The 57,671-nt window shown below is 69.9% G+C and carries 46 protein-coding genes, 2 tRNA genes and 3 pseudogenes (2 of these 51 running past the window's edge); 30 read left to right on the forward strand and 21 right to left on the reverse strand.

Translation table 11 applies throughout. The features are described 5' to 3' along the window. Window positions 1-2,118 carry the 5' portion of a transglycosylase domain-containing protein gene (locus tag IE277_RS16210; protein WP_189952936.1) on the reverse strand. The gene continues 612 nt to the left of window position 1, outside the view, so 2,118 of the gene's 2,730 nt are visible here — the first part of the coding sequence; it begins with the start codon at window positions 2,116-2,118; its stop codon lies beyond the left edge, outside the window. A gap of 396 nt (window positions 2,119-2,514) precedes the next feature. On the opposite strand from IE277_RS16210, the gene IE277_RS16215 reads away from it, so the two are divergent. From IE277_RS16215 to IE277_RS16230, 4 genes are all read left to right on the forward strand, one after another. Further along, window positions 2,515-3,189, forward strand: a complete 675-nt coding sequence (locus IE277_RS16215) for a PadR family transcriptional regulator (RefSeq protein WP_189952938.1) — start codon at window positions 2,515-2,517, stop codon at window positions 3,187-3,189. Window positions 3,190-3,233: 44 nt separating this feature from the next. Continuing rightward, window positions 3,234-4,316, forward strand: a complete 1,083-nt coding sequence (locus IE277_RS16220; protein ID WP_189952940.1) for an inositol-3-phosphate synthase — start codon at window positions 3,234-3,236, stop codon at window positions 4,314-4,316. A gap of 94 nt (window positions 4,317-4,410) precedes the next feature. After that, on the forward strand, window positions 4,411-5,673 hold the full coding sequence (locus tag IE277_RS16225) for an MFS transporter (protein WP_189952942.1): 1,263 nt from the start codon (window positions 4,411-4,413) through the stop codon (window positions 5,671-5,673). A 123-nt stretch (window positions 5,674-5,796) separates the two neighbouring features. Further along, the gene (locus tag IE277_RS16230) at window positions 5,797-6,291 is read left to right on the forward strand and encodes an LppU/SCO3897 family protein (protein ID WP_189952944.1); all 495 of its coding nucleotides are present in this window, start codon (window positions 5,797-5,799) and stop codon (window positions 6,289-6,291) included. 111 nt (window positions 6,292-6,402) lie between these two features. Here the strand turns inward: IE277_RS16230 and IE277_RS16235 are convergent, their stop codons facing one another. Then, a complete protein-coding gene (locus IE277_RS16235; protein ID WP_189952946.1) occupies window positions 6,403-7,845 on the reverse strand; it encodes a CCA tRNA nucleotidyltransferase in 1,443 nt (480 codons plus the stop codon). A gap of 298 nt (window positions 7,846-8,143) precedes the next feature. Here IE277_RS16235 and IE277_RS16240 point away from each other — a divergent pair, with 298 nt between their 5' ends. The 7 genes from IE277_RS16240 (at window position 8,144) to trxA (ending at window position 17,997) form a co-directional block, all read left to right on the forward strand. Continuing rightward, window positions 8,144-10,531 carry a DUF6049 family protein gene (locus IE277_RS16240; RefSeq protein WP_189952948.1) on the forward strand — a complete coding sequence of 796 codons (2,388 nt, stop codon included), beginning with the start codon at window positions 8,144-8,146 and terminating at the stop codon, window positions 10,529-10,531. 45 nt (window positions 10,532-10,576) lie between these two features. Continuing rightward, window positions 10,577-12,940: a murein biosynthesis integral membrane protein MurJ gene (murJ, locus tag IE277_RS16245; RefSeq protein ID WP_189952950.1), complete on the forward strand. Its 2,364-nt coding sequence runs from the start codon at window positions 10,577-10,579 to the stop codon at window positions 12,938-12,940. Window positions 12,941-13,058: 118 nt separating this feature from the next. Further along, the gene (locus IE277_RS16250) at window positions 13,059-14,777 is read left to right on the forward strand and encodes a protein kinase family protein (RefSeq protein WP_189952952.1); all 1,719 of its coding nucleotides are present in this window, start codon (window positions 13,059-13,061) and stop codon (window positions 14,775-14,777) included. 26 nt (window positions 14,778-14,803) lie between these two features. Beyond that, the gene (sigM, locus tag IE277_RS16255) at window positions 14,804-15,529 is read left to right on the forward strand and encodes an RNA polymerase sigma factor SigM (protein ID WP_189952954.1); all 726 of its coding nucleotides are present in this window, start codon (window positions 14,804-14,806) and stop codon (window positions 15,527-15,529) included. Then, window positions 15,526-16,491, forward strand: a complete 966-nt coding sequence (locus IE277_RS16260; RefSeq protein WP_189952956.1) for an RsmA family anti-sigma factor — start codon at window positions 15,526-15,528, stop codon at window positions 16,489-16,491. Before sigM ends, IE277_RS16260 begins: the two co-directional genes overlap by 4 nt. 157 nt (window positions 16,492-16,648) lie before the next feature. Further along, the gene (gene trxB / locus IE277_RS16265) at window positions 16,649-17,596 is read left to right on the forward strand and encodes a thioredoxin-disulfide reductase (RefSeq protein WP_189952958.1); all 948 of its coding nucleotides are present in this window, start codon (window positions 16,649-16,651) and stop codon (window positions 17,594-17,596) included. A 71-nt stretch (window positions 17,597-17,667) separates the two neighbouring features. Then, window positions 17,668-17,997: a thioredoxin gene (gene trxA, locus IE277_RS16270; RefSeq protein ID WP_189952961.1), complete on the forward strand. Its 330-nt coding sequence runs from the start codon at window positions 17,668-17,670 to the stop codon at window positions 17,995-17,997. 96 nt (window positions 17,998-18,093) lie between these two features. Here the strand turns inward: trxA and IE277_RS16275 are convergent, their stop codons facing one another. The 9 genes from IE277_RS16275 to rpmH all read right to left on the reverse strand — a co-directional run bounded on the left by IE277_RS16275 (window position 18,094) and on the right by rpmH (window position 25,104). Beyond that, window positions 18,094-18,711 carry a GNAT family N-acetyltransferase gene (locus tag IE277_RS16275; protein ID WP_189952963.1) on the reverse strand — a complete coding sequence of 206 codons (618 nt, stop codon included), beginning with the start codon at window positions 18,709-18,711 and terminating at the stop codon, window positions 18,094-18,096. A gap of 315 nt (window positions 18,712-19,026) precedes the next feature. After that, on the reverse strand, window positions 19,027-20,127 hold the full coding sequence (locus tag IE277_RS16280) for a ParB/RepB/Spo0J family partition protein (protein WP_189952965.1): 1,101 nt from the start codon (window positions 20,125-20,127) through the stop codon (window positions 19,027-19,029). Further along, a complete protein-coding gene (locus IE277_RS16285) occupies window positions 20,124-21,197 on the reverse strand; it encodes a ParA family protein (protein WP_189953306.1) in 1,074 nt (357 codons plus the stop codon). The genes IE277_RS16280 and IE277_RS16285 overlap by 4 nt, the downstream gene beginning before the upstream one ends. A gap of 362 nt (window positions 21,198-21,559) precedes the next feature. Beyond that, a complete protein-coding gene (gene rsmG, locus IE277_RS16290; protein WP_189952967.1) occupies window positions 21,560-22,276 on the reverse strand; it encodes a 16S rRNA (guanine(527)-N(7))-methyltransferase RsmG in 717 nt (238 codons plus the stop codon). A gap of 117 nt (window positions 22,277-22,393) precedes the next feature. Beyond that, entirely contained in the window at window positions 22,394-22,906 is a 513-nt protein-coding gene (locus tag IE277_RS16295) for a Jag family protein (RefSeq protein WP_189952970.1), read from the reverse strand. Window positions 22,907-22,921: 15 nt separating this feature from the next. Continuing rightward, window positions 22,922-24,199, reverse strand: a complete 1,278-nt coding sequence (yidC, locus tag IE277_RS16300) for a membrane protein insertase YidC (protein ID WP_189952971.1) — start codon at window positions 24,197-24,199, stop codon at window positions 22,922-22,924. Window positions 24,200-24,202: 3 nt separating this feature from the next. Then, a complete protein-coding gene (yidD, locus tag IE277_RS16305; protein WP_189952973.1) occupies window positions 24,203-24,577 on the reverse strand; it encodes a membrane protein insertion efficiency factor YidD in 375 nt (124 codons plus the stop codon). Then, complete coding sequence (gene rnpA / locus IE277_RS16310; RefSeq protein WP_189952975.1) at window positions 24,574-24,945, reverse strand: ribonuclease P protein component; 372 nt, start codon at window positions 24,943-24,945, stop codon at window positions 24,574-24,576. The genes yidD and rnpA overlap by 4 nt, the downstream gene beginning before the upstream one ends. Window positions 24,946-24,966: 21 nt before the next feature. Next, complete coding sequence (gene rpmH, locus IE277_RS16315) at window positions 24,967-25,104, reverse strand: 50S ribosomal protein L34 (protein WP_015659252.1); 138 nt, start codon at window positions 25,102-25,104, stop codon at window positions 24,967-24,969. Window positions 25,105-25,500: 396 nt separating this feature from the next. Between rpmH and dnaA the strand changes: the two genes are divergently transcribed. The 9 genes from dnaA to IE277_RS16360 all read left to right on the forward strand — a co-directional run bounded on the left by dnaA (window position 25,501) and on the right by IE277_RS16360 (window position 38,626). Continuing rightward, window positions 25,501-27,492: a chromosomal replication initiator protein DnaA gene (dnaA, locus tag IE277_RS16320; RefSeq protein ID WP_189952977.1), complete on the forward strand. Its 1,992-nt coding sequence runs from the start codon at window positions 25,501-25,503 to the stop codon at window positions 27,490-27,492. Between the two features lie 1,031 nt (window positions 27,493-28,523). Beyond that, complete coding sequence (dnaN, locus tag IE277_RS16325; RefSeq protein WP_189952979.1) at window positions 28,524-29,654, forward strand: DNA polymerase III subunit beta; 1,131 nt, start codon at window positions 28,524-28,526, stop codon at window positions 29,652-29,654. A 237-nt stretch (window positions 29,655-29,891) separates the two neighbouring features. Next, complete coding sequence (gnd, locus tag IE277_RS16330) at window positions 29,892-30,770, forward strand: phosphogluconate dehydrogenase (NAD(+)-dependent, decarboxylating) (protein WP_189952981.1); 879 nt, start codon at window positions 29,892-29,894, stop codon at window positions 30,768-30,770. Between the two features lie 94 nt (window positions 30,771-30,864). Next, window positions 30,865-31,986, forward strand: coding sequence for a DNA replication/repair protein RecF (recF, locus tag IE277_RS16335; protein ID WP_189952983.1), 1,122 nt, complete (start codon window positions 30,865-30,867; stop codon window positions 31,984-31,986). Beyond that, window positions 31,983-32,564, forward strand: coding sequence for a DciA family protein (locus IE277_RS16340; protein ID WP_189952985.1), 582 nt, complete (start codon window positions 31,983-31,985; stop codon window positions 32,562-32,564). Before recF ends, IE277_RS16340 begins: the two co-directional genes overlap by 4 nt. Window positions 32,565-32,937: 373 nt before the next feature. Continuing rightward, the gene (gyrB, locus tag IE277_RS16345; RefSeq protein ID WP_189952987.1) at window positions 32,938-35,034 is read left to right on the forward strand and encodes a DNA topoisomerase (ATP-hydrolyzing) subunit B; all 2,097 of its coding nucleotides are present in this window, start codon (window positions 32,938-32,940) and stop codon (window positions 35,032-35,034) included. A 42-nt stretch (window positions 35,035-35,076) separates the two neighbouring features. Next, the gene (gyrA, locus tag IE277_RS16350; RefSeq protein WP_189952989.1) at window positions 35,077-37,674 is read left to right on the forward strand and encodes a DNA gyrase subunit A; all 2,598 of its coding nucleotides are present in this window, start codon (window positions 35,077-35,079) and stop codon (window positions 37,672-37,674) included. A 19-nt stretch (window positions 37,675-37,693) separates the two neighbouring features. Then, on the forward strand, window positions 37,694-38,428 hold the full coding sequence (locus tag IE277_RS16355) for a DUF3566 domain-containing protein (RefSeq protein ID WP_189952991.1): 735 nt from the start codon (window positions 37,694-37,696) through the stop codon (window positions 38,426-38,428). A 121-nt stretch (window positions 38,429-38,549) separates the two neighbouring features. Then, window positions 38,550-38,626: transfer RNA gene (locus IE277_RS16360), tRNA-Ile, on the forward strand. Window positions 38,627-38,867: 241 nt separating this feature from the next. Here IE277_RS16360 and IE277_RS16365 read toward each other — a convergent pair. Then, entirely contained in the window at window positions 38,868-42,980 is a 4,113-nt protein-coding gene (locus IE277_RS16365; protein WP_189952993.1) for an nSTAND1 domain-containing NTPase, read from the reverse strand. A 444-nt stretch (window positions 42,981-43,424) separates the two neighbouring features. Continuing rightward, window positions 43,425-43,958, reverse strand: a complete 534-nt coding sequence (locus tag IE277_RS16370) for a hypothetical protein (protein ID WP_189952995.1) — start codon at window positions 43,956-43,958, stop codon at window positions 43,425-43,427. A 234-nt stretch (window positions 43,959-44,192) separates the two neighbouring features. Here IE277_RS16370 and IE277_RS16375 point away from each other — a divergent pair, with 234 nt between their 5' ends. Both IE277_RS16375 and IE277_RS16380 read left to right on the forward strand, forming a co-directional pair. Next, entirely contained in the window at window positions 44,193-44,675 is a 483-nt protein-coding gene (locus tag IE277_RS16375) for a hypothetical protein (RefSeq protein WP_189952997.1), read from the forward strand. Window positions 44,676-44,784: 109 nt separating this feature from the next. Beyond that, a complete protein-coding gene (locus IE277_RS16380) occupies window positions 44,785-44,991 on the forward strand; it encodes a ferredoxin (protein ID WP_189952999.1) in 207 nt (68 codons plus the stop codon). 43 nt (window positions 44,992-45,034) lie between these two features. Here the strand turns inward: IE277_RS16380 and IE277_RS16385 are convergent, their stop codons facing one another. After that, window positions 45,035-45,826 (reverse strand): glycosyltransferase family 2 protein, encoded by a 792-nt coding sequence (locus IE277_RS16385; protein ID WP_189953001.1) that lies wholly within the window; start codon window positions 45,824-45,826, stop codon window positions 45,035-45,037. Window positions 45,827-46,118: 292 nt separating this feature from the next. Further along, a complete protein-coding gene (locus tag IE277_RS16390; RefSeq protein ID WP_189953003.1) occupies window positions 46,119-46,466 on the reverse strand; it encodes a DUF6344 domain-containing protein in 348 nt (115 codons plus the stop codon). A gap of 349 nt (window positions 46,467-46,815) precedes the next feature. Here IE277_RS16390 and IE277_RS47180 point away from each other — a divergent pair, with 349 nt between their 5' ends. Both IE277_RS47180 and IE277_RS16400 read left to right on the forward strand, forming a co-directional pair. Next, the gene (locus IE277_RS47180) at window positions 46,816-46,944 is read left to right on the forward strand and encodes a DLW-39 family protein (RefSeq protein WP_229881590.1); all 129 of its coding nucleotides are present in this window, start codon (window positions 46,816-46,818) and stop codon (window positions 46,942-46,944) included. 252 nt (window positions 46,945-47,196) lie between these two features. Next, entirely contained in the window at window positions 47,197-48,534 is a 1,338-nt protein-coding gene (locus IE277_RS16400; protein WP_229881592.1) for a hypothetical protein, read from the forward strand. On the opposite strand, the gene IE277_RS16405 is transcribed toward IE277_RS16400, so the two are convergent. Both IE277_RS16405 and IE277_RS16410 read right to left on the reverse strand, forming a co-directional pair. Continuing rightward, window positions 48,498-50,054 (reverse strand): serine/threonine-protein kinase, encoded by a 1,557-nt coding sequence (locus IE277_RS16405; protein ID WP_189953009.1) that lies wholly within the window; start codon window positions 50,052-50,054, stop codon window positions 48,498-48,500. The two genes, IE277_RS16400 and IE277_RS16405, sit on opposite strands and share 37 nt — an antisense overlap. Before the next feature lie 299 nt (window positions 50,055-50,353). Continuing rightward, window positions 50,354-50,902, reverse strand: coding sequence for a helix-turn-helix domain-containing protein (locus IE277_RS16410; protein ID WP_189953011.1), 549 nt, complete (start codon window positions 50,900-50,902; stop codon window positions 50,354-50,356). A 183-nt stretch (window positions 50,903-51,085) separates the two neighbouring features. Here IE277_RS16410 and IE277_RS16415 point away from each other — a divergent pair. Continuing rightward, window positions 51,086-51,158: transfer RNA gene (locus IE277_RS16415), tRNA-Ala, on the forward strand. Between the two features lie 200 nt (window positions 51,159-51,358). Here the strand turns inward: IE277_RS16415 and IE277_RS16420 are convergent. Further along, window positions 51,359-52,270, reverse strand: a complete 912-nt coding sequence (locus tag IE277_RS16420) for a LysR family transcriptional regulator (protein WP_189953013.1) — start codon at window positions 52,268-52,270, stop codon at window positions 51,359-51,361. Between the two features lie 92 nt (window positions 52,271-52,362). Between IE277_RS16420 and IE277_RS16425 the strand changes: the two genes are divergently transcribed. Together IE277_RS16425 and IE277_RS16430 are read left to right on the forward strand one after the other, a co-directional pair. Continuing rightward, on the forward strand, window positions 52,363-53,769 hold the full coding sequence (locus IE277_RS16425) for an MFS transporter (RefSeq protein ID WP_189953015.1): 1,407 nt from the start codon (window positions 52,363-52,365) through the stop codon (window positions 53,767-53,769). Window positions 53,770-54,008: 239 nt separating this feature from the next. Then, window positions 54,009-54,375: pseudogene (locus IE277_RS16430) on the forward strand (Uma2 family endonuclease); the annotation flags it as partial. Between the two features lie 16 nt (window positions 54,376-54,391). Here IE277_RS16430 and IE277_RS16435 read toward each other — a convergent pair. After that, window positions 54,392-55,459 carry a methyltransferase domain-containing protein gene (locus tag IE277_RS16435; protein WP_189953017.1) on the reverse strand — a complete coding sequence of 356 codons (1,068 nt, stop codon included), beginning with the start codon at window positions 55,457-55,459 and terminating at the stop codon, window positions 54,392-54,394. Between the two features lie 148 nt (window positions 55,460-55,607). Between IE277_RS16435 and IE277_RS49520 the strand changes: the two are divergent. Then, a pseudogene (locus tag IE277_RS49520) lies at window positions 55,608-55,775 on the forward strand (helix-turn-helix domain-containing protein); the annotation flags it as partial. 86 nt (window positions 55,776-55,861) lie between these two features. After that, entirely contained in the window at window positions 55,862-56,179 is a 318-nt protein-coding gene (locus IE277_RS16445) for a hypothetical protein (protein ID WP_189953019.1), read from the forward strand. A gap of 37 nt (window positions 56,180-56,216) precedes the next feature. Here the strand turns inward: IE277_RS16445 and IE277_RS49525 are convergent. Both IE277_RS49525 and IE277_RS16455 read right to left on the reverse strand, forming a co-directional pair. After that, window positions 56,217-56,384, reverse strand: a pseudogene (locus IE277_RS49525) (DUF2867 domain-containing protein); the annotation flags it as partial. A gap of 197 nt (window positions 56,385-56,581) precedes the next feature. Further along, a complete protein-coding gene (locus IE277_RS16455; RefSeq protein WP_189953023.1) occupies window positions 56,582-57,277 on the reverse strand; it encodes a DUF5324 family protein in 696 nt (231 codons plus the stop codon). 282 nt (window positions 57,278-57,559) lie between these two features. Between IE277_RS16455 and IE277_RS16460 the strand changes: the two genes are divergently transcribed. Beyond that, on the forward strand, window positions 57,560-57,671 hold the 5' end (the start) of the coding sequence (locus IE277_RS16460) for a peptidylprolyl isomerase (protein WP_189953025.1). Its footprint extends 422 nt past the window's final position; the window shows 112 of its 534 coding nt (coding positions 1-112); the start codon lies at window positions 57,560-57,562; the stop codon falls past the right edge of the window.

A 57,671-nucleotide genomic window follows, 5' to 3' on the forward strand; every position in this document is an offset into this window, starting at 1 on the left:
GTCGACCACTGTCTTGAGAACGTCGGTGACGTTGTTCGCCACCGCCGGGGTGAAGGCGTCCTTGGCCTGCGTCTTGTGCCTGTAGAGCAGTCCGTCCTTGTTCTCGACCCTGTCGACCGAGTACGGATCGTTCTGCTTGCCACTCGCCGCGAAAGTGGCATAGGCGCCGGCCATGCGGATCGCGCTCGGGTCGGACGTACCGATCGAGAACGACGGGTAGTTCGAGCTGGCGAGGCTGCCCTCCAGGATGCCCGCGGACAGTGCGGACTCCTTGACCTTGTCGAGGCCGACATCCATGCCCAGCTGGACGTACGCGGAGTTGACCGAGTACTGCATGGCCTGGCGCAGGTCGATCTTGTAGTTGGGCGGGGAGCCCGTGGACTCACCGCCGTCGTTGGTCTGAAGCCACTCCTTGCCGTCCTTGTCCGTCCAGACCGTGTGGTCGTACTTCCTGATCTTGAGCTTGTTCTGTCCGCTGTACAGGCTCTTGGGGGAGATCTGCGTGCGCGCGTCCTGGGGCTGCGACTCGGGGCCGTCCGGGTTCCGCACGCCCCACTGCATCGCCGAGGCCAGCACGAACGGCTTGAACGTCGATCCCACCTGGGCGCCGGTCGAGTCGGCGTTGTCGGTGAAGTGCTTGGTCGCGTCATCACCGCCGTAGATGGCCTTGATGGCGCCCGAGGTCGGATCCACCGAGGCGCCGCCGAACTGAACGTAGGTGTCCGTCTTCGGCCGCAGCTTCTCCTTGATGTTCGCCTTCTGGACCTTCTTCACCGCGGACTCGAGCTGCTGGACCTTCTTCTTGTCGAAGGTCGTGTAGATCCGGTAGCCGCCCTTCTGCAGATCGGTCGCGGTGATGTGGGTCTTGTCGCTGTTGTTGATCAGGTAGGACTTGGCGAGGTCGACCAGATAACCGATCTGGCCGCTGAGCCGGCTGTTCGCCCTGGGGTTCTGCACCTTCGGCAGGGTGGTGTACCCGGCCCGCTTGGCTGCGCTCAGATGGCCGTACTTGACCATCTTGTCGAGCGTGTCCTGCATCTGCGCCAGAGCCCGCCTGCGGTTGGCCTCGGGCGTGGCGTTCGGATCGATGGAGGTGGCGCCCGCCGGGTCGTAGTACGTGGCGCCCTTCAGCATCGCCGACAGGAACGCGCACTCGCCGGGATCCAGGTCGACGGCCCGCTTGTTGAAGTACGCGTGCGCCGCGGCTTCGATCCCGTAGGCCCCACGGCCGTAGTACGCCGAGTTCAGGTAGCCCGCCAGGATGTCGTCCTTCTTGACGGTGGCGCCCACCTTCATGGAGATGAAGATCTCCTTGAACTTACGGGTGACCGTCTGCGACTGGTCGTCCAGTCGCGCGTTCTTCACGTACTGCTGGGTGATGGTGGAACCACCCTGCGTCTGGCCGCCCGTGGCCATGTTGAAGATCGCTCGGGCGATGCCCGTGGGGTCGACACCGCTGTCGGTGTAGAAGGTCTTGTTCTCCTGCGAGATCACCGCCCAGCGCATCGCCTCGGGGATCTCCGCGAGGTTGACGATCTGGCGGTTCGCCTCGCCGCCGGTGGCGACCATCTGCGAGCCGTCGGACCAGTAGTAGACGTTGTTCTGCGCTGTTGCGGTGTCCGCCACGTTCGGCACGCTCACCATGGCGTACCCGATGCCCGCCACCGCCACCAGGCTGCCGATGAAACCGACGAACAGGCCGGTCACGAGTTTCCATGACGGGACCCAGCGCCGCCAGCCGAACTTCTCGGACCTGGGATAGTCGATGAACCGCTTCTTGCCGGGTGCCGTCGACGCACGACCCCTGCCGCGCCCGGGACCGGACGGGCCGCCGGGGCCACCACGCCGGCCGGACGGGCCCGCGTTCTCTGCGCCTCTGCGGCGGCCGCCTCTCTGTGACGCCCGGCGGGCCTCTGCACGGCCGCCGTAGGGACGCTCCTCACCTCCGGGACCGCTGGAGTCCGGCCCTTGGGAACTGGACCCATAGGAGTCGGTTGGGGACCCGGTGGCGCCTCGCGGTGCCGCGCGGCGACCGGGGGACGAACCGGATTGGCCGCGTCGGGCCGCGGCACGTCCGCCTCCCTGCGGCTGCGGCGGTTTGCGACGGTGCTCGCTCATCGAACGATTACTCCTCGGGCAGGCGCACCCGTGCGCGCCTGGAACGGCGGCTGTTTTCCGGTCCCCCCGAAGTACGGATGTGGTCGGTGCTGCATTCACCCGTACTGCACCGGGGACGACGACGCCCCCGAGGCGTCACTTGGTTCCCGGTGGTCTGCATGCCGCACAGACTACGCACCGCCAAAACCCGCCGAGCCCAGAAGTTCACCCCAAAACAGGCAACTTGCATCGTATGAATCGGTGATGTGACCCCGTTCACCACAGTCCCTCTTGTCGCCTGCGCAAGGCCGTTCTATCGTCGTGATGTATCGAGTCGATACATCAGCGCGAGATAAAGATGCTGAGAAGCACTGCGAGACCCGCGGGAGCGACCAGCGGGACCGAGAGGAGGCGACGATGAGCCGACGTTCCGGCATCCTCGAGTTCGCCGTGCTCGGCCTGCTGCGAGAGTCCCCGATGCACGGCTATGAGCTGCGCAAACGACTCAATACGTCCCTGGGTGTGTTCCGGGCCTTCAGCTACGGGACCCTCTACCCCTGCCTCAAGACGCTGGTCGCCAACGGCTGGTTGATCGAGGAACCGGGCAGCACTCACGAGGACGCCGCTCCCCTCGCCGGACGCCGAGCGAAGATCGTGTACCGATTGACGGCAGAAGGTAAGGAGCACTTCGAGCAGCTGCTCTCGCAGACGGGTCCCGACGCGTACGAGGACGAACACTTCGCCGCACGCTTCGCCTTCTTCGGGCAGACGTCACGCGATGTGCGCATGCGTGTACTGGAGGGCCGGCGCAGCCGGCTGGAGGAGCGCCTGGAGAAGATGCGCGCCTCCCTGGCACGCACGCGGGAGCGCCTCGACGACTACACACTTGAGCTCCAGCGCCACGGGATGGAGTCCGTGGAGCGCGAAGTGCGCTGGCTGAACGAGCTCATCGAGAGCGAGCGGGCCGGACGGGACCTGAAGGGTTCCGCTTCCGGGGGGTCCGCTCCGGACACCACCACTGGATCGACGGGCGGCCTGCCCCGTACCGGAGACACCTCCGGTACGGATACGCCCGGCGACACCGCCACGTGAGTCCCACCTCAGGGCCTCACTCGTACACACAGGGAGCAACCGGAATGGGTTCGGTTCGCGTAGCCGTCGTCGGCGTGGGCAACTGCGCCGCGTCGCTGGTGCAGGGAGTCGAGTACTACAAGGACGCCGACCCGGCGTCCAAGGTGCCCGGCCTGATGCATGTGCAGTTCGGTGACTACCACGTGCGCGACATCGAGTTCGTCGCCGCGTTCGACGTCGACGCCAAGAAGGTCGGCCTCGACCTCGCGGACGCGATCGGCGCCTCCGAGAACAACACCATCAAGATCTGCGACGTGCCCACCTCCGGTGTCACCGTCCAGCGCGGCCACACCCTCGACGGCCTCGGCAAGTACTACCGCGAGACCATCGAGGAGTCCGACGCCGAGCCGGTCGACGTCGTTCAGGTCCTGAAGGACAAGCAGGTCGACGTTCTCGTCTGCTACCTGCCGGTCGGTTCCGAGGACGCGGCGAAGTTCTACGCCCAGTGCGCCATCGACGCCAAGGTCGCCTTCGTCAACGCCCTCCCGGTCTTCATCGCCGGCACCAAGGAGTGGGCGGACAAGTTCACCGAGGCCGGTGTGCCGATCGTCGGTGACGACATCAAGTCCCAGGTCGGCGCCACCATCACGCACCGCGTCATGGCGAAGCTGTTCGAGGACCGCGGTGTCATCCTGGACCGCACGATGCAGCTGAACGTCGGCGGCAACATGGACTTCAAGAACATGCTGGAGCGCGACCGCCTGGAGTCCAAGAAGATCTCCAAGACACAGGCCGTCACCTCCCAGATCCCCGACCGGGACCTCGGCGAGAAGAACGTCCACATCGGCCCGTCCGACTACGTGGCCTGGCTGGACGACCGCAAGTGGGCCTACGTCCGCCTCGAGGGCCGCGCCTTCGGTGACGTCCCGCTGAACCTGGAGTACAAGCTCGAGGTCTGGGACTCCCCGAACTCCGCGGGTGTCATCATCGACGCCCTGCGCGCCGCGAAGATCGCCAAGGACCGCGGCATCGGCGGCCCGATCCTGTCGGCGTCGTCCTACTTCATGAAGTCCCCGCCGGTTCAGTACTTCGACGACGAGGCCCGCGAGAACGTCGAGAAGTTCATCCGCGGTGACGTCGAGCGCTAGCTCGACACAGCGCACGAGAACGCTCCTGCCAGGGCTGTGAAGGTCCCCGGGTCCACTGACCCGGGGACCTTCCGCATATGTGAGGCTGTGCCCCATGCCCGTCGTCCGTGACCTGCACGTCCTGCTGCGCCTGCGGTACTTCCGACGCCTGCTGTACGTCCGTCTCCTGTCCCAGGGCGCCGACGGCGTCTACCAGGTCGCGCTCGCCGCGTACGTCGTCTTCTCCCCGGAGAAGCAGACCTCGGCCACCGCCGTCGCCTCGGCGATGGCGGTCCTGCTGCTCCCCTACTCCCTGGTCGGCCCGTTCGCGGGCGTCCTGCTGGACCGCTGGCGACGCCGGCAGGTCTTCGTGTACGGCAATCTGCTGCGCGCTCTGCTGGCGTCGGCGACGGCCGTGCTGATCCTCACCCCTGTCCCGGACTGGCTCTTCTACGTCTCCGCGCTGTGCGTCACCGCCGTCAACCGTTTCGTCCTCGCGGGCCTGTCCGCCTCGCTCCCGCGCGTGGTCGACAACGAGCGCCTCGTGATGGCCAACTCCCTCTCGCCGACCGCCGGTACGCTCGCCGCGGCCGCGGGCGGCGGCCTCGCCTTCGTCGTACGGCTGGTGGCGTCGGATTCCGACGCCGCGGTGGTCCTGCTGGGCGCCGTCCTGTACCTGTGCGCGGCGCTCGCGTCCCTGAGCTTCGCGCCGGGGCAGTTGGGGCCGGACGCCGCGTTGGTCCAGCCCCGCCTGGCGACGGCGCTCACCGGCACTGCCCGCGACCTGGCGGCAGCCGTACGCCATCTCGTCGGCCCGAAACGCCGGGAGGCCGCCTGGGCGCTCGTCACGATGACGCTGATGCGGTTCTGCTACGGCGCCCTGCTGGTCATGCTGCTGATGCTGTGCCGCTATGCCTTCGCCTCTAATCCGGACGACGGACTGCGCCTGCTGGGGCTGGCGTTGGGTACCTCGGCCGCCGGGTTCTTCGCGGCGGCCGTGGTGACGCCCTGGGCCGCGGGGCGGCTCGGCCCGGGCCGCTGGATCGTCGTGTGCGCCATGGCAGCCGCGGTCCTGGAACTCGCCCTCGTGCTCCCCTTCGCCGTCGGCCCCATGCTGGTCGCGACCTTCGTCCTGGGGCTGACCACCCAGGGAGCGAAGATCGCGACCGACACGGTTGTGCAGTCTTCGGTCGACGACGGATTCCGTGGGCGCGTCTTCTCCGTCTACGACGTGCTGTTCAACATCGCTTTCGTCGGCGCCGCAGCAGTAGCCGCCCTGATACTGCCGCCTGACGGCCGCTCAGTCACGCTGGTCGTCACCGTCGCCGTCATCTACGGAGCGGTTGCTGGGGCTATGGCCCGCTTTGAACACCGCTGAGTGTCACATCAAAGCCACAGAGTCCCCCTGGAGTACAGGAGTGTCGGCGGAGGCCGGTAACTTACGTGCGTCTTATGCGCCTCACATGCGCGCAGCTCACCACACTCTTCTAGGGGGATCCAAGTGACGACTCCGCCGCCCCAGGGCCAGAACCCGTTCGCGCAGGGCCAGCAGGCGTACGGTCAGCCCCAGGCCCCGTATCCGCCGCAGGGCGGCTACCCGCAGCAGCCGGGCCAGCCCGGGTTCCCCCAGCAGGGCGCGGCGCCGTATGCACCGATGCCTCCTCAGCGGCCGAAGCGCGGCATCAGGCAGTACGTGCGCACAGTCGGCGCCATCGTCGCCCTGATCGTCATAGCCGCCGGCTGGTGGCTCAACCACGACGACGACGCCAAGAAGCTGGCTGTCGGTGACTGCCTGACGAACAAGGGATCCAACAGCCACGTGGATGTCCAGAAGCTGGACTGCAGCGACCCGAAGGCGGACTACAAGGTGCTCAAGAAGGACGGCGGCACCAGCATCGCCACGCTCGCCTGCCAGTCGGTCCAGGGAACGACCGCTGCCATCGAGTGGAAGGAAGGCAGCGACTCCTTCGTCCTCTGCCTGGGAGACAACAAGTAAGCGCTCGGGGGTGTGTAGAGGGCGGTGTTTCACGTGAAACACCGCCCTCTACACATCGGGGTCACGCATCGGGGTCATGTTTCACGTGAAACATGACCCCGTTTCGCTGCCTCAGTTCTGCTCGGCCCACCAGTCCTTGAGAGCCGTCACTGCCATGTCGTACCCCATCGGACCGTGCTCAAGGCGCAGCTCCAGCATGTGCTTGTACGCCTTGCCGACGACAGGACCGGGGCCAACACCCAGGATCTCCATGATCTGGTTGCCGTCGAGATCCGGGCGGATCGCGTCCAGCTCCTCTTTCTCCTGGAGCTGGGCAATGCGCTCCACCAAGCCGTCGTAGGCCCGGGACAGCGCGGCCGCCTTCCGCTTGTTGCGGGTGGTGCAGTCCGAGCGAGTCAGCTTGTGCAGGCGATCCAGAAGCGGGCCCGCGTCACGGACGTAGCGGCGCACCGCCGAGTCCGTCCACTCTCCGGTGCCGTAGCCGTGGAAGCGCAGGTGAAGTTCGACCAGCTTCGAGACGTCCTTCACCAAGTCATTGGAGTACTTCAAGGCAGTCATGCGCTTCTTGGTCATCTTGGCGCCGACCACCTCATGGTGGTGGAAGGAGACGCGGCCGTCCTTCTCGAAGCGACGCGTGCGCGGCTTGCCGATGTCGTGCAGCAGCGCGGCCAGCCGCAGCGTGAGATCAGGACCGTCCTGCTCCAGTGCGATCGCCTGTTCCAGCACGATCAGTGTGTGCTCGTAGACGTCCTTGTGCCGGTGGTGCTCATCGCTCTCCAGCCGCAGCGCCGGCAGTTCGGGCAGCACATGGCCCGCGAGCCCGGTGTCGACGAGCAGCGCCAGACCCTTGCGCGGGTACACGGAGAGGATCAGCTTGTTCAGCTCGTCCCGGACCCGCTCGGCCGAGACGATCTCAATGCGTTCCGCCATCCCCGTCATCGCGGTGACGACCTCGGGGGCGACCTCGAAGTCCAGCTGGGCGGCGAACCGGGCGGCCCGCATCATCCGCAGCGGATCGTCCGAGAACGACGCCTCGGGCGTACCCGGCGTCCGCAGCACCCGCTCCGCCAGATCCTCCAGGCCCCCGTGCGGGTCGATGAACTCCTTCTCCGGGAGCGCCACCGCCATCGCGTTGACCGTGAAGTCCCGACGGACCAGATCCTCCTCGATCGAGTCGCCGTAGGACACCTCGGGCTTGCGCGAGGTGCGGTCGTAGGCCTCGGACCGGTAGGTGGTGATCTCGATCTGGTAGCCGCCCTTGTGCGCGCCGACGGTGCCGAAGGCGATACCGACCTCCCAGACGGCGTCCGCCCAGGGCCGGACGATCTTCAGTACGTCCTCGGGGCGGGCGTCGGTCGTGAAGTCCAGGTCGTTGCCGAGTCGGCCGAGCAGCGCGTCGCGCACCGACCCGCCGACCAGGGCGAGGGAGAACCCGGCCGCCTGGAATCGGCGGGCGAGATCGTCGGCGACGGGGGCCACCCGCAGCAGCTCGGTGACCGCGCGCTGCTGCGCCTGGCTCAGGGCAGAGGGAGTGTCTTCGTTGGGGTTCGGCACAACAGAAAAGGGTACGTGCCCCGACGACCAGGGACGCCCTCCATTTCCCGCAGGGGCGGCTCAGGCTCCCTCCAGCAGCGGCCCCGGCAGGGGCCGTGGACGCTCCTGGCATACCCGCCGCAAGCGCCGCTCTCGCGGCCTACGGAAGCTCTCCACTCGATACTGGATATAGAGGACGGGTTGCCGATCTTCTCGATCTTGTGATGGAGACCGCGGCACTTCCCCTCAGCGCGCATCGTTACCATGCGTGGACGCACATTCCGACGACCACTGACGACGACGAGGGACGGACGAGCGCGTGGCCGAGGCGGCTCACTTCCAGGGGACCAGTGCCTCACCTGCCCGCCGGTGGCTACGGCGCAGCGGAGCGCTGCTCGCCGGTGCGCCACTGCTGGCCGGGCTGCTCCAGCTGACCGCCGCGGCGCCCGCCCAGGCCGCCTCCAGGGGCGCGGTGTCCGTCTCCGTGGACTCGCTGACCCCCAGTGCCCCCACGGACGGGGAGACGGTGACCGTGTCGGGCACGGTGACCAACAACGGCAGGCAGACCGTCACCGACGCCCACGTGGGGTTGGGGGTCGGCCCTCTGCTGGACACCCGCTCGGCGATCGACGCCGTCTCCCGGCACTCGGCCGACCTGCAGGGCGGCGGCTCCGAGGTCGGCGGCAAGTACGTGCAGAAGTTCGCCCAGCTGCCCCCGGGCGTCGCGGAACACTTCAGCATCTCCGTCCCCACGGACAAGCTCGGCCTCGACGACGACGGCGTCTATGAATTCGACGTCTCCCTCTCCGGCCAGACCGCCGCACAACAGTGGGACCAGATGCTCGGCATCCAGCGGACCTTCCTGCCCTGGCAGCCCTCCGAGGCCGACACCAAGACGAAGACGACGTTCCTGTGGCCGCTGATCTCCAACGTCCATATGACGGCCAAGACGGGCGCCGGTGAACTCCAGACGCCGGTGTTCCTCAACGACGACCTGGCCAAGGAGCTGGCGCCCGGCGGCCGACTGGCGCAGATGGTGGCGCTCGGCAAGGACCTCGACGTCACCTGGGTGATCGACCCGGACCTGCTGGCCTCGGTGGACGCGATGGCGACCGGCAACTACCGGCTGCCGGGCGACGGCGACACCACCACACCCGGACCGAAGGACCGCCAGGCGATCGCCAAGCAGTGGCTGGCGGATCTCCAGGACGCGGTGACGGGCAAGGAGGTGGTCGCGCTGCCCTTCGCCGACCCGGACCTCGCGTCCCTCGCGCACAACGGCACCAGCGTCACCGGCTCGCTCAGCCATCTCAAGGACGCCACCGACGTCGCCGCCATCACCGTCAACACTGTGCTGCACGTGACGCCGACCACCGACTTCGCCTGGCCGGTGGACGGCGCAGTGGACCCGTCGATCATGAAGGTCGCGACCTCCGCCGGAGCCGACCGCGTGATCGCCCGCAGTGACAGCCTCCAGGAGACCGCCGGGCTGCCGTACACCCCCTCCGCGGCCCGCCCGGTCGGCGGCGGCACCACGGCGGTGGTCTCCGACGCGCGGCTGTCCACGGCGTTCGGGGGCGATCTGACGAAGGCGGGCTCGACCACGCTGGCCGTGCAGGAGTTCCTGGCCCAGAGCCTTGAGGTGAACGCGCAGACGGACAAGGAGCGCAGCATCGTCGTCGCCCCGCAGCGCATGCCCACGGCGAGCCAGGCGCAGGCGATGGCGACGGCGCTGCGGGCGCTCCAGGACGGGAACTGGTCACAGTCCCAGGACCTCGGCGCGGCGGCCAAGGACAAGCCCGACCCGAACGCCACCACGGCCATCCCGTCGGCGTCCTCCTACCCCTCGTCGTTGCGCGCGCAGGAGCTGCCGCAGGATGCCTTCGCGCAGATCGCGCGCACCCAGGACAAGCTGAACAGCTTCCAGGTGATCCTCTCCGACCAGTCCCGCGTCGTCACACCGTTCGGGCGGGCCATAAACCGTGAGATGTCCGCGTCGTGGCGGGGCAGGGACGCGCAGGCGCAGGGCTTCCGGAACGGCGTGGAGCACTGGCTCGATGATCTGGCCGACCAGGTCAAGCTGATCGACAAGTCGGAGACCAAGCTCTCGGGCCGCAGCGCCACCATCCCGGTGACCGTCCAGAACAACCTCGTCCAGCCCGTCGGCCATCTGGTCCTGCGCCTCACCTCCAGCATGCCGACCCGGCTGAAGATCGGCGGCAAAGCCTACTCCGAGCAGCCGGTCGAGATCTCCGGTGGACACAGCCAGTCCGTGAAGTTCACCACCTCGGCCAACGCCAACGGCCGGGTCACAGTTGTTGCCCAGCTGTACACCGAGGACGGCCAGCGGTACGGCGACGCCGTCAGCTTCGATGTGAAGGTCACGGAGATCACGCCCACCGTGATGCTGGTCATCGGCGGCGGTGTGCTCCTGCTCGTCCTCGCCGGCTTCCGGATGTACACACAGCGCAAGCGCGCCGCGGCCCGTCAGACGGAGGAGGACGGTCCCGGCACGGCGGAGCAGGGCACCGACGAGCCCGGGAACCCCGACGCCCCCTCGGACCGTCTCCCGCAGGAGCCGGAGGAACCGGAGGAATCCAGCTCCCCCTCCGGGGCGGAAGCCCCGGAGCACCCGAGTGACCCTGCGCCGGACACCGCACCGGAAAGCACCGACCCGTCCGGGACGGGTGAGAGAGTGGACCGTTGAGCGATGTCGTGGCCGGTGGGCCCGGGACGATGAGGTGGGGTAAGCATGAACGCGCCGTACGACGGTGATCGTGGCCAGGGCGCGGCCGGCTCGGGCTACCCCGAGACGCCGCCCGAGCCCGGTCAGGTGCCGCCGCAGCAACCGGCGGACATGTATCTCCAGGACGCCTACGACCACGACCCCTACCGTGCGCAGGATCTGACCGCTCAGGACCCGGTCGCCGAGGCGCTCTACGACCGCGCCGCGCACCCGCCGCCCCCGCCGGGCAGCTACGACCAGCAGCCGCTCTACGGCCGGCCCGCCCAGTCGCCGCACGCGCCCGATCCGCGGGTGTGGGCGCAGACGCCGGCGCCGGAGCCGGAGGGCGCGACCCCGTACCTGCCGTACGGCGACGACCCGCGCACAACCCAGTTCGTGGGCGTGGACGACCTGGTCACGCACTCGGGTGAGGAGCGTCACGAGCCGGACGCCTTCGCGCACCTGTTCAAGGACCAGCAGCAGGGCGGCGGGCAGGCACCCATGGATCCGCCGGGCTTCTCCGGCCCGGCCGCCGCTCCGGGCATCGGGTACGGTGCCGCCGCGGCCTACCCGCCGGCGCACGGCCAAGGCCCGCAGCAGGGCAACCCGTACGCCGAGGCCTCCTACCCGGCTGCCCCGGGGAACCCGGCGCAGCCGCCGGTGCCCTCCCCGGCCGCCGCGCCGGATCCCGCCGGTCCGCACAGGGACGCGGAGCCGGTGCCGGCCGCTCCCACGGCTTCCGCCGCGCCCGTGAAAAAGAGCGGCAAGGCCGGGGGTCTGCTGAAGTCCAGCGCCGTCATGGCGGCGGGCACGATGGTCTCCCGCCTCACCGGTTTCATCCGCTCCGCGCTGATCGCCGCCGCACTGGGGCTGGGCTTCCTCGCCGACTCGTTCCAGGTGGCCTACCAGCTGCCGACGATGATCTACATCCTCACCGTCGGCGGCGGCCTCAACTCCGTCTTCGTGCCGCAGCTCGTGCGCTCCATGAAGGAGGACGAGGACGGCGGCGAGGCGTTCGCCAACCGTCTGCTGACCCTCGTGATGGTGGCGCTGGCCACACTCACCGGACTCGCGATGTTCGCGGCGCCGCTGCTGGTACGTCTGCTGTCCAACCCGGTCGCCACCAACCCGGCGGCCAACGAGGTGGCGGTCACCTTCACCCGCTACTTCCTGCCCTCGATCTTCTTCATGGGCATCCATGTGGTGATGGGGCAGATCCTCAACGCGCGCGGCAAGTTCGGCGCGATGATGTGGACCCCGGTCCTGAACAACATCGTCATCATCGTGACGCTCGGCATGTTCATCTGGGTCTACGGCACCGCCGCCAACTCCCACATGACGGTTTCGACCATCCCGCCGGAGGGTCAGCGCCTGCTCGGCGTCGGTGTGCTGCTCGGCCTGGTCGTCCAGGCACTGGCGATGATTCCGTATCTGCGCGAAACGGGCTTCCGGATCCGGCTGCGGTTCGACTGGCGGGGCCACGGCCTGGGCAAGGCCGCGATGCTCGCCAAGTGGACGGTGCTGTTCGTCCTCGCCAACCAGGCGGGCGCGATGGTCGTCACCCAGCTGTCCACCGCCGCCGGCGAGCACTCCGGCATCAAGGGCACCGGCTTCGCCGCCTACGCCAACGCCCAGCTGATCTGGGGCCTGCCGCAGGCCATCATCACGGTCTCCCTGATGGCCGCCCTGCTGCCGCGTATCTCGCGCTCGGCCGCCGAGGGCGACGCCGGCGCCGTCCGCGACGACATCTCCCAGGGCCTGCGCACCACCGCGGTCGCCATCGTCCCGATCGCCTTCGGCTTCCTCGCCCTCGCCATTCCGATGTGCACGCTGATCTTCGGCTCCGCGGGTACCGACTCGGCCACCAACATGGGCTACATGCTGATGGCCTTCGGCCTCGGCCTGATCCCGTACTCGGTGCAGTACGTCGTCCTGCGCGCCTTCTACGCCTACGAAGACACCCGCACGCCCTTCTACAACACCGTCATCGTCGCCGCCGTGAACGCGGGCGCCTCGGCGCTCTGCTACTTCCTGCTGCCCGCCCGCTGGGCAGTCGCCGGCATGGCGGCGGCGTACGGCCTCGCCTACGCGATCGGTGTGGGGGTCGCCTGGCGGCGGCTGCGCACGCGGCTCGGCGGTGATCTGGACGGTGTCCGGGTGATGCGGACGTATGCGCGCCTGTGCATCGCCTCGGTGCCGGCCGCTCTGCTCAGCGGCGCGGCCTGCTACGGCATCGGGCACACTCTCGGCCAGGGCGTCATCGGCTCCTTCGCCTCGCTGGTCGCGGGCGGTGCCGTCCTGCTCGGCGTCTTCTTCGTAGCCGCCCGGCGGATGCGTATCGAGGAACTGAACTCGCTCGTGGGCATGGTCCGCGGGCGTCTGGGCCGCTGAGGCGGGGGTAGGCGCACAACCATCGTCCGTCGTCGTGTGTCGTGCATAGCAGCGGACTGTGGGCACAATTGGTTTCGGCGTCGGACAGCGTGCAACGGATGGGGAGGCAGGGACGACGGTGGCGGAACGGACCACGGCTGCCGTCGACGTGGCAGACAACAGCGGCGAGCAGCCGCTGACCGCCAAGGCGGACCAGTCCACGGCCGACGGGGTGGCCAAGAACCCGGAGCGGGACACGGACAGCGACGAGGCACAGGGGAGCGCCGGGACCGAGGGTCCCGGCAAGAAGACCTCGCCTCCCGAGCTGCACAGCGGTCACAAGCTCGCCAGACGCTACCGGCTGGAGGAGTGCGTCACCCGTCTGGACGGATTCAGCAGCTGGCGTGCGGTCGACGAGATGCTCCGTCGAGCCGTCGGCGTCCACATCCTGCCCGCGGACCACACACGGGCCCGTTCCGTCCTGGCTGCCGCCCGTTCCTCCGCGCTGCTCGGTGATCCCCGATTCGTCCAGGTCCTGGACGCCGTCGAGGAGAACGACCTCGTCTACGTCGTGCACGAATGGCTGCCCGACGCCACCGAGCTGACCACGCTCCTGGCCCCCGGCCCGCTGGAGCCGCACGACGCCTACCAGATGGTCAGCCAGGTCTCCTCGGCGATGGCCGCCGCCCACCGCGAGGGCCTCGCCCATCTGCGGTTGAACCCGAACGCCGTGCTGCGCACCTCGACCGGGCAGTGGCGCATCCGGGGCCTCGCCGTGAACGCCGCCCTGCGCGGCATCAGCTCCGACACCCCACAGCGCACCGACACCGAGGCGATCGGCGCCCTGCTGTACGCGGCAATGACCCAGCGCTGGCCGTACGAGAGCGACGCCTACGGCCTCTCCGGGCTCCCCAAGGGCGTCGGCCTCATCGCGCCGGACCAGGTGCGGGCCGGTGTGCACCGGGGCCTGTCCGAGCTGGCCATGCGTGCCCTCGCCAACGACGGCGCCACCGCGTCCCGGCACGAGGCTCCGTGCACCACGCCGGAGGAGCTGGTGAAGGCGATCGGTGAGATGCCGCGTATCCGGCCGCCGGAGCCCGCGTTCACGGCACCGCCGGACTACCAGCGCACGACGTACCAGCAGGGCTCCTACGGCCGCCCGGCGCCGCGCCCCGGTGCCACCCAGCCGATCGCACCCCCGCCGCCCCCGCTGCAGAGCCGCACGGGAAAGGCCCTGAAGTGGGCGGTGTCGGCGCTCCTCATCGCCGCGCTCGGCCTGGGCAGCTGGCAGTTGGCGGACGCGTTGATGGACCAGGGCGGCAAGTCCGACTCCGACAAGAGCCAGCAGACGGACGACGGCGACAAGGGCGCCTCGAAGACCAAGCCGACGCCGATAAAGATCGAGGGCAGCCGGGAATTCATCGCCGAGGGAGGCGCCCAGCACCCGGACGACGTCCAGAAGACCTACGACGGCAACGCCTCGACGTACTGGCGGACGAGGAGCTTCAACGCCGGCCCGCCCATCGCGCCGCTCAAGCCCGGTGTCGGCATCGTCTACGACCTCGGTTCGCCGCAGAAGTTCAGCGCCGCCACCCTCGACATGCGCTATGCCGGTGACCACACGACGATCGAGCTGTATGCGGCTGACTCACTGACACCGTCGTCACTGGACTCGATGCAGCAGCTCGGCCACATCACCACCACCGACAAAACCGCTACGGTGAAGGTCACCAAGTCGGTGAAGACGCAGTACGTCCTCGTCTGGCTGACGGCCATGCCGAAATCGGGGTACGACCCCGTCCTGTACGGCGGCGCCGGCTACAAGCAGGCCATCGGCGAAGTGCAGTTCACGGGCTGACATCTCACCCGGACCGGAGGGGGCAGATGGCGGAGGGCGCCGCATACGACGCAGTGGGCGACACGGACCTGCTCGCTCGCCACGTGGAAGGCGACCCCGATGCCTTCGGGGAGATCGTGCGGCGGCATCGGGACCGGCTGTGGGCCGTCGCCTTGCGGACCCTGGGGGACCGCGAGGAAGCCGCCGACGCGGTCCAGGACGCCCTGGTGTCGGCCTACCGGGCCGCCCACACCTTCCGGGGCCAGTCGGCGGTCACGACGTGGCTGCATCGGATCACGGTGAACGCCTGCCTGGACCGTGCCCGCAAGGTGGCCTCGCGGAAGACCTCACCGGTGGACGACACGGAGCGGCTGGAGCAGCTGCTGGAGCCGCATGAGTCGGCCTCGGCGCCGGCCGAGCGCAACGACGTGCACCGCCAGCTGCTCGAAGCGCTGGGCACGCTTCCGCACGAGCAGCGGGCTGCTCTGGTCCTGGTGGACATGCAGGGATATCCGGTGGCCGAGGCCGCCCGGATCCTGGAGGTACCGACGGGCACCGTGAAGAGCCGGTGCGCCCGGGGCAGAGCCCGGCTGCTGCCTCTCCTCTCCCATCTCCGGCCCGAAGGCTCGGGAAGCGCAAAAGAACCCGGCGCGGGACGGAACCGGGTGCACGGGACATCCGTCCCACCGGCAACGGGGTCTTCAAAGGAGACCCCTGAGGGCACGCGACCGAGTGATTCAGCCGTAGTGAAGGGCGGAGGTGGGCGAGCGTGACGTCGACGACAGACACGGCCGGGCACCCGGACGTCGTGGAGATCTCCGACCTCACCGAAGGCCTTCTCCCACCGGGCCGCAGCACGGACGTACGCCGTCATCTGGAGACGTGTGAGCTGTGCGAGGACGTCCATGCCTCGCTGGAGGAGATCCGGGGACTGCTGGGATCCGTGTCGGGAGCGGAGCGCATGCCGGCCGATGTGGCCGGTCGTATCGATGCCGCCCTGGCCGCGGAGGCACTGCTCAGCGCCTCCGTTCCGGGCCCGCTGAGCACCCATGTCTCCTCAAGGCCGGAGCCGGGCCGTGAAGACATGACGAAGCCGGGCCGTGCGGACACGGAGGGAATCGATGTTTCACGTGAAACAGCGATTCCCTCAGACCGGCCCGCCGGACGTCCTCAGGCGGCGACCGGTCCCGGACGCAAGGGCCGGGCGCGAGGGCCGCGGCGCAGGCGTGTGGTTCTCGGGGCTGTTCTTACCGCGGCTGTCCTCGGGGCCGGGTCGCTGGTACTGCAGTCGCTCGGCGACCACTCCTCTGACACCGCCACCGCACACGGAAGGCCGACGCCGTCCGCCGAGCCCTTCTCCGGCACCAGCGTCCAGAGCCAGGTGAAGGATCTGCTCACCACCACGAAGAAGTCCCCGCGGGGATCCGACGGCCAGCGGCCCCGCTCAGGCCTTGAGTCCCAGCAGAACACCCCTCGGTCGAGCGACAGTGCGAACACCCTGATCCAGACGGATGTCGCCGTCCCTGACTGCGTCCGGGCGGCGCTCCACCGGGGCGACGACGTCCTTGGCGCCAAGACGGGGATGTACGACGGGAAGTCCGCCTATCTGGTCGTGATGCCCGACACCGACGACCGCACCCAGGTAACGGCCTATATCGTCGATGCGGCCTGCACCCGGCAACCTCCCGGGACCGCCGGCACGGTACTTCTGAAGCATTCCTTCCCCCGTCCCTGAGTCAGCTGGACCCCTGCTTCTGTCAGTCCCCGCGCAAGGGGCGTGTGCCCTGACACACCGGGAATGCACGCCCCGTAGGATCCGTTGGGTGGGGTGAGAGTCCGGAAACGGGCTCGCACCGGTCGACTGACGCAGACCAGAGACAAGGAATCAAGCCGTGAGCGACGTCCGTAACGTGATCATCATCGGCTCCGGGCCCGCAGGCTACACGGCCGCGCTCTACACCGCGCGAGCGTCGCTGAAGCCCCTGGTGTTCGAGGGCGCCGTCACCGCCGGTGGCGCGCTGATGAACACCACCGAGGTGGAGAACTTCCCGGGCTTCCGCGACGGCATCATGGGCCCCGAGCTCATGGACAACATGCGGGCGCAGGCCGAACGCTTCGGTGCCGAGCTCATCCCGGACGACGTCGTCTCCGTCGACCTCACCGGTGAGATCAAGACTGTCACCGACACCGCAGGCACGGTCCACAAGGCGAAGGCTGTCATCGTCACCACGGGCTCCCAGCACCGCAAGCTGGGCCTGCCCAACGAGGACGCCCTCTCCGGCCGCGGTGTTTCGTGGTGCGCCACCTGTGACGGGTTCTTCTTCAAGGACCATGACATCGCCGTGATCGGCGGCGGTGACACCGCGATGGAGGAGGCCACCTTCCTCTCGCGGTTCGCCAAGTCCGTGACGATCGTCCACCGCCGGGATTCGCTGCGTGCATCGAAGGCGATGCAGGAGCGTGCCTTCAACGACCCGAAGATCAAGTTCGTCTGGGACAGCGAGGTCGCCGAGGTCCAGGGTGACCAGAAGCTCTCCGGTCTGAAGCTGCGCAACGTCAAGACCGGCGAGCTGTCGGAACTGCCCGTGACGGGTCTGTTCATCGCGATCGGCCATGACCCGCGCACGGAGCTGTTCAAGGGCCAGCTGGACCTGGACGACGAGGGCTACCTGAAGGTCGCCGCTCCGTCCACCCAGACCAACCTGACCGGTGTCTTCGGTGCCGGTGACGTGGTCGACCACACCTACCGCCAGGCGATCACCGCCGCCGGCACCGGGTGCTCCGCCGCTCTGGACGCCGAGCGCTTCCTCGCCGCCCTTGCGGACGAGGACAAGGCCTAGTCCCAGAAGACCGCTGCGGTCTGACCTTCCCCTTCCCCGCCCCACCGCAAGAGCGAATCGAGGAGCCCGCTGTGGCCAACCTGAAGAACGTGACCGACGCATCCTTCGACGAGGACGTCCTCAAGAACGACAAGCCCGTCCTGGTGGACTTCTGGGCTGCCTGGTGCGGGCCGTGCCGTCAGATCGCCCCCTCCTTGGAGGCGATCGCTGCGGAGCACGGCGACAAGATCGAGATCGTCAAGCTCAACATCGACGAGAACCCGGCCACGGCTGCCAAGTACGGCGTGATGTCCATCCCGACGCTGAACGTCTACCAGAACGGCGAGGTCGCCAAGACCATCGTCGGTGCCAAGCCGAAGGCGGCCATCGAGAAGGACCTCAAGGACTTCATCGCCGAGTGACGTTTCACGTGAAACACGAATGGGCCAGCCCTTGTGGGTTGGCCCATTTGCATGAGGTCGTTCGACTGACTCCCGCGCCCACCGCCGCCTCGCCCGCTACAGCGGTCGCAGCGCAGGCTCCTTCTGGACGGCTCCCAGCAGCCGGTCGAGTGCCAGCTCCACGTCCTCCTTCCAGGAGAGCGTCGAGCGCAGCTCCAGCCTCAGCCGCGGGTGCGTGGGATGCTGCCGGACCGTCTTGAAGCCCACGGCCAGCAGATGGTCCGCCGGCAGCATGCAGGCGGGTTCCTTCCAGCGGGCGTCACCGAAGGCTTCTATGGCTTTGAAGCCTCGGCGTAGTAGATCCTTGGCGACCGTCTGCACCAGCACCCGGCCCAGCCCCTGCCCCTGATAGCCGGGCATGACGAATGCCGTCATCAGCTGCACGGCGTCCGGTGAGACGGGACTGGTGGGAAAGGCCGCCGAGCGCGGGACATAGGCCGGAGGGGCGTAGAGCACAAAGCCCACCGGCACGTCATCGACGTACACCAGCCGACCGCACGACCCCCAGTCCAAGAGGACGGCCGAGATCCAGCCCTCCTTCTCCAGCGCCGAGGTGCCCGCCCTTACCGCCGCTTCTCCGCTGACGGGGTCCAGCTCCCAGAAGACGCACGAGCGACAGCGTGGGGGAAGGTCCTGAAGGTTGTCCAGCGTGAGCGGCACGAGCCGACGCCCCATGAAGGCTGTTCCTCACTTCCTTCGCCCGCCGCACCACGAGCGGCTGTCAGAGCGCTTCGCTCCCTGAGCAAGCTGCCGACGAATCCGCCGACCGCTCCAAGGCTCAGGCCCGCGCTCACCAGTCCGGTGCGGCTCATCGATCGCATGGCCCCGACTCCCCACTCAGAGATGCAGATGCTGTCCGGTGGATGCGCCATACCCGTTCGCATCGTATCCACGATGCGATTCGCTCGATACCGCCTCAAAGCAAAGAGCGGGCCGTGTTCCGGTACACACCGGACACAGTCCGCTCCCTGCACACCAAGAGGGTCAGACTCAGCCCTCCTGGTCGTCCGCCACTTCCTCCTGCAGTTCCTGGTGCAGCACCGGGCCCTCATCGGGAGCAAGGGTGCCCAGGATCCGCTGGAGATCGTCCACGGAGGCGAACTCGACGGTGATCTTGCCCTTCTTCTGGCCGAGGTCGACCTTCACCCGGGTCTCGAAACGGTCCGACAGACGGGACGCCAGATCGTTCAGCGCCGGGGAGAGACGAGAGCCGGCGCGCGGCCCCTTGGAGCGCTGCGGCTTCTGGGGCCGCGAGCCCATCAGGGTGACGATCTCCTCGACGGCTCGCACCGACAGCCCCTCGGCCACGATGCGATGAGCCAGCCGGTCCTGCTCCTCGGGGTCCGTCACGGACAGCAGTGCCCGGGCGTGACCGGCGGAGAGGACTCCGGCGGCGACTCGCTTCTGGACCGTCGGCGAGAGCTTCAGCAGACGCAGCGTGTTGGAGACCTGGGGCCGGGAGCGCCCGATCCGGTCGGCCAACTGGTCGTGCGTGCAGTTGAAGTCCTTCAGCAGCTGGTCGTAGGCGGCGGCCTCTTCCAACGGGTTCAGCTGAGCCCGGTGCAGATTCTCCAGCAGCGCGTCCAGAAGGAGCTTCTCGTCCTCCGTGGCCCGGACGATCGCGGGGATGGCATCCAGGCCGGCCTCACGGCACGCGCGCCAGCGGCGCTCGCCCATGATCAGCTCATAGCGACCGGGCCCCAGCTGCCGTACGACGACGGGCTGCAGGAGGCCGACCTCCTTGATAGAGGTGACCAGCTCGTGCAGCGCATCCTCGTCGAAGATGTCACGCGGCTGACGCGGGTTGGGCGAGATCGCGTCGAGAGGGATCTCGGCGAAGTGCGCCCCCACCGGAGGAGCGGGCGTGTCCATCACGGGGCTTGCCGGTGGCTCCTCGGTTTCATGTGAAACAGGCGGCAGTGTGGCCACCTTCGCAGCGGCCACTCCGCGGTCGCTCGTCAGCACCGGGACGGCTGCGGGGGAGGTGGAGGCTCCGCCTCCCAACGCGGCCGGAGCCGGGGTCTTCTCGGTCGGGGCAGCGGGGATCAATGCGCCAAGGCCACGGCCCAGCCCCCTCCGTCGCTCACTCACTGGATCCCCTCCACCATGCTCGGGTCGTTCTGGGCACCGATATGGGCCTGGCTCGCGTCATAGCTGATGCCGATGCCCTTCAGCGCGATTTCTCGGGCCGCCTCAAGATACGAGAGGGCACCGCTCGATCCAGGATCGTAAGTCAGCACCGTCTGCCCGTAGCTCGGCGCCTCGGAGATACGGACCGAGCGGGGAATGCTCGTCCGCAGCACCTCGTCGCCGAAGTGGGTGCGCACCTCTTCTGCGACTTGGGAGGCGAGACGCGTCCGGCCGTCGTACATGGTGAGCAGGATGGTCGACACATGCAGCGTGGGGTTGAGGTGCCCCCGCACCAGGTCGACGTTGCGCAGTAGCTGGCCCAGACCCTCCAGTGCGTAGTACTCGCACTGGATCGGGATGAGGACCTCCTGGCCCGCCACGAGCGCATTGACGGTCAACAGGCCGAGCGAAGGCGGGCAGTCGATGAGGACGTAGTCCAAGGGCTGTTCGTACGCCTGGATCGCGCGCTCCAGCCGGCTCTCACGGGCAACCAGCGACACCAACTCGATCTCCGCACCGGCGAGATCGATGGTGGCGGGAGCACAGAAGAGACCTTCCACGTCAGGGACGGGTTGGACGACCTCGGCGAGGGGCTTACTCTCCACCAACACGTCGTAGATGGAAGGAACTTCTGCGTGGTGGTCGATCCCGAGGGCCGTGGATGCGTTGCCCTGTGGGTCGAGGTCGATCACCAGGACGCGGGCCCCGTGCAGAGCCAGCGAGGCGGCAAGATTGACGGTCGTCGTCGTCTTGCCGACGCCGCCCTTCTGGTTGGCGACCACGATGACTCGGGTCTGCTCCGGTCGCGGCAGACCTTCGCCGGCGCGGCCGAGAGCCTCTACCGCCAGTTGGGCCGCACGGCCGATGGGAGTGTCGTCCATCGGAGGCGGTGTTTCACGTGAAACATCCGCCCCCATCGACTCGGTACGGGGACCGGGGACCGGATCGGTCATCGGTCCCGCGATGTTGGCGTCGGACCGCAAGGATTCACTCTCCTCGACTTCAGGCTCGCAATGAACAGAGCCTCCCATGCCTTCGGGGTCGTGAACCAGTGAGGCCTGGTGTTCTGTGGAGAAATCCACCTCTGTGGACAACACCGTGCCCCGAGAGAGGGACGGAGCGGCCTGCAAAGCGGGTTTCTCTCCCAGAGAACCGAGAGGCTTGCGGTCGCGAGGTTCGGCCGCGGCGCGGCCGCGACTGATGATGCCGTGCAGCAGTGAGCGACGTTTCACGTGAAACACGATGCACAGCGACGGCGACCGAACCTTCGCGACACTCCGGCCTGCGTAGGTTTGGCAGCTTGTGTGGAGTACGTCTCGTCGTCAGGACGGATCAGAGGCGCCCACGCCTGGCGGCAGCACGGGCGCCTCCCTCGGGCTCAGCGATCCCGCAGTCACCGGCGCCGACGAAGGCGGCCCGTTCGGGCCGCCTTCGCCCGCTTGGCCGCGAACCGCACACCGCCGGGGCTCTCGCCGACCTCGACCCGCACGACGGTGGACAGCGGATCCACCACGCCCTCGCCCACATGCAGGACGGACGTCTCCACCGCACCGAGCTTGCTCAGTGCCGTGGCCGCGGCCTTCAGCTCCTCCTCGGCGGTGTCCCCCTTGAGGGCGAGCATCTCACCGTAGGGGCGCAGCAGCGGGATGCCCCAGGCGGCCAGCCGGTCCAGCGGGGCCACGGCACGGGCGGTCACCACATGGACCGGCGGGAGCTTGCCCAGAACCTCCTCGGCGCGGCCCCGTACGACGGTGACGTGGTCCAGGCCGAGCAGCTCGACGACCTCGGTGAGGAAGGTGGTGCGCCGCAGCAGCGGCTCCAACAGGGTGATGTTCAGGTCGTCGCGGACCAGGGCCAGTGGAATGCCCGGCAGCCCGGCACCGGAGCCGACATCGCAGACCGTCACTCCCTCGGGGACGGCCTCGGAGAGCACCGCGCAGTTCAGCAGGTGCCGCTCCCACAGGCGGGGTACTTCCCGCGGGCCGATCAGGCCGCGCTGCACGCCCGCCTCGGCGAGCAGCTCCGCGTAGCGGACCGCATCGGCGAAGCGATCACCAAACACTTCCCGCGCCTGTTCGGGCGCGGGGGGAAGCTCCGCTGCCTCCGTCACGGGGACCGTCCTTCCGTACAGCGCCGGCGCTTCGCGCACCGGCCACCAGAACTACCAGGCTGACAAAGTTCGGCCCCGTCTGCTCTACAGACGGGGCCGGTGGAACGTGGGAGCCGATCAGGCGGGCAGCACGACGACGAACCGCTGCGGTTCCTCGCCCTCGGACTCGCTGCGCAGTCCCGCGGCCTTGACCGCGTCGTGCACGACCTTGCGCTCGAACGGGGTCATCGGCTTGAGCTTCACGGGCTCGCCAGTGTTCTTGACCTCAGCAGCGGCCTTGGCACCGATCTCGGACAGCTCGGCCCGCTTCTTGGCCCGGTACCCCGCGATGTCCAGCATCAGCCGGCTGCGGTCGCCGGTCTCCCGGTGCACGGCCAGGCGCGTCAGCTCCTGGAGTGCCTCCAGCACCTCGCCGTCCCGGCCGACCAGCTTCTGCAGGTCCCGGGTGCTGGTGTCGCTGATGATCGACACGGAGGCGCGATCGGCCTCGACGTCCATGTCGATGTCGCCGTCGAGGTCGGCGATGTCCAGCAGACCCTCCAGGTAGTCCGCCGCGATCTCACCCTCCTGCTCCAGGCGGGTCAGGGTGTCTGCACCCTCGGCAGCGGCGGAGGTGGTGCCTTCCGTCACGGGATGGGCTCCTTCTTACTTCTTGGACGGGGACTTGGGCCGCTGCGGGCCACCCTTGCGCTGGCCGGACTGGGCCTTGCTACGGGTGCCGGAGCCGGGCTTCTCGGTCTGCTGGGCAGCGGCGGGCTTGGCGTCCTGCGGCTCGTCGGACTTCTCCAGCGAGGTGGACGAGCCCGCCTGCTTGGGCCCGGTCTGACGCTGAGCCTTGGACTGGCGCTTGGGCTGCTGACGCCGGGCGGCGGCGCCGGCCGCGGTCGCCGAGGTGGTCTCCACGCCGTCCTCGGTCTGTGCCGCTTCCTGGGCCACGCTCTTCGCCACGGTGCCGTCGGCCTGGGCGGCGAGGCCGGCCTTGTTCAGCGCGTTGATGAACTTGCGCTCGAACTCGTTGCGGTCCCGGCCCTTGGCGACGAGCGCCTTGACGATGGTCTTCTCGCTGCGGCGACGGACCTTGCCGGTGTGCGTGACGTGCTTCGTCAGGCGCTCCAGATAGGCGGCCTGGGCCTTGGAACCCGGGGTCGGGTTGTTGCGGATGACGTACATCTGCTGGCCCATGGTCCACACGTTGGTGGTCAGCCAGTAGACAAGGACACCGACCGGGAAGTTGATACCGAAGACGGCGAACATCACCGGGAAGACGTACATCAGCATCTTCTGCTGCTGCATGAACGGCGTCTTCACCGTGGTGTCGACGTTCTTCGTCATCAGCTGGCGCTGCGTGTAGAACTGCGAGGCCGACATCAGGACGATCATGATCGCGGTGACGACCCGGACATCGGTCAGGGTGGCGCCCAGGGCGGCGACCTTGTCCGAGCTGTCCGTGAACTTCGCGGCGAGCGGGGCACCGAAGATGTGCGCCTTACGGGCGCTGTCGAGCAGCGGCTTGTTGATGACGCCGATGGTCGAGCCCGTCGCGATGCCGTTGAGCACGTGGTACAGGGCGAAGAAGAACGGGGACTGCGCCAGGATGGGAAGGCACGAGGAGAGCGGGTTGGTGCCCGTCTCCTTGTACAGCTTCATCATCTCTTCGGACTGGCGCTGCTTGTCGTTCTTGTAGCGCTCCTGGATCTTCTTCATCTCCGGCTGGAGCGTCTGCATCGCACGCGTCGACTTGATCTGCTTCACGAAGAGCGGGATCAGGCAGATGCGGATCAGGATCACCAGGGACACGATGGACAGGCCCCAGGCCCACCCGGTGTTGGGGCCGAAGATGGCGCCGTACACCGTGTGGAACTGGACGATGACCCAGGAGACGGGTGTGGTGATGAAGCTGAAGAGGCTGGCAATCGTGTCCACTAATCATGCTCCTTGGGCATGGGACGAGGTCTCTGCGGCCGGGCTCGGAGGAAGCTCGGAAGACGACTTCTCGGGCTTCGCTTCGATGGCCGGTTCGGCGGCGGAGGGCCCGCCCTTGCGTGCGCGCCATGCGTTGCGCAGCATTTCGTGCCACCGGGGGCGCTTGCGCGGCGGAACATGATCCACACCGCCCAGCGACCACGGATTGCACCGGAGGATGCGCCAGGCGGTCAGTGCCGTTCCCTTGATCGCACCGTGCCGGTCGATGGCCGTGTAGCCGTAGTGGGAGCACGACGGGTAGTACTTGCACACCGGCCCCAGCAGTGGACTGATCGTCCACTGGTACAGCTTGATCAGAGCCAGCAGCGGGTACTTCATCGCGCGCCCCCTCCCAGCAGCCGCTGAAGAGCGGCGTCCAGGTCTCGGGCCAGCTGTGCATGGTCTGCGTCGCCCGCTCCGGGCAGCGCTCGTACGACTACCAGGCTACCGGGGGGGAACAGGGCGATACGGTCACGCATCAGATGGCGCAGTCTGCGCTTCACTGTGTTGCGCACGACCGCGCCACCCACCGCCTTGCTCACGACGAAACCCGCACGCGTCGGGGGAGCGCTCTCCCCAGGCGCGTGCGGGTCCGTGGCACCGCTACGAAGGTGGACGACGAGAGTCGGGCGTCCTGCCCGGCGTCCTCGTCGGACCGCGGTCGCGAAGTCCTCGCGCCGCCTCAGCCGATGCTCGGTAGGCAGCACGACGTCATGACCTGATCGGGATCAGGCGGACAGGCTGGCGCGACCCTTGGCACGACGGTTCGCGAGAATCGCGCGGCCGGCACGGGTACGCATCCGCAGGCGGAAGCCGTGGGTCTTCGCGCGACGACGGTTGTTCGGCTGGAAGGTGCGCTTGCTCACTCGGGGGCTCCAGAAATCAAATCGGTGGTGGCGGGTGCCGTCCTGGCTGTCACCGTGCGCCCACGAGTAGCTCGCGTCACGCCCGAGTGCACCGCTTCCCGATCACCTGAAGTGACCTGTGCCCTTCGGAGGCAGGCGGCAGCAGCCATCGACAACTCGACCTGGTTACGGTACGCGGGGCTACGCCATCCGGTCAAACCGAGGGTCACGGAGAGACACTATCCACAGGCTGGGGACAACAACTTGAACCGTACCCGCCGCGCTGACTACCGTGGCTGAACTCCGATTCGTTCTTTTGTCCCCCGCCCCGGCGGGTTTGACCCAGCGACCACCCGACGTACACCCCGACCCGTCCCGCGATCACACGTTCGTGGGACCTGTGAGAGAGCGTGCCCTGTGGCTGACGTACCTGCCGATCTTGCCGCAGTGTGGCCACGAGTACTGGAGCAGCTCCTCGGAGAGGGCCGCGGTCAGGGTGTCGAGGTGAAGGACGAGCACTGGATCCGGCGCTGCCAGCCGCTCGCGCTGGTGGCGGACACCGCCCTGCTCGCCGTACCGAACGAATTTGCGAAGGGCGTACTGGAGGGCCGTCTCGCACCGATCGTCAGCGAGACGCTGAGCCGCGAGTGCGGCCGCCCCATCCGTATCGCGATCACCGTGGACGACTCCGCGGGCGAGCCGCCGGCTCCCGCGGCACCGGTGCAGCAGGCGCCCAAGCCGCGCTACGAAGAGCCAGAGCTGCCGTCAGGACCATACGAGGGCTACGGCCGCCACCGCGCCGCCGACCAGCCCCCGGCCGAGCAGCAGCCCCGTCCCGACCAGCTGCCCCCCGGCCGCCCCGACCAGCTGCCCGTCGTACGCCCGGCGTACCCGTCCGAGTACCAGCGCCGTGAGCCCGGCAGCTGGCCGCGCCCCGGACAGGACGAGTACGGCTGGCAGCAGCCGCGGCTCGGCTTCCCCGAGCGCGACCCGTACGCCTCCCCGTCGTCCCAGGACACCTACGGCTCCGGCCCGGACACCTACGGCTCGCCGTCGTCGGACTACCGCCCGCAGGGCATGGACCGGCCCTCGTACGAACAGCAGCGCGCCGAGTACGACAGCCCCCGCGGCGAGTACGACAAGCCGCGCGGGGACTACGACTCCGGGCGAGCGGACTACGACTCCGGGCGTTCCGAGTACGACCCGTCCCGGACCGATTACGACCAGCGCGACCCCGTCCGCCGTGACCTTCCGGAGCAGCCGTCGCCCGGTGGCCCGGCGCACCGTGGCGCCCCCGGGCGCCCGGACCTGCCCACGACCGGCGCTCCCGGCCCGCTGGCCGCAAAGCCGGCGCCGGCGAGCGGTCCCGGCGAGCCCACGGCACGCCTGAACCCGAAGTACCTCTTCGACACGTTCGTCATCGGCGCCTCCAACCGGTTCGCACACGCGGCCGCGGTGGCCGTCGCCGAGGCACCGGCCAAGGCGTACAACCCGCTGTTCATCTACGGGGAGTCGGGGCTCGGCAAGACGCACCTGCTGCACGCCATCGGGCACTACGCGCGCAGCCTCTACCCGGGCACGCGTGTGCGGTACGTCAGCTCGGAGGAGTTCACCAACGAGTTCATCAACTCCATCCGCGACGGCAAGGGCGACAGCTTCCGCAAGCGGTACCGCGAGATGGACATCCTGCTCGTCGACGACATCCAGTTCCTCGCGGACAAGGAGTCGACGCAGGAGGAGTTCTTCCACACCTTCAACACGCTCCACAACGCCAACAAACAGATCGTGCTGTCCTCCGACCGGCCGCCCAAGCAGCTGGTCACGCTGGAGGACCGGCTGCGGAACCGTTTCGAGTGGGGCCTGATCACCGACGTGCAGCCGCCCGAGCTGGAGACGCGCATCGCGATCCTGCGCAAGAAGGCGGTGCAGGAGCAGCTCAACGCCCCGCCGGAGGTACTGGAGTTCATCGCCTCCCGGATCTCGCGGAACATCCGTGAGCTGGAGGGGGCACTGATCCGGGTGACGGCGTTCGCGTCGCTCAACCGGCAGCCGGTGGACCTGGGCCTGACGGAGATCGTCCTGAAGGACCTGATCCCGGGCGGCGAGGACAGCGCGCCCGAGATCACGGCGACGGCCATCATGGGGGCCACCGCCGACTATTTCGGGCTGACGGTGGAGGACCTGTGCGGCACCTCGCGCGGCCGCGCGCTGGTCACCGCCCGGCAGATCGCCATGTACCTGTGCCGTGAGCTGACGGATCTGTCGCTGCCGAAGATCGGGGCGCAGTTCGGCGGGCGGGACCATACGACCGTCATGCACGCCGATCGCAAGATCCGTGCGCTGATGGCCGAGCGGCGGTCGATCTACAACCAGGTCACCGAGCTGACGAACCGCATCAAGAACGGGTGATGTGCGGCTGACGCCGGCCGTACGACGACGCTGAGGGCGCCTTGGGGATCCGTGTCCCCGGGGCGCCCTCTGGCATGTCGAGGCTCGGCCTCACGACCCCTGGAGCCCCGATGACCCCTGGAGCCCCGGCGGCCCCTGCAGACCCCCGCGGCCCCGTGGAACCTTGCCTGGCGGCCATGTGAAGCCTTGCCCGGCGGCCCTGTGAAGCCTTGTCCGCGCGCTGTGGAGGGGGGTCGGCGGGCTGTGCGGCGTTGCCCGTTCGCCACCGGGTGTTCGATTACGTGCCTGGTTACGGCCACTCTCCACAGATTCGCTGACTTTTTTCCCTCCACATCCTGGGGACTGCCGAGTTGTCCCGAACGGCGTCCACAGGGAGCCTGTTCATACGACGTTCGCCCAGCTCAGCTGCCTGTGGATTCGTGGACGAAGGATCTCCACAGGCTGTGGACAGAGGGAAGATCCACAGGCTGTGCATGGAGTTGTCCACCGACAACCCACAGGCTGGGGTCCGTTGTCCCCAGCGATCCCCGGCTTCTCCACATGGCTGTCCACTGTTCGGCAACGTGACGCACCCGATCACCGCGTCGAGTGAAAGCCGTCACACGAAGGTGCCGGATTGGGGTGTGGGAAACGTGGGTAAACCTGGGGACGCAGCTGGGGAGAACTGCCTCCGGGCTGTGGGCGGTGTGTGCAGAACTTTCTGTTCTCCACAGAGACACCTAGTTGTCCACTGCCTCCGCCCACAGGACCAGTGGACAAAATTCCGCCTCTGAGCTGCGAAAACGTGGTTATCCACGGTATCCACAGGCCCTACTACTACTGCCGACTAGAGAGAGTCCGGCAATCGTTTTGAAGCGGGGCCTGTGCACAACTCGCTGTCTCACGTCCGGCTGCCCCTCGGACCGACTTGACCCCGACAGGCGCCTACTGTCAGTGCGGTGCGTCAGACTGGTCCCCGGTGTCCTTCCCTCCGCAGTGGGTGGTGACACCGAGTCGGAGGACTCAGTAGCAACAGCAGGAGGCGGCTTACGGTGAAGATCCGGGTGGAACGCGACGTACTCGCGGAGGCAGTGGCGTGGGCGGCACGCAGCCTCCCGGCCCGTCCGCCGGCGCCTGTCCTCGCCGGCCTCCTCCTCAAGGCCGAGGACGGCCAGCTGAGCCTGTCGAGCTTCGACTACGAGGTCTCCGCGCGTGTGTCGGTGGAAGCCGAGGTCGACGAGGAGGGCACCGTCCTCGTCTCGGGCCGGCTGCTCGCGGACATCTCCCGCGCTCTCCCCAACCGGCCGGTGGAGATTTCCACAGACGGTGTACGGGCGACCGTGGTCTGTGGATCCTCCCGGTTCACCCTGCACACACTGCCTGTGGAGGAGTACCCGGCGCTGCCGCAGATGCCGACCGCCACGGGCACCGTCCCCGGCGAGGTCTTCGCGGCCGCCGTCTCCCAGGTGGCCATCGCCGCCGGCCGTGACGACACGCTGCCCGTCCTCACCGGTGTGCGCATCGAGATCGAGGGCGACACGGTCACCCTGGCCTCCACCGACCGCTACCGCTTCGCGGTCCGCGAGTTCCTGTGGAAGCCGGAGAACCCGGAGGCCTCCGCGGTCGCCCTGGTCCCGGCCAAGACGCTCCTGGACACCGCCAAGTCCCTCGGCGCCGGTGACAGCGTGACGCTGGCGCTGTCCGGGTCGGGCGCGGGCGAGGGCCTGATCGGTTTCGAGGGCGCCGGGCGGCGTACGACGACGCGGCTGCTCGAGGGCGACCTGCCGAAGTACCGGACGCTGTTCCCGACCGAGTTCAACTCCGTCGCCGTGATCGAGACCGCGCCCTTCGTGGAGGCCGTCAAGCGTGTGGCGCTGGTGGCCGAGCGGAACACCCCGGTGCGGCTGAGCTTCGAGCAGGGCGTGCTGATCCTCGAGGCCGGTTCCAGTGACGATGCACAGGCTGTGGAAAGGGTCGACGCCCAGCTGGAGGGCGACGACATCTCCATCGCGTTCAACCCGACGTTCCTGCTGGACGGTCTGAGCGCGATCGACTCCCCCGTGGCCCAGCTGTCGTTCACGACGTCCACGAAGCCGGCGCTGCTCAGTGGGAAGCCCGCGCTGGACGCGGAGGCGGACGACGCCTACAAGTACCTGATCATGCCGGTGCGGCTCAGCGGCTGAGGCCGAGGTTTGTCCACAGTTGTGCACAGTGCCGGGTGACGTTGTGGATGCCCGGCACTGTGACGCTGCGGGCACGACTGCCCGCGGCCACGGCGGCCGCGCAGGACTGAAAGTCGCTGGTCAGAGGCGTCTCGCATGAGCGTGTAGGCCCACAGCTGTGCATGGAGGTCCGCGACTAGGCTCGGCTCGGCACTTCGGTGCCTGTCACGCCACACAGCGACCTAAGGAACACAACTGATGGAGCTCGGTCTCGTCGGCCTCGGCAAGATGGGCGGCAACATGCGCGAGCGGATCCGCCGCGCGGGCCACACCGTCCTCGGATACGACCGCAACGCGGACCTCGCCGATGTCCACAGCCTGGAAGAGCTTGTGGGCAAGCTCAGCGGCCCGCGCGTGGTCTGGGTGATGGTGCCGGCCGGCGAGCCCACCCAGTCGACGATCGACCAGCTCGCCGAGCTGCTGGAGCCCGGCGACGTGGTCGTGGACGGCGGCAACTCCCGCTGGACGGACGACGAGAAGCACGCCGAGCAGCTCGCGGCCAAGGGCATAGGCTTCGTCGACTGCGGTGTCTCCGGGGGCGTCTGGGGCCTGGAGAACGGCTATGCGCTGATGTACGGCGGGGCCCCCGAGCACGTCGCCACGGTGCAGCCGGTCTTCGACGCGCTCAAGCCCGAGGGCGACTTCGGCTCGGTGCACGCCGGCAAGGTCGGCGCGGGCCACTTCGCGAAGATGGTCCACAACGGCATCGAGTACGCGATGATGCAGGCCTACGCCGAGGGCTGGGAGCTGCTGGAGAAGGTCGACTCCGTCACGGACGTCCGTGAGGTCTTCCGGTCCTGGCAGGAAGGCACCGTCATCCGGTCCTGGCTGCTCGACCTCGCCGTCAACGCGCTCGACGACGACGAGCACCTGGCGGGCCTGCGCGGTTATGCACAGGACTCCGGTGAGGGACGCTGGACTGTGGAGGCCGCGATCGACCACGCGGTGCCGCTGCCGGCGATCACCGCGTCGCTGTTCGCGCGGTTCGCCTCCCGGCAGGAGGACTCGCCGCAGATGAAGATGATCGCCGCGCTGCGCAACCAGTTCGGCGGCCACGCCGTCGAGAAGAAGCCGTAGCCGAGAAGAAGTAATCCACAGATCCACCGGGCCGCCCCGCGAGCCTGTGGATCGACAGTCCATCAGCGTTCTGGGGAAGGCCGGCGAAACGACCATGCACGTCACGCATCTTTCGCTGGCCGACTTCCGCTCGTACGTCCGGGCCGAGGTTCCGCTCGACCCGGGCGTCACGGCCTTCGTCGGCCCCAACGGGCAGGGCAAGACCAATCTGGTGGAGGCGGTCGGGTACCTCGCCACCCTCGGCAGCCACCGGGTCGCCTCCGACGCGCCCCTCGTCCGCATGGGCGCCGAGCGGGCGGTGATCCGCGCCCAGGTCCGGCAGGGCGAGCGGCAGCAACTGGTCGAGCTGGAGCTGAACCCGGGCCGGGCCAACCGCGCCCGCATCAACCGGTCCTCGCAGGTCAGACCCCGTGACATCCTCGGCATCGTCCGTACGGTGCTGTTCGCGCCTGAGGATCTCGCGCTGGTGAAGGGCGACCCGGGCGAGCGGCGGCGGTTCCTCGACGAGCTGATCACGGCCCGGTCGCCGCGCATGGCCGGGGTGCGTTCCGACTACGAGCGGGTCCTCAAGCAGCGCAACACCCTGCTGAAGACGGCCGCCCTCGCGCGGCGGCACGGCGGGCGGTCCATGGATCTGTCCACGCTCGACGTGTGGGACCAGCATCTGGCGCGCGCGGGCGCCGAGTTGCTGGCGCAGCGGCTGGACCTGATCGCCGCGCTGCAGCCGCTGGCCGACAAGGCGTACGAACAGCTGGCCCCCGGCGGCGGGCCGCTGGCGCTGGAGTACAAGCCGTCCGCGCCAGGTGACGCCCACACCCGCGAGGATCTCTGCGTTCAGCTGACGGCGGCCCTGTCCGAGGCGCGCAAGCAGGAGATCGAGCGCGGGGTGACCCTGGTCGGGCCCCACCGGGACGACCTGGTCCTCAAGCTCGGCCAGCTGCCCGCCAAGGGGTACGCCTCGCACGGCGAGTCCTGGTCCTACGCGCTCGCGCTGCGGCTGGCCTCCTACGACCTGCTGCGGGCCGAGGGCAACGAGCCGGTGCTCGTCCTGGACGACGTGTTCGCCGAGCTGGACACGCGCCGCCGCGAGCGGCTGGCCGAGCTGGTCGCGCCCGGCGAGCAGGTGCTGGTCACCGCCGCCGTGGACGACGACGTACCGGATGTACTGGCCGGGGCGCGGTACGCGGTGTCCGGTGGGACGGTGGAGCGCGTATGAGCGGCGAGGAGCCCACCCGGCCCACCCCCGAGGCCCCGAAGAAGCCCGAGACCTCGAAGGCCTCGAAGAAGGCGGACGAGCCCTCCGGCGTCGACCTCGCGCGCGTGGCGTTGCGCGCGGCGCAGGAGCAGGCACGCGCGCGTGGAGACGCGGCGCGCCAGAAGAAGCAGGCCCGGCGCGGTGGCGGGCTGCGTTCCGGCGCGCGCGCCGACGGCCGCGATCCGATGGCGCTGGGCGCCGCGATCAACCGGCTGCTGACCGAGCGCGGCTGGGAGGCACCGGCCGCGGTGGGCGGGGTCATGGGCCGCTGGCCGCAGATCGTCGGGGACGACCTGGCCAAGCACTGTGAGCCGCAGGGGTACGACGAGGACGAGCGCGTACTGACCGTGGCCTGCGACTCGACGGCCTGGGCGACCCAGCTGCGCCACCTCGCGCCCGCGCTGGTCGCCCGGCTCAACGAGGACCTGGGGCACGGCACCGTACGGATGATCAAGGTGCTCAATCCGGGCGGTCCGGCGCGCCGCTACGGCCCGCTGAGGGCTCCGGGAAGCTCCGGACCGGGCGATACGTACGGGTGACGTACCTCACGTCGAGGGGCCGGAGCGGGGTGCCGACGCGCCCGCGTCCCGCGGTCCGGGCGGCCGTCGGATCGCGGCCGGATCGCCATCTGACCCCCCAGTAGCCAAGGGTTGACGGCTCGAAGCGCTGAGTGCCGCTGTGAGCCGCTTGGAGCCCCCATCCGTATATCGGGACCCGGTCGAGGCCGGTTCAGGGCGGCACATGCGGACTCAGGTACCGGCAAACCCCCATCGATGTCAGACCTACCGGTAGACTGGAAGACAATCCCGCCCCAATGTGGGGACCGCCCGGGAAAAGCTGAGCAACGCTGATCAAGGCTTACCAACGCAACATGCCGCAGCCGCTCCGGCAACCTGCCGACGAGCCCGGCTCGTGCTGTGCCAGAAAGGGCGCTTCGTGGCCGATTCCGGCAACCCCAACGAGAACATCCCGTCCACCGACGCCGGCGTGAGCGGCGAGGCCGCCGAGGCCCTCGGGCACGGCGAGGCCGCGGCCTCCGCCTCCTACGACGCCAGCGCCATCACCGTGCTCGAAGGGCTGGACGCGGTCCGCAAGCGGCCCGGCATGTACATCGGTTCCACGGGCGAGCGCGGTCTGCACCACCTGGTGTACGAGGTCGTCGACAACTCGGTCGACGAGGCACTGGCCGGGTACGCGGACACGATCGACGTCACGATCCTCGCCGACGGCGGCGTCCGGGTCGTCGACAACGGCCGTGGCATCCCGGTGGGCATCGTGCCCTCCGAGGGCAAGCCGGCCGTCGAGGTCGTGCTGACCGTGCTGCACGCGGGCGGCAAGTTCGGCGGCGGCGGCTACGCGGTCTCCGGCGGTCTGCACGGTGTCGGCGTCTCCGTCGTGAACGCCCTGTCGACCAAGGTGTCCGTCGACATCCGCACGGACGGCCGCCGCTGGACGCAGGACTACAAACTCGGTGTCCCGACGGCCCCCCTCGCCCAGCACGAGGCCACGGACGAGACCGGCACCTCGGTCACCTTCTGGGCCGACCCGGACATCTTCGAGACCACCGAGTACTCCTTCGAGACGCTGTCCCGGCGCTTCCAGGAGATGGCCTTCCTCAACAAGGGCCTGACGCTCCGGCTCACCGACGAGCGCGAGTCGGCGAAGGCCACGGCCGGCGCGGACGAGGCGGGTGCGGACGAGAAGGACGAGGTCAAGACCGTCACGTACCACTACGAGGGCGGCATCGTCGACTTCGTGAAGTACCTCAACTCCCGCAAGGGAGAGGCGGTGCACCCCACGATCATCGACCTGGAGGGCGAGGACAAGGACAAGAGCCTGTCCCTCGAGGTCGCGATGCAGTGGAACAGCGGCTACAGCGAGGGCGTGTACTCCTTCGCCAACATCATCCACACCCACGAGGGCGGTACGCACGAGGAAGGCTTCCGCGCGGCGCTCACCTCGCTGATCAACAAGTACGCGCGCGACAAGAAGCTGCTGCGCGAGAAGGACGACAACCTCACCGGTGACGACATCCGTGAGGGTCTGACCGCGATCATCTCGGTCAAGCTGAGCGAGCCGCAGTTCGAGGGCCAGACGAAGACCAAGCTGGGCAACACGGAGGCCAAGACCTTCGTGCAGAAGGCGGTCTACGAACACCTCAACGACTGGCTGGACCGCAACCCGGTCGAGGCCGCGGACATCGTCCGCAAGGGCATCCAGGCGGCCACCGCGCGCGTGGCGGCCCGCAAGGCGCGGGACCTGACCCGCCGCAAGGGCCTGCTGGAGTCGGCGTCGCTGCCGGGCAAGCTCTCCGACTGCCAGTCGAACGACCCCACCAAGTGCGAGATCTTCATCGTCGAGGGTGACTCCGCCGGCGGCTCGGCCAAGTCCGGCCGCAACCCGCAGTACCAGGCGATCCTCCCGATCCGCGGCAAGATCCTCAACGTGGAGAAGGCCAGGATCGACAAGATCCTGCAGAACCAGGAGATCCAGGCGCTGATCTCGGCCTTCGGCACGGGTGTGCACGAGGACTTCGACATCGAGAAGCTCCGCTATCACAAGATCATCCTGATGGCGGACGCCGACGTCGACGGCCAGCACATCAACACCCTGCTGCTGACCTTCCTGTTCCGCTTCATGCGCGACCTGGTGGAGAAGGGACACGTGTACCTGTCCCGTCCTCCGCTCTACAAGATCAAGTGGGGCCGGGACGAGGTCGACTACGCGTACTCCGACCGCGAGCGCGACGCGCTGCTGGAGATGGGCCGGCAGCGCGGCAAGCGCGTCCGCGAGGACTCGATCCAGCGGTTCAAGGGTCTCGGCGAGATGAACGCCGAGGAGCTGCGCGTGACCACGATGGACCAGGAGCACCGGGTCCTCGGCCAGGTCACCCTGGACGACGCGGCCCAGGCCGACGACCTGTTCTCGGTCCTGATGGGTGAGGACGTCGAGGCCCGCCGCCAGTTCATCCAGCGCAACGCCAAGGACGTCCGCTTCCTCGACATCTGAGTCGGTCTCAGCTGACCGCACCAGGAAGGATCTTCACCAGCAATGGCCGACGAGAACACTCCGGAAAACCCCGAGACCGAGGGCGCCGAGACCGTCCTGCGTGTCGAGCCCGTCGGGCTCGAGACGGAGATGCAGCGCTCGTATCTCGACTACGCGATGTCCGTCATCGTCTCCCGTGCGCTGCCCGACGTCCGGGACGGCCTCAAGCCCGTCCACCGGCGCGTGCTGTACGCGATGTACGACGGCGGCTACCGCCCCGAGCGCGGCTTCTACAAGTGCGCGCGCGTGGTCGGCGACGTCATGGGCAACTACCACCCGCACGGCGACTCCTCGATCTACGACGCGCTGGTGCGCCTCGCGCAGCCGTGGTCGATGCGGATGCCGCTGGTGGACTCCAACGGCAACTTCGGCTCTCCGGGCAACGACCCGGCGGCCGCCATGCGCTACACCGAGTGCAAGATGGCGCCGCTGTCGATGGAGATGGTCCGCGACATCGACGAGGAGACCGTCGACTTCACGGACAACTACGACGGCCGCTCCCAGGAGCCGACCGTCCTGCCCTCCCGCTTCCCGAACCTGCTGATCAACGGCTCGGCCGGCATCGCGGTCGGCATGGCGACCAACATCCCGCCGCACAACCTGCGCGAGGTCGCGGCCGGCGCCCAGTGGTACCTGGAGAACCCGGAGGCCTCGCACGAGGAGCTGCTGGACGCCCTCATCGAGCGCATCAAGGGCCCGGACTTCCCGACCGGTGCCCTGGTGGTGGGCCGCAAGGGCATCGAGGAGGCGTACCGCACCGGGCGCGGCTCCATCACGATGCGCGCGGTGGTCGAGGTCGAGGAGATCCAGGGCCGCCAGTGCCTGGTCGTCACCGAACTGCCGTACCAGGTCAACCCGGACAACCTGGCGCAGAAGATCGCCGACCTGGTGAAGGACGGCAAGATCGGCGGCATCGCCGACGTCCGCGACGAGACGTCGTCCCGTACGGGCCAGCGCCTGGTGATCGTCCTCAAGCGGGACGCGGTCGCCAAGGTCGTGCTGAACAACCTGTACAAGCACACCGACCTGCAGACGAACTTCGGCGCCAACATGCTGGCGCTGGTCGACGGCGTGCCGCGCACGCTGTCCCTGGACGCGTTCATCCGCCACTGGGTGACGCACCAGATCGAGGTCATCGTCCGCCGGACCCGTTTCCGGCTGCGCAAGGCCGAGGAGCGCGCGCACATCCTGCGCGGTCTGCTGAAGGCCCTGGACGCCATCGACGAGGTCATCGCGCTGATCCGGCGCAGTGAGACCGTCGATGTCGCGCGCACGGGCCTGATGGGCCTGCTGGAGATCGACGAGATCCAGGCGAACGCGATCCTGGAGATGCAGCTGCGGCGCCTGGCGGCCCTGGAGCGGCAGAAGATCGTCCAGGAGCACGACGAACTCCAGGCGAAGATCAACGAGTACAACCAGATCCTGGCCTCGCCGATCCGCCAGCGCGGCATCGTCAGCGAGGAACTGGCCGCGATCGTCGAGAAGTACGGCGACGACCGCAAGACCATGCTGGTGCCCTACGACGGCGACATGTCCATCGAGGACCTGATCGCCGAGGAGGACATCGTCGTCACGGTCTCGCGCGGCGGCTACGTCAAGCGGACCAAGACGGACGACTACCGGGCGCAGAAGCGCGGCGGCAAGGGCGTGCGCGGCACGAAGCTGAAGGAAGACGACATCGTCGACCACTTCTTCGTCTCCACGACCCACCACTGGCTGCTGTTCTTCACCAACAAGGGCCGGGTGTACCGGGCGAAGGCGTACGAGCTGCCCGAGGCCGGCCGGGACGCGCGCGGCCAGCACGTGGCGAACCTGCTCGCCTTCCAGCCGGACGAGGCGATCGCCGAGATCCTCGCCATCCGTGACTACGAGGCGGCGCCCTATCTGGTCCTCGCCACCAAGTCCGGCTTGGTCAAGAAGACGCCTCTGAAGGATTACGATTCGCCCCGCTCCGGCGGTGTGATCGCGATCAACCTGCGTGAGCGCGAGGACGGCGGCGACGACGAGCTGATCGGCGCCGAGCTGGTCTCGGCCGACGACGATCTGCTTCTGATCAGCAAGAAGGCCCAGTCGATCAGGTTCACGGCCACGGACGACTCCCTGCGCCCGATGGGCCGCGCCACCTCCGGCGTCAAGGGCATGAGTTTCCGTGAGGGCGACGAGCTTCTCTCGATGAATGTCGTTCGACCCGGTACGTTCGTGTTCACTGCCACGGACGGTGGGTACGCGAAGCGGACCGCCGTCGACGAGTACCGCGTCCAGGGCCGCGGCGGCCTCGGTATCAAGGCTGCCAAGATCGTGGAGGACCGCGGTTCGCTGGTCGGCGCGCTGGTCGTCGAGGAGACCGACGAGATCCTCGCGATCACCCTGTCCGGCGGTGTGATTCGTACGCGAGTCAACGAGGTCAGGGAGACGGGCCGTGACACCATGGGCGTCCAACTGATCAACCTGGGCAAGCGCGATGCCGTGGTCGGTATCGCACGTAACGCCGAGGCGGGGCGTGAGGCGGAGGAGGTCGACGGTGCGGATGCTGTCGACGAGACCGCCGAGGGCGTCCAGGCCCCCGGTACGGACGAGGGTGAGTCGCCCTCGGCCGAGTAGGCACGAGGAGTGAGTCATCGTGAGCGGAGCCACGGGCGCCGGATCGGCCGGTACCTCCACGGGTACGGGGAGGAACGGCGGCGGCCGTGGCTCCGCCACGAACGGGGCGGGCGCGGGGGGCGTGACCGACCAGCACACCACCAATCTCAAGCCGGTGAAGGTGTCCGAGAACGGCCCCTCCGGCACACCTGGATCCCAGGGGGGACCCGTGACGGACACCCGAGGCCCGGCCGCGGCCGGCGAGGCGCAGGCGGCGTCCCCGCTCCCCGGGGAGCGGCACCCGGAGCAGCCCTCCGGGCCGTACCACCCGCCGCAGGCCTATCCGGCGCAGCCGCCGGCCGGTGCCGTACGGCGGCCGCGTACGGGTGCCCGGACGGCGCCGCGCACCCGTAAGGCGCGGCTGCGGGTGGCCAAGGCCGACCCGTGGTCGGTGATGAAGGTCAGCTTCCTGCTCTCCATCGCGCTCGGCATCTGCACGATCGTCGCCTCGGCGGTGCTGTGGATGGTCATGGACGCGATGGGCGTGTTCTCGACGGTGGGCGGCACGATCTCGGAGGCGACCGGCTCGAACGAGTCGAACGGCTTCGACCTCCAGTCGTTCCTGTCGCTCCCCCACGTCCTGATGTTCACGACGATCATCGCGGTCATCGACGTGGTGCTGGCCACCGCGCTGGCGACGCTCGGCGCGTTCATCTACAACCTCTCCGCGGGCTTCGTGGGCGGCGTCGAACTGACGCTGGCCGAGGACGAGTGAGGCCCCGCCCGCGCCGTGGTTCCCTGGCCTGACGGTCCCCGGCCAACCGATTTTGGGACTGACGTGGTCGTGCGCTAATCTTCAGGAGTCAGCGCGCGGGACATACACCGCAGAGCGCGGCGGGGCTATAGCTCAGTTGGTTAGAGCGCATCCCTGATAAGGATGAGGCCACAGGTTCAAATCCTGTTAGCCCCACCAGCGAGAAGACCCCCGGTCCGGATGGATCGGGGGTCTTCTGCGTGTCGGGAGTCTTCCGTGTGTCGAGGGACTTCCGTGTGTCGGGGAGCGCGCGTGGGAGGGCTCGGCAGGGCTAGGCAGGGCAAGAAAAGGCCCGATCGCTGGCGACGGGGGATGCACCAGCGATCGGGCTGTGGCCAAGGGTAACAAGTCTGAGGGCCCTGCGGGGGCAAGTCGGCTGGGAATCAGTCAGGTTGGCCGATCATTGACCACACGGTGGGTCGTAGGAGAGACGGGGCAGGTACTCGTGCCACTTCTGCGGGGTCAGCACGCCACGGGTGACCGAGCAGATGTGTTCGATCGCCGCCTCGGAGTCCAGGCGCCACAGGCGGACCGTGTCGGCGCCGCTGGAAAGCCCCAGGACACGGCTCTTGGGGCTGAACGACAGGAAGGTGCCGGTCTGGCCGTTGGGGCTCATCGACTGGCCGATAGGTGTCGCCGAGTCCGGTGTGGTGACGTTCCACAGCCGCACCGTGTTGTCGTCGCCGCCGCTGGCCAGGACATGCCCGTCGGGGGTGAACGTCAGGGACGTGACCGCCTCGGAATGGCCGGTGAGCGGCGAACCGAGCGCGCTCGCCGAGGCGGGCGCGGTGACATTCCACAGCCGCACCGTGTCGTCGTCGCTGCCGCTGGCCAGAGTGTGGCCGTCCGGGGTGAACGCGAGCGCGTTGACCGGCCCGGAGTGCTCGGCGAGCGGCCGGCCGAGCAGGGTCGGACGGGCCGGGTCGGTGACCTTCCACAGCCGGATGGTGCTGTCCGCGCTGCCGCTGGCCAGGGTGTGCCCGTCCGGGCTGAAGACAAGGGCGTTGATGTACCCGCGGTGGCCGCTGACCGGCTTGCCCAGCGGCACGGTGTGCGTGGGGTCGGTGACGTTCCACAGCTGGAACCTGTGGTCGTCGTAGGCGGTGGCCAGGGTGCGGCCGTCCGGGCTGTACGCCAGCGCGTTGGGGCCCATGAAGCGGTTCTGGAGCTGGAGCGGCGCTCCGGCGGGGACCGGACGCCGGGGGTCGGTGACGTTCCACAGGTACACCAACCGGTTGGGGGTGAGCACCACGAGTGTGCGGCCGTTGGGGGAGAACAGCACTCGCCGGCCGTCCTTGCCCTGCATGAACGGCTCGCCCAGCGGCACGGGAAGGCCGGGCCGCGCCACGTTCCACAGCCGGACGCGGCCGTCCCGTGCCGCCGTGGCCAGCACCTTTCCGTCCGGGCGGAACACCGCGCCGTGGCCGATCACGTCCGAGGTCGGAATCGACCACAGGCGCACCTTGCCGTCGCCGCTGCCGGTGGCCAGGGTCCGCCCGTCGGGGCTGAACCCCAGGGCGTACATCTCGCCGCTGCTGCCGGCGAGCGGCTGACCGACCTGCGAGGGGGAGGCCGGATCGGTCACGTTCCACAGGCTCGCCGTGCTGTCCGCGCTCGCCGCGGCCAGCCGGTGGCCGTCCGGGCTGAAGGCCACCGACCAGATCGCCCCGGTGTGGCCGGTCAGCGGTGGGCTCAGGGCGGACGGGTGGGCGGGGTCGGCCACGTTCCACAGCCGGATCGTGTCGTCCGCGCTGCCGCTGGCCAGGGTCTTGCCGTCCGGGCTGAACGCCACCGAGTGCACGAGGTCCGTGTGCCCCTGCAGCGCGGTGCGGTACGGCTTCGGGTGGGCGGGGTCGGCCGTGTTCCACAGCAGGATCGTGTGGTCGTCACCGCCCCCGGCGAGGGTGTGGCCGTCCGGGCTGAACGCGATGCTGCGCACCGGGGCGCTGTGGCCGGTCAGCGGTGCGCCCAGCGCGGACGCGTGGTGCGGGTCGGCCACGTTCCACAGCCGTACGGTGTGGTCCTCGCCGGCCGAGGCCAGGGTCTTGCCGTCGGGGCTGAAGGTGATCAGGTAGATCGTGCCCTTGTGACCGGTGAGCGGCTTGCCGAGCGGCACCGGGTGGGCCGGGTCCCGTATATCCCACAGCCGGATCGTCCCGTCGTCGCCGGCGCTCGCGAGGGTGTGTCCGTCCGGGCTGAAGACCGCGCTGCTCACCCAGCTGGCGTGACCGGTCAGCGGCTTGCCGAGGGGCCTCGGCCGGTGCGGGTCGGCCACGTTCCACAGCCGGACGGTCCGGTCGTAGCTGGCCGAGGCCAGGGTCTTGCCGTCGGGGCTGAAGGTGGTGAGGTAGACGGCGCCGGTGTGGCCGGACAGCGGGGTGGCCAGCGGCGCGTTCACGATCGAGATCAGACGGCTGTACGTCCCCTCGTCGTGCGGGCGCAGCTGATGGGCGACCAGGTCGAGCTGGGCGGCCAGGGACGGATCCGTGTGCTGGACCCGGTCGGCCTCGGCGAGCACCTGCTCGAAGACGGCGTCGTCGCGCTGCTGCCAGGCGATCACCGCGGAGACGCCGGCGACCAGGGCCAGCGCCACCAGCGCCGAGACCGCCGCCCGGCTGATCCACACCGTGCGCTTGCGCAGCCGTACCGAGGCCGCGAGGAACTCCACCGCGCTGCGGGTCAGGAAGGTGTCCCCGGCCGATCTGGCCCAGGTGCGCGCCTGGTCCAGCCGGGAGCCCCGGTACAGCAGCGAGCTGTCCCGCTCGGAGTCCTCCCAGGACCGGCCGTCCTCCTCCAGCCGCTGGCGCAGCAGCTGGTCGCCCCGGTCGTCGTCGATCCAGTGCCGCAGCCGGGGCCAGGCGTGCAGCAGCGCCTCGTGGGTGATCTCCACGGTCTCCGCGTCGAGCGTCACCAGCCGGGCCCGGACGAGGGCCTCCAGGGACTCCTCGGTCTTGCCGGGGTCCGCCGACTCCTCCGCGAGCTGGCGCCGGGTGCCGCGCCGGCGGGTGGCCTGGGTGTCCTCGCCGAGGCGGACGAGGCGCAGCAGGAGCAGCCGGGCGGCCGTGCGGGCCGCCGGGTCGAGTCCCGTCCAGGCACGCTCGGCGGTCGCCGCGACGGCTCCCTGGATGCCGCCGGCCGCGCGGTAGCCGGCGAGCGTCAGCCGGCCGGCCTTGCGGCGCTGCCAGGTGGCGAGCAGGGCGTGCGAGAGCAGCGGGAGCACGCCCGCGTCGTGCGCCCCGCGCGGGCCGTCGGCGCTCACCTCGCGGACGATCAGCTCGGCCAGGCCCGGCTCCAGCTCCAGACCCACGGCCTTGGCCGGTCCGGTCACCGCCTCGCGCAGCTCGGCGCTGGTCAGCGGGCCGAGCACCATGTGCCGGTGCTGGAGCGCGTCGGCCAGCTCGGGGTAGCCGAGGCACTGCTCGTAGAAGTCGGCGCGGATGCCGAGGACGACGAGGACCGGGGCGGGTCCGCACGAGCCGGCGGGCTGGGTGCAGGCGGCGTGCAGGAGCTGGATGAACGTACGCCGGTCGGCCTCGTCGGCGCAGAGGGTGAACGCCTCCTCGAACTGGTCCACGACGACGACCGGCCGGCTCTCGGCGGGTACCTCCCGGGCGGCCCACTCCGAGACGGCCTCGCGCGCCGCGCGGGCCACCCGGGGCGCGTCGGAGCCGGGAAGCGCCGGGTTCTCCATCGCCTCCCGCTCGGCCCGGCGGGCGTCGGCGGCGACCTCGGTGAGATCGGGGATACGGCGGACCAGCTCACCCAGGGGGTCGGCACCGGGGAGGAGATGCAGGACGCAGTCGCCCGGCTCCCGGCCGTTGACGGTGAGGGTGGGGGTGGCGGCGCCGGCCGTGCGGGCGGGGGCGCCGGCGGGGTCGCCCGGCCCGCCGGGGCGCTCGCGCAGGGCGCCGGCGCGCAGGGCCGGCACCAGGCCCGCGTTCAGCAGGGAGGACTTGCCCGCTCCCGAGGCGCCCACGAGCATGACCAGACCGCCGGTCCGCTCCGCGGCACGCAGCTGGGCGACGAGTGCGCCGGTGCTCCGCTCCCGGCCGAAGAACCACCGGGCGTCCTCCTGCCGGTAGGGCGCCAGCCCCCGGTAGGGGCACACACCGCCGGCCACGGGCGGCGTCTGCTCGGGCGGCCGCCGGTCCTCCTCGGCGTCCGGGGCGGGCCGGTCCCCGACCGGGTCGGCCAGCGCGCGTTCCCACAGCCGCTGCCAGTGCGTGAGGTCGTACAGGCCGGTGGACACCGGGGCGGGCCGCAGTCGGCGGGCCTCCGGGATCAGGATGTGCAGCACCGCCGCGAGGGCGGTGAACTGGGCCGGCACGTTCTTGGCCCGGCGCCAGTCGCTGATCCGCTGCGCGGAGACCCGTACGGGCCGCCCGCGTTCGTCGACCCGCTGCAGCCGTACGACCGCCTCGGCGACGCTCTTCAGGGGAGGGTTTCCAGCCTCCTTGTAGAGCAGTGCCAGGCGCTCGGCGAAAGCTGTGCGTGTCCCTGAGTCGGAACCCAAGGCCCCACCCCTTTACTTTCCCCCCGCATCTGGACGTCCGGACCGGAAAACCCACCCTATACGGCTGACCTGCGGATAAGCACTGGTCCGGATGTCTAGGTCTCCTCGCGGGCGGGTGACAGATGGCAGGATCCGGACGCGGTGGCGAACCCGTCACACACCCTCCGGACAGGCCAGGGCGCTGTGTCCGGCGGACGGAGTCATGGCGCCGATGCATCTCGGCCAAACCGCCACCGACGACCAGCGAGCGGGTTCCGGCGAAGGCGGCTTCCTTCTTCGGTCCTCCTTCTTCGGTCCGCGCCGAGCCGACGCGGCGCGGACCGACACCCCCGCACCGTTCGGCACCGGTCCCCACGAGGGGAGGGACCGGTGCCGGACGTGTGGGGTCGTGTGGGGGGAGAGAGGCTCACCGACCCGTCTCAGGTCCTCCCTTCTCGGATCACCTCAGATGCTCGCTCCTAGCCAGCCGGCCGCTCGGGCCGTGGCCACGGCGTGCCGCTCGGCCTCCTCGGCGGAGGTGTTCAGGGCCGCGTCCTGGCCCTGGGCGCGGCCGCCGGCTGCGGCCGCGGCGGCCTGGGACGCCAAGAGCGCGGCGCGCAGGGCGGTGGCGGACGCCGAGGGCGAAGCCGCCGCTGTGGCCGCGGCCGTAGCGGCGTCGTCCCGTGCCGCGGCGACCTGGGCGGCCAGTGCCGCGGTGGCGGCGGCGTTGCGGGCGCAGCGGGCGTCCGCCGCGGGGTCCGGGGCGGACGCGGTCAGCGCCGCCAGCGACGTGGCCGACAGCCGCAGCGCGTTGGCGGCCCGGCCCACGGGGTCCCTCGGCACGATCTCGGCCGCGTCCTGGCCGACACCGGCGTACCGGCACGTGGCGACCGCTCGGTCGTACGCGCTGTGCGCGCGGGCACCGTGGCGGCCGCGCAGCGACTCGGCGGGTGTGACCGCCGCGGTGGCCGCTTCTTCTCGTACGTCTCGCTCGCTCAACCTCGGCCTCCCTGGTCCGGGACGACATCGCACCCCTGCCGCGGGGTGCGGGCAGGGTGCCATGCCGGCCGTGAAGAGACCAGAAGCATGAGACCGGAAGGTAGAGACCGGAAGGTGGAGACCGGAAGCGCGGGGCTGGTCCGGGGGCCGGGCGACCACTGGTTATCTGACGATCCGTCAGATACGGTTCCTTCGGCCCGTCGTTCCCGAGCCGATCCCGAAGGGGTGAGTGTCATGCCGAAACATCCCCCGTGCCCCCAGCCGCCCGGTGCCCCGCGCTGGGTCGCGATGTTCCACCGGCCCGCCGAGGGCTCCTGGACGGTGGGTGCCGAGTCCCCCGACCGGGCGCCCGTGCTGTACGCCGTAGGAGACATGACCCAGACCCTGCGGGCTCGCGGCGAGGAGGTGACGGTCGCGCTGTGGGGACCGGAGAATGGCGCCTGGCACCTCTTCGACGCTCCGGCGGCCAGGGAAACCGCCCCCGCCCCCGCCGCCTCGGCCGGCGCGTCCGCGCCCGGCGCCGGTGGACCGGACAGGCTCACGGAACGGATGCGGGGCCGCCGGCACCAGGTCCTGCTGGCCGGTCTGGGCAAGGCGGGCCTGTACGACCTGAGCGACGAGGACGGCGTGGCCGTGCGGGCGATGGCCGAGCTGCTCGACGAGCCCACGGTCCGCCGGGTGGCCCACTGGCTCTCGGCCGCGGCCGGGGAGCGGTAGCGCACGCAGATCCGGATCGGGTCCGGATCGGGTCCTGATCGGGTCCGGTTCGGTGTGCGGTCCGCCGGGCAGGGACGTCCTGTAAGCCACCGACCAGGCTGGAGGGCGTATGAAAGTCTCCGTCGACCGCTCCGTGTGCTACGGCTCGGCCGAGTGCGCGCACCGGGTGCCGGACGTGTTCGCGTTCGAGGACGGATACGGCGTCGTACGTCCCGGCCGGGAGGAGTCCGCCGACGATCCGCAGATCCTGGAAGCGGCGGAGAGGTGTCCCTCACAGGCGATCGTGCTCACGGAGCGGCGCGCGGAGGCGGAGTAGGGGGGCGGAGCAGGGCGCGCGGCGGCTCACTGTCCGGGCCGGCTCACGGGGTGTCCGGGCCGGCGGGGTAGGTCCACCCGAGGCCCGCCAGAGCGTGGGCGCGGGCCTCGGCGACCGCCGTCCGGGCCGCCCGCTCGACGGGGGCGGCATGGGCCGCCTGGCCCGTGGCCTGGCCTTCCCACTTGCGGTACAGCAGACCGACCCGCGCCGAGAACCAGCCGCGGCTCACCGCGTCCAGCGCCAGCAGCAGAGCCGTGTCCTCGGAAGCCGGCAGGGCCATCCAGCCGCCGAGGGCCATGAGCAGCTCCCGCCGGACGCACAGGGTCGCCGGATGGACCGGCGGACGTAAGCCGTTCCGCTTCCAGCGATCGAGTAAGAAACCATGTTCGAGCGGGCCGTCGTCCGGGTCGCCGGGGAAGCCCGCCGTCGAGCCGTCGGACAGCAGGTCCAGGGCCCGGCAGGTCGCCCAGCCGATGCTGCGGTCCGCCTCCAGCACGGCCAGATCACGGGCCAGCGCACCCGGTGTGAGCCGGTCGTCGGCGTCCAGCACCTTCACATACGCGCCCCTGGCGCGCGCCAGCGCGATCGTCCGGGCCACTCCGGGCCCGCCCGGCCGGCCCTGACCGAAGCTCACGCGCGCGTCGTGCGGGACGTACGGGCGGACCGCGTCCGTCATTCCGTCCTCCTGGATCACCCAGCGCCACTCCCAGCGGCCGGGCAGCCGCTGCTCGCACAGGGAGGCGTGGGCGTCCGGCAGGAACCGCGCGGACGGGCCGTGGACAGCGGTGACAACGGTGACAACGGTGGCGCGCCGGGGGGACACGGCAGCACTCACCACCTTTCCGGGACCTGGGACAGGGTGACCTGGGACCTGGGGCCTGGGGCCTGGGATCTGGGGCCTGGGATCTGGGGCCTTCGAGGGCGTGATTTCCGGGTGTGGCAGGTGGGTTTCCGGGTGTGTCAGGGTGCTGAATCCGTCATGGTGTCCGTCATGGTGTTCGCCATGGGCTCGGCTGACAACAGCGCGAGACCCCCGGCCGAACCCGGCCGGGGGTCTTTCCGTGTCGACTGTGCGTACGCAAGTCGCCCTGAAGTCGAGACGTCGCGTTACTGCCTGGGGCGGGGGATCAGCAGTCGAGTCCGGCCGCCACGGCCGGTTCGGGTACGGCGGTGCTCTCCGTCGCGGTGTCGGCGTCGGGTCGGTGCCGGCAGCTCGGGGACTTTCCGTGGGCCTCGGCCCGGATGCGCTGCTTCATCGTGGGGGGAAGGGCTCTGCCGTAGGACCACGCCCAGTGACGTGGTGCCGGGATCGTCGGGCCGGTCCGGTGCGAGGTGCCGGTCCGGGGCCCCTCGGGCTGGGGGGCGCTCGTGGCGGCCGCGGCGGTCGTGGTGCTGATGAGTCCGAGCGCCGTGCACAGCGCGAGCAGGGCGGCGACGATGGCCGTCCACAACGTCATGACCTTGTGCTGGGCCATGGCCCCTCACTTTCGGGTTGGGCGATTTGCGTACTTTCCTCATGATGTGTATGTGGGACGCGAAGTGGTGGACCGACGCCCGTGGCGCGTCGATGTTCAGATCAACACCACCCGGATGGCGGCAAGAGGGCTGGAAAACTCCCAAAAGCAGGTGAGAGACGGCGAAGAGGGAGCAAAGTAACCGTCCGTGGAGGTGTGATCACCCTCCGATCGGAACACCTCCGGACCAGGCCTAATGCGCTTCCGGGGGCGGGAGTTGAGGCCCGACGCAGATCACCGATCGATATCGGTCGGTGTGTATAGTCGGGCGCCAGAGGTCCCCTACGTCAAGGAAAGACGAGGTCGCGCGGTGAAGAAGCTGCTCCTGGTCGCACTGGCCGTCATCGGCGGTCTTTTCGTGTACCGCCAGATCCAGGCGGATCGCGCCGAGCAGGATCTGTGGACGGAGGCGACTGACTCCGTGCCCACGGGTTCGTGAGTGTCGATACCAGAATCTGAACAGACCCCGGCCGCCCGCGCGGTCGGGGTTTTGTGTTGCCCCGTTCCTGTTGCGGGGGCCCGACGGGTGCGGTAGGCGTTCGGGGCAGGCAGGGGCGCGGAGGCGATCCGGTACGGCGACAGGGGAGGACGGCACGTGCGGGGGCGAGGGCGGGGGCAAGGACGAGGGCGACGTAGAGCATGGTGGTGGCGGGGGCGGCGGCACGGCCGCGGGGCGGCCTCCGGTGCCGGTGTGTTGCGGACGGCCCCGCTGCCCGCCCTGATACCGGCCGTGTGCGCGCTGCTCGTCCTGCCCCTCGGGACCGCGTCCGCGGCCGCCGCCGACGACACGGGGCGGCAGCCGTACGCCTTCGCGCCGGGCGCCCGCACCGTCGAGGGCGCGGCGACCCCCGCCACGGCCGAACGGCTGGAACCCGGCCGCGTCTACCACAGTTCCCTCCCGAGGAACGGCATGTCCTACTACCGGCTCGACCTCGGCTCCGCCGACACGGCGTACGTCCCCGTCACGGCCGTACCCCCGACGGACGCCACCGTCACCGCCACCGACGGCATCCGGGTCTCGGTCCAGAACGCGCAGGGCACTCCCTGTTCCTTCGCCTCCGCCGGCTTCGGCGCCGGGCTCAGCCCGCGCCCGGTCACCGCGCTGGGGCAGCGGGAGGCCGGCCGGACCCAGTGCCAGGGCAAGGGGACGTACTACGTCGTCGTGAGGCGCCTCGACGCGGGGGGCTCCGGCATCGCGGCCCCGGCGCAGCGCTGGGACCTGGAGATCGCGCCCGCCACGGAACCGCGTACGGCGCGGGCCGGGGCCACCACCGCACCGCGGACCTGGGACTCCGCCACCCCCGAACCGCTCGGCGGTGAGCCCCGCGAACGCTCCGGCGGCACCGGCTTCGCCTCGGCACGCCCGCTGGGCCAAGGGGTGTGGCGGACCGCTCTCGTGCCCGGGGAGACCCGGTTCTACAAGGTGCCGGTCGACTGGGGCCGGCAGCTGAACGCCTCCGCCGAGCTGGGCGCCGCCTCCGGGCACGGGTACATCGGCGGCGCCCTGAACCTCTCCGTCTACAACCCCCTGCGCGGGCACGTCGAGGACGCCGCCCTGGGCTACACCGGCGTCCGCAAACCCGCCGTACTCACACCGCTGCCGCCGGTGGAGTACGCCAACCGCTACGCCGCGCCCGCCGGGGTGACCTCCGTCCGCTTCGCCGGCGACTACTACCTGGTCCTGCACCTCAGCGAGCAGCTGGCCGGCCAGTTCGGGCGGGGGCCGTTCGATGTGACGCTGCGGGTCCGGGTGGCCGGGCGGGCGCACCCGGGGCCGGAGTACGCCGGGCGGCCCGTGCCCGCCGACGCGTTCACGCTCACCGCGCCGGACCAGCCGACGGCGCTCGGCGGGACCACCGGGAGCGCCGCGAGCACCGGGACCTCCGGGAGCGGGGGCGGCACCGGGATGCGGCTCGTCGCGATCGGCGGCATCGGAACGGGCACGGTGCTGCTGCTGGTGCTCGCCGGCTGGACGGTGTCGGCGCGGCGGGCTCAGACGCGGGTCAACGCCCAGAAACCCACCGCGTAACAGGCCAGCGCCAGCAGCAGCAGCGGGATCGCCACCTTGGCCGGGGGACCGGGCCGCGGATTCCGGCGCGCCCGGCGTCCCGACCGGCCGGCCCTGTTCGCCGGGCCTGCCCGGTGCCCCTGCGCCGGCGCGCCGTGGACCAGCCGCAGCGGAGCCGGAACCTGTGCGTCCCGAGCGGTGTACGACGCCGTGGAGGTGTCCGCGTGCTGCCCCGGCATCACGCTCGGGGCGGGGCCGGCCGGGTCCGAGGGGCCGGCCGGGCCGATGTACGGCTGATGGAACGGGAGTTGGGAGGGCGGCGGGGTAGGGGGCTGGGCAGGAGGCGGGGGCTGCTGGACGTACGGCGGGTAGGGGGAGGCGGAGGACGTCACGGCCTGCCGGGCCTGCTGAGCCTGCCGGGCCTGCTGGGCCCGTTGAACCCGTTGGGCCGGCTGTCGGGGGTACGGCTCGGGGGTCGACGGCTCCTGGGGAGGCGGCAGACGGAAACTGCCGGTGTCCGAGAGGGAGCCGGTGCCGGTGGCGGCGTCGGCGACCGGGTCCGGAGTCATGTCCGTACCCGTACCAGTACCCGTACCCGCACCCGGATCCGTTCTTGCACCCTCCCCCTCGACCAGTTCCAAGGCCACTCCGGAGGCCCTCTTGAGGGGGCCGTCGGGGTCGAACCCGGGCGGGAGCGGGCCGAGTTGGTCGAAGATCTCGATCAGCTCGTCGTCGGGTTCCGGCTCCGGCAGGAGTTCCACGGCCGAGGCGAGGGCTTTGCGCGCACCCGTGGCGGTGCGGAAGCGGGCGTCCGGGTCGGGCTGCAGCAGGGTGGCGACGACCTGCCAGAGCGGTTCCGGAATGCCCTTGGGCGCGCCGGGAGTTCCGTGTTCCGCGAAGTACTGCACGAGCGCCTTGGCGTCGGGCTTGGCGCCTTCGAGGAGATACAGCGCGACCAGGCCGACGGCGAACAGATCGGCGGGAAAGTCGGGTTCGCAGCCGAGCATCTGCTCGGGCGCGAGATAACCGGGCGTGCCCACCACGAGGTTGGTCTCCGTCAGGCGGGGTTCGCCGAGCCGCATGGCGATGCCGAAGTCGGACAGCCGCAGCCGCGGCCGGCCGGTTCCGGTGGCTTCGAGGAGGATGTTGGCGGGCTTGATGTCCCGGTGGATGACGCCCTCGGCGTGGACGGCGGCCAGCCCGGACAGGAGCTGGTCGAGCAGGGTGCACACGAACGCCGGAGGCAGGGGGCCGTAGTCCCCGACGAGATGGACCAGGGAGCCGCCGGCGACCAGGTCCATGGTGAAGAGCACCTTGTCGTCGTCGGCGGCCCAGCTGGCCGGGGCGAGGACATGGGGATGATCGATCCGCAGCGCCTGCTCGCGGACGAAGCGCAGCAGGGAGTGGGCGTCGCGCTGCTGGAGCACCTTGGCGGCCACATAGCGCCGTCGGCGATGGTCCCAGGCGCGCCATACGGCGCCCACGCCACCGTGTCCGATCGGGTCGGCCAGCTCATACCGTCCGGCGAAGACCTCACCCATGGCAGCCGCTCATTCCTCCCCCTGGCCCCCGCCAGTCCCGCCTGCCCCTCTACTTCCCTCCTACCCCTCGCTTCCCCTCCGGTCTCCTCTCCGACCGCTCGCTCTCGCCCCCGTGTGATCAGTGCCCCCCGTGTGATGAGCCTCCCGTGTGACGAGTGACCCCCACGTGATGAGTGATACCACCCCGTGCCTGCCCAGTGCCGACCCCGTGCGCCGACCCCGTGCGTTCGACCCCGTGCCCGCACCGGCCTGAGCCCCGGCCCGGTCCCGGACCCCCTCCGTGGACCGGGCCGTGGCTCTCAGTTCTGGTGGGACTGGTAGTGCGTGACGGCGTCCGAGGTGCGGCCGGCGCCGTAGACGCGCAGGAACTCCGCCAGCTCCGGATGGGTCGGGGCGAGGCTGTCCGCGGCGTCGATGATGTCACCCGCGGCGGCCACCGAGCGCAGCAGCGACTGGATCTCCCGGACCACCCGCTTGACCGTCGGCGCCCCCGAACCGCTTGTGGTCTGGATGGTGTTGCTCAGCACGGAACCCCCTTGAGACTTCTTGATCTCGTCCATGCGCTGGGTCGCCTCGGCCGCGCTCACGCTGCCGTCCGCGACCTGGGCCGCCAGCTCCTGCAGCAGCTGCACCCGCTGGACCACGGCGGGATTGCCGATCTTCGCCCGCTGGCCGCTCATCAGCTGCGAGAGCATCGGAGCGGACAGCCCCAGGACCGCCGCGAGACGGGCCTGATTGAGCCCGAGATCGTCGATCAGCTTACGGAAGAGCGCCCCCAGCGGCTCCCCGTACCAGTTCCGCTGCAGCTCCCGCGCTCTCGCGGTGGCTTCCTGCTGTGCGGCGTCCATTGCGTCTCCCCATCGCTTCCCCTAAGAAACCGCGGTTCGCTGTAGCGAACCACGTCGAGCATCCTACGGAGAGTGGTCATCCGCGGGGACCCCCAATCTTTTTGCGGGATACCCGGGGTGACCCGGTACTCTGGTCTGCGGCACCGGCCGGAATGCGACACCTCCGGCGGGCTGCTGCCGTACGGGGCCTTAGCTCAGTTGGTAGAGCGCCGTCTTTGCATGGCGGATGTCAGGGGTTCGACTCCCCTAGGCTCCACTTCACCAGACCCCTCTGACCTGCGGAAACGCGGTTGGAGGGGTCTTTTTGTCCGCTAGGCGTGAGACCGGCCGGCGCGGAAAGCGCTGAGACGCAGGTGCAGCGCCATCAGGGCCTTGCCGGCATGGGCGGAGCGGACGTGGGGGCGCAGGCCGACGAACATCTGCCCATGAGCGCGAGCCTCATCCGACTCGGTGGTGTCAGAGCGCGGTTCGGTCGACCGGGCACGGGTCGGCGCGGCGGGCCACGTCGAGCAGGGCGTGCAGCGTGCGCTCGCCCGGCCCCAGCCGCGGACGCCACTGGGCCACGATGCTGACCGGGCGGATCCGTTCGGCCAGCCGCAGCTCGACCAGCTCCCCCTCCCGCAGCTCCCGGGTGACCGCCAGCTCCGGCAGCAGCGAGACCCCGTGCCCGTGCCCGGCGAGCCGCAGCAGCGCCGACAACGACCCCTGAATCACCGTGAGTTGGGCACCCGCCAGCAGATCCCGGCCGAAGCGGTCCACCAGCATCTCCGAGGTGCACCCGGCCTCGGCCACCAGGAAGTCGTACTGGAGCATCTGCTCGGGCGTCACCATCTCCTGCCGGGCCAGCGGATGGCTGGGTGCCGCCACCAGAACCGTCCGGTCGTGCCCGACGACCGCGTGTGGGCCGAGCGCGCGGATGCCGTTGTCGTACTGGAAGACCAGGTCCAACTCGCCCGCGCCGAAAGCCTGCTCCAGCGTCTTGCGGTTGGCCACCGTCAGGTCGACGTCCGCTCCGGTGTCCGGGCCGCCCGCGCCGTACTCCAGAGCGGCCAGCACCTCGGGCATCCATACGTGCGCCAGTGACTCCTGCGCCCCGATCCGCAGCCGTGGCCGGTCGCCGCGCGCCGCCCGCCGCATCCGCTCCTCCAGCTCCAGGGCCTCACGCGCGTGCGGAAGGAGCCGGGCACCGGCCTCCGTGAGCGCCGCGCCCGTGCCCGCGCGTACGAGCACACTCACGCCCAGGTCCGCCTCCAGCCGCTTGAGCTGGGCGCTGACACTGGACTGTGCGTATCCCAGGGCCTGTGCGGCGGCGGAGATGCCGCCGTGCTCGGCGACCGCGACGAAAGCGCGCAGATAGCGGGAGTCCACGGGAGCAGCGTATCCGTCCCATCGGACTTTCCGATGGGGGTATCGGAATCGCGGCGTCGCAGGCCGCACGCCCGTGGGGACACGCTGCAGCCATGACCACAGCCGACCCCGTGTCCCGCCCCTCCGGCGTCGCCGCAACGACCGCACCTCCGGAAGAGCCGGCCCCGGCACCTTCGACGGTCCGCTCCAAGCTGACCTTCGCCGGCATCGCCACCGGAAACCTGCTCGTCCTGCTCGACACCTCGATCCTCAACGTCGCGGTGCCCGACGTGCAGAAGTCACTGCACCCGGCCGCCGCCGCACTGCCCTGGGCCGTCGACGCCTACACGGTCGTCTTCGCCGGCCTGCTGCTGGCCGGCGGTGTCATCGCCGACCGGTGGGGTGCCCGGCGCGTCTACGTCTGCGCGCTCGGCCTGTTCGCCGCGCTGTCCGTGGTCTGCGCCCTCGCGCCCGACGTCGGTTACCTGATCGCGGGCCGTGCGCTGCTGGGTGCGGCCGGCGCCGGTCTGGTGCCCGCCTCCCTCGCGCTGCTGATCCACCTGAACCCCGACCCGGCGCGCCGTACCCGCGCCATCGGCGCCTGGACCGCGCTCAGCGGTCTGGGAGCCGCGGCCGGACCCGTGCTCGGCGGCGCCCTCGTCGAACTCGGCGGCTGGCGCCTGGTGTTCCTCGTCAACCCGCCCATCGCGCTGGCCGCACTGCTCCTCGCCCGCCGGCTGCCCGTGCCGCCGGTACGGGCCGTCCGTGCCCTGGACCGCCCTGGCCTGGCCCTGTCCACCGCCGGCCTCGGTCTGCTCACCTTCGGTCTCGTCGAGGCCGGCATCGAGGGCTGGGGCTCGCCGTACGCCCTGGTTCCCGTCGTGGCCGCGCTCCTCTGCTTCGCCGCGGTGGCCCTGGTGGAGCGCAGGGTGGCCTCCCCGGTCCTGCCGCCGGCGCTGCTCGCCCTGCCGAAGGTGCGGGCCGCCATGGTCGCGGCCGCGGTGTCCTGCTTCGCCTATTTCGGCGGGATGTACATGTTCGCCGTATGGCTCCAGCACACCTACGACCTGACCCCGTTCAAGGCCGGCCTGGCATCCCTGCCGATCGCCTTCCCCGTGTGCGTCATGCCCTTCTTCACCGGCCGGCTCGTGGCTCGCCACGGCCCCCGCCCGGTCCTGCTGGCCGGCATGTCCGCCTCTGTCGTCGCCGGTGTCCTGCTCGCCCTCTGCGGCGGCCATCATCCGCCGCTGCCGCTGATCATCGCCGCCGAGCTGGCACTCGCCGCCACCGGCACGCTGTCCATCCCGAGTGCCGCCGCCGCGATGGCCGTCTCGGCGCCGCCCGAGTACGCCGCCACCAGCCAGGGCGCGCTCAACGGCATCCGGCAGGCGGGCTCGGCGCTGGGCGTCGCGGTGCTCGGCACCCTCGGCGCGCTCACCACCTCCGGCTATGTCCTCATCGGCATCGGCCTGCCCGCCGTGCTGCTCGTGACCAGGGCGACGGCCAAGCCCAGCGCCTGACGCCGGTGCTTTTCCGGGCTCAGTCAGCGAGCACCGCCGCGATGTGCTCGACGGAGGGCGCGTCGACCTTCCCGCGCGGGTGATGCAGGGATACGAACGTGCATGGGCGTGTCCTGGTGGCCAGGACCCGGCCGGCCGCCTGCTCCGGATCCGCTGGTGACGGATGCCCCGTGCCGGTTCCTCGCTTGTCGCGGGTTCGCTGGGCGGCTGCCGGCCGACAGGGAGGGGCATGAGTGGGAAATGCCGACACGGACTTCGACGTCCGGCTTCAGGACGTCCCGCTCACCAACCGCCGCCCGGATGTCGATCGTGTACCGCTCGGACACGATCGACATCACCCCCACCCGCCCTGAGCACGTGCTGCTCGTCGCGGAGGTGGTGTCGCCGGGCTCGGAGACGACGGACCGGATCGTGAAGGTCGACCAGTACGCCAAGGCAGGCATCGGCTTCTACCGGCGGATCGAGCAGGCCGCGACAGGCGTCCCTCTCGTGTACACCTACGTTCTCGACCCCGCGACGAAGGCCTACCGGGACGGAGAGGTTTTCACCGGTGTCGTGAAGGTGGCGGCGCCCTTCGCGGTGGAGACCGACCTGGGCCGGGTCTGACCCCGGTGCCGCGGGCCTACTGGCCCTGGCGCTTGCGCCGTCGGTCCATGCGCCGGGACTTCTGGGTGTACTCGATCACGTACGCGGTGGGGTGCAGGCCTCCGCTCGTCACCTGGACCTCCTTGATCACATGGATCCGGCGGGTCTCCTGAACGGCCTGCTGGAAGCGTTTCTTGTCCTCGGTGAGCAGGACGGCTCGTCCTTTCGGGTGGAGCACCCGGGCCAGCTCGGCGAGGAACTCCGGATACAGGCGGCTGTTCACCTCGTGCGAACCCACCCGCTTGCCGAACGGCATGTTGGAGACGACACGGTCCACGGACTGCGAGGGCAGGGGCATGAGCTCGGCCCGCGCCTCGGCCAGCAGATGCGGTGTGCGGACGAGTTCAAGGTTGAGCCGGGCCACCCGCAGTGCCTTGAGCGAGATGTCGGTGCCGAGCAGAAAGCCGCCCTTGCCGACCGCGTCGGTCTCCGTGAGGAGGGTTCCGGAGCCGCAGAACGGGTCGTACACCGTGCTGTCCGCCTCGGGTTTGGCGAGCTGCACGAGCAGGCTCGCGACCACCGGGTTCACCGACGCGGGAATGCGGTGCAGCTTCGGGTAGCGGCGCGAGCGGTGCAGGGCGCCGACCTCGGCCACCAGGAAGCGGCCATGCTCGGCGATGTTGATGTCCCAGGCCCTGGGGTCGTTCTTCCAGCCGAGCGTGCCGCTCACACCGTCGATGAACGCGTCACGGCCCTCGATGCGGTCCACCCGGTAGGCGGGCGGGCCCGACAGCGCGCCGATGACCCCGTCGTCCGTCGACTCCTTCAGCCGCGCCAGGGCGTCGGCGAAGCCGTCGACCCGGGCGTGCTCCGTCTCGTCCAGGACGACCGAAAGAGACGAGAACATCCGCAACGGCATCAACTGCTGGAGCGATCCGTCGAAGTCGAAGTGCACCGAGTCGCTGGTACGGCGGATATTCGCCAGTGCCGGCGCACCGATGTCATGACAGTGCTGGAGGAGACGGTCCACGACGCCCGGCAGGCTTTCCAGGTGAAGATGGCCGCGTACCGGGGAGGCCAGGTCGATTTCCCTGAGCACCTTCATCCTCCGGACCCTGCGTGTACGTCGCGCAGGCCACCCCTGCTGCCTGCGAAGATTCTCGACACAATGTCCAGGATCTCATACGGCCGGACCGCCACAGGGCGGCCGGACCCGAGCGTGGGAAAGGGCTCCGTACGGTAGCGGACTGAGCATGGCACGCACGGAGAAGGCGCGATTCACCGCACAGGACTGGATCGACGCGGCGATCAGCGCGATGGCGGACGGTGGCGTCCGTGCGGTCGCCATCGAGCCGCTCGCCGCCGAACTCGGGGCCAGCAAGGGCAGCTTCTACTGGTTCTTCGCCAACCGCGACGCGTTGGTGAAGGCCGCGCTGCGGCACTGGCGCGATGCGACGACCGACGGGGTGGCCGCCTCGCTGGCCGAACTGCCGGATCCCGCCGCGAAGTGTCCGCGCTGCTGGAGTACGTCTTCGACAGCCCCTCCCGGGGCATCGAGATCGCCTTGCAGGCCGACGCGGCGCGCCCCGAGGTCCGTGAGGTCCTCGCGGAGACGCACCGGCGCCGGCTGGACATCCTGCGGCAGCTGCTCACCGAGACCGGACTGCAGCCGTCGGAGGCCGAGTCGTCGGCGCTCTCGCTCTACGCCGTCCACCTCGGCGTCCTCCATCTGCGGCGCACCGACCCGGAGCTGGTCCCCGCGGGGGCCGACGGGGGCGACTTCCAGCAGTCGGTCCGGAACCGGCTGCTGCCCTCCCTCGGCTGACCCGGGGCCGGCCGACCATGCCGGCGGTACGGCGCGCTCAAGCCGCCGTATGTCGCAGCATGGATCGGATGATCATGGGGTGCACCACGCGGACCGGAAGGAAATACAGCCGCCCGAACAGGCTGTGCCGGTGCACCACGGTGGCGACCGAGAGCTGGAGTCCCTCACCGCTGCGGGCGACGTGCACACAGGCGCGGAAGCCGAGATGGCCGCTCCGTACGGGACCGTACTGTGCAGGCCGGTTTCACGTGAAACGGGCCGTGGGGCATGACGAGCATCAACTTGCCCTGCCCCACGGCCCGTTCGGCTGCCTGTGGTCTTTGACCTGTGGTCGTCAGGTGTCTCCAGCGGTCCCCGCGTGGACCGGATCCCCGCCTCGACCCGATCCCTGCTCGGACCGGACTACTCGTCGTCGTTCGTTGCCTCGTCCTCGGCCTGCTTCGCCTGGACCTCGGGGTCCAGCAGCGAACCGCTGCCGTCCACCGAGCTGAGCCGGCCGCCCGACTCGGGCACCTCCGTCGCCGCGGGCGGCTCGACCAGCCAGTCGGGGTTGGCCTGCTTGTCCCACCACTTCCAGGCGGCGAAGGCACCACCGGCCAGCACCGTCAGCAACGCCAGTGCCTTCACGGCGCGGCCGGCCCGGCACCGGCGCTCATTTCTGTGGGCCAGCTTCTGGATCTCCTCCGCCGAGACCTGGCCACGCAGCGCGGCCAGGGCGGCGGCGCCCCGTGCGGCGGCCTCGTCACGGACCGGACCGGCCGCGGCCACCGCCTGCTCGATCCTCGGACGCGAGTACTCGGCGGCCTGCCGGGCCGCCTTGCGGGCACGGACGGCGGCCTCCTGCGCGGCCGCGTCCATCATCGGCGGCACATGCGTACGAGCCTGCTCCAGACGCGGGGCGAGCCGGGCGTCGTACTGCACGCGGGCCTGCTCGGCGGCCTGCGACACCACGGGCGCCAGCCGTACGCGTGCCTCCTGCGCATAGAGCGCGGCACGCTCCTTGGCCGTGTCGGCGTAGGGCGCCACCACTTCCGCGGCGTGCAGCACGCTGTCCTTCGCCGAGCCGGCCGCGGCGCGCACGCTGTCTTTGCGGGTCACGGGTTCCTCCTCCTCGGTGGCGTACGGTATTTCGACTTTCCACCCTTTTACGGATCATGCATCCCTGCCGTCCATACGGCATGCGAGGACGGGCATATGGGTGCCGATCGCTCCCTCGGCTTCGATTCCGGATGAATACCGGGCAACCCGAGCCTGCAGTCGACCCTGCCACGAATCCCCGCCGAGCGCTGCCCCACGAGCGGAACCGGTGGGCGCCGGGCGACGTACGGGTGCGACCGTGCGAGGATCGGGGAGTCACAGGAAGACAACGGAAGGCAGATCGTGGCCGAGCAGCTTTACGCCACCCTGAAGACCAACCACGGCGACATCGTGGTCCGGCTTTTCCCGAACCACGCGCCCGAGACGGTCAAGAACTTCGTCGAGCTGGCCCAGG

This window comes from Streptomyces alanosinicus, assembly GCF_014650595.1.
Taxonomy (GTDB): Bacteria; Actinomycetota; Actinomycetes; order Streptomycetales; family Streptomycetaceae; genus Streptomyces; species Streptomyces alanosinicus.

Bases quoted from the DNA above. Each gene is read 5' to 3' on its own strand.
- IE277_RS16425 (WP_189953015.1), top strand. From the start codon at position 52,363: ATGACCACAGCCGACCCCGTGTCCCGCCCCTCCGGCGTCGCCGCAACG.
- IE277_RS16405 (WP_189953009.1), bottom strand. From the start codon at position 50,054: ATGGGTGAGGTCTTCGCCGGACGGTATGAGCTGGCCGACCCGATCGGA.
- IE277_RS16285 (WP_189953306.1), bottom strand. From the start codon at position 21,197: ATGGGAGGCTCTGTTCATTGCGAGCCTGAAGTCGAGGAGAGTGAATCC.
- murJ (WP_189952950.1), top strand. From the start codon at position 10,577: ATGAACGCGCCGTACGACGGTGATCGTGGCCAGGGCGCGGCCGGCTCG.
- yidD (WP_189952973.1), bottom strand. From the start codon at position 24,577: ATGAAGTACCCGCTGCTGGCTCTGATCAAGCTGTACCAGTGGACGATC.
- IE277_RS16380 (WP_189952999.1), top strand. From the start codon at position 44,785: ATGAAAGTCTCCGTCGACCGCTCCGTGTGCTACGGCTCGGCCGAGTGC.
- IE277_RS16375 (WP_189952997.1), top strand. From the start codon at position 44,193: ATGCCGAAACATCCCCCGTGCCCCCAGCCGCCCGGTGCCCCGCGCTGG.
- IE277_RS16215 (WP_189952938.1), top strand. From the start codon at position 2,515: ATGAGCCGACGTTCCGGCATCCTCGAGTTCGCCGTGCTCGGCCTGCTG.
- IE277_RS16390 (WP_189953003.1), bottom strand. From the start codon at position 46,466: ATGGCCCAGCACAAGGTCATGACGTTGTGGACGGCCATCGTCGCCGCC.
- gnd (WP_189952981.1), top strand. From the start codon at position 29,892: ATGGAGCTCGGTCTCGTCGGCCTCGGCAAGATGGGCGGCAACATGCGC.
- IE277_RS16275 (WP_189952963.1), bottom strand. From the start codon at position 18,711: ATGGGGCGTCGGCTCGTGCCGCTCACGCTGGACAACCTTCAGGACCTT.
- IE277_RS16435 (WP_189953017.1), bottom strand. From the start codon at position 55,459: ATGAAGGTGCTCAGGGAAATCGACCTGGCCTCCCCGGTACGCGGCCAT.
- recF (WP_189952983.1), top strand. From the start codon at position 30,865: ATGCACGTCACGCATCTTTCGCTGGCCGACTTCCGCTCGTACGTCCGG.
- IE277_RS16225 (WP_189952942.1), top strand. From the start codon at position 4,411: ATGCCCGTCGTCCGTGACCTGCACGTCCTGCTGCGCCTGCGGTACTTC.
- IE277_RS16410 (WP_189953011.1), bottom strand. From the start codon at position 50,902: ATGGACGCCGCACAGCAGGAAGCCACCGCGAGAGCGCGGGAGCTGCAG.
- sigM (WP_189952954.1), top strand. From the start codon at position 14,804: ATGGCGGAGGGCGCCGCATACGACGCAGTGGGCGACACGGACCTGCTC.
- IE277_RS16220 (WP_189952940.1), top strand. From the start codon at position 3,234: ATGGGTTCGGTTCGCGTAGCCGTCGTCGGCGTGGGCAACTGCGCCGCG.
- gyrA (WP_189952989.1), top strand. From the start codon at position 35,077: ATGGCCGACGAGAACACTCCGGAAAACCCCGAGACCGAGGGCGCCGAG.
- IE277_RS16340 (WP_189952985.1), top strand. From the start codon at position 31,983: ATGAGCGGCGAGGAGCCCACCCGGCCCACCCCCGAGGCCCCGAAGAAG.